The organism is Leptospira montravelensis, assembly GCF_004770045.1.
Classification (GTDB): domain Bacteria; phylum Spirochaetota; class Leptospiria; order Leptospirales; family Leptospiraceae; genus Leptospira_A; species Leptospira_A montravelensis.
In genome coordinates, this window is sequence record NZ_RQFO01000017.1 from 346,030 (window position 1) to 403,700 (window position 57,671).

General features: G+C 37.8%; 59 protein-coding genes and 1 tRNA gene (2 of these 60 only partly in view). 27 read left to right on the forward strand and 33 right to left on the reverse strand.

Going from position 1 to position 57,671, the window contains the following annotated elements:
• A protein-coding gene (locus EHQ31_RS15495; RefSeq protein ID WP_135571743.1) for an efflux RND transporter permease subunit crosses the window boundary here: on the forward strand, positions 1–114 show its 3' end. The gene continues 3,195 nt to the left of window position 1, outside the view; the window shows 114 of its 3,309 coding nt (coding positions 3,196–3,309); its start codon lies beyond the left edge, outside the window; it ends in the stop codon at positions 112–114.
• 85 nt (positions 115–199) lie between these two features.
• Here the strand turns inward: EHQ31_RS15495 and EHQ31_RS15500 are convergent, their stop codons facing one another.
• The 3 genes from EHQ31_RS15500 to EHQ31_RS15510 are packed head-to-tail and all read right to left on the reverse strand — an operon-like array spanning position 200 to position 2,752.
• Positions 200–1,411 (reverse strand): porin, encoded by a 1,212-nt coding sequence (locus tag EHQ31_RS15500; RefSeq protein WP_135571745.1) that lies wholly within the window; start codon positions 1,409–1,411, stop codon positions 200–202.
• Positions 1,412–1,451: 40 nt separating this feature from the next.
• On the reverse strand, positions 1,452–1,853 hold the full coding sequence (locus EHQ31_RS15505) for a hypothetical protein (RefSeq protein ID WP_135571747.1): 402 nt from the start codon (positions 1,851–1,853) through the stop codon (positions 1,452–1,454).
• 35 nt (positions 1,854–1,888) lie between these two features.
• On the reverse strand, positions 1,889–2,752 hold the full coding sequence (locus EHQ31_RS15510) for a DUF455 family protein (RefSeq protein ID WP_135571749.1): 864 nt from the start codon (positions 2,750–2,752) through the stop codon (positions 1,889–1,891).
• A gap of 75 nt (positions 2,753–2,827) precedes the next feature.
• Between EHQ31_RS15510 and EHQ31_RS15515 the strand changes: the two genes are divergently transcribed.
• Both EHQ31_RS15515 and thiD read left to right on the forward strand, forming a co-directional pair.
• Positions 2,828–3,166: an MGMT family protein gene (locus EHQ31_RS15515; protein WP_135571751.1), complete on the forward strand. Its 339-nt coding sequence runs from the start codon at positions 2,828–2,830 to the stop codon at positions 3,164–3,166.
• Position 3,167: 1 nt separating this feature from the next.
• Entirely contained in the window at positions 3,168–3,968 is an 801-nt protein-coding gene (thiD, locus tag EHQ31_RS15520) for a bifunctional hydroxymethylpyrimidine kinase/phosphomethylpyrimidine kinase (RefSeq protein ID WP_135571753.1), read from the forward strand.
• 6 nt (positions 3,969–3,974) lie between these two features.
• Here thiD and EHQ31_RS15525 read toward each other — a convergent pair whose 3' ends face one another.
• Positions 3,975–6,092 carry a sigma-54-dependent Fis family transcriptional regulator gene (locus EHQ31_RS15525; RefSeq protein WP_409996902.1) on the reverse strand — a complete coding sequence of 706 codons (2,118 nt, stop codon included), beginning with the start codon at positions 6,090–6,092 and terminating at the stop codon, positions 3,975–3,977.
• 279 nt (positions 6,093–6,371) lie between these two features.
• Here EHQ31_RS15525 and EHQ31_RS15530 point away from each other — a divergent pair, with 279 nt between their 5' ends.
• The 4 genes from EHQ31_RS15530 to yihA are packed head-to-tail and all read left to right on the forward strand — an operon-like array spanning position 6,372 to position 10,202.
• Complete coding sequence (locus tag EHQ31_RS15530; protein WP_244247426.1) at positions 6,372–8,267, forward strand: GAF domain-containing SpoIIE family protein phosphatase; 1,896 nt, start codon at positions 6,372–6,374, stop codon at positions 8,265–8,267.
• The gene (locus EHQ31_RS19025) at positions 8,264–8,587 is read left to right on the forward strand and encodes a tRNA lysidine(34) synthetase (protein WP_135571757.1); all 324 of its coding nucleotides are present in this window, start codon (positions 8,264–8,266) and stop codon (positions 8,585–8,587) included. The genes EHQ31_RS15530 and EHQ31_RS19025 overlap by 4 nt, the downstream gene beginning before the upstream one ends.
• Positions 8,563–9,564: a tRNA lysidine(34) synthetase gene (locus EHQ31_RS15540; RefSeq protein ID WP_276401131.1), complete on the forward strand. Its 1,002-nt coding sequence runs from the start codon at positions 8,563–8,565 to the stop codon at positions 9,562–9,564. Before EHQ31_RS19025 ends, EHQ31_RS15540 begins: the two co-directional genes overlap by 25 nt.
• Positions 9,565–9,569: 5 nt before the next feature.
• Positions 9,570–10,202 (forward strand): ribosome biogenesis GTP-binding protein YihA/YsxC, encoded by a 633-nt coding sequence (yihA, locus tag EHQ31_RS15545; protein WP_135571761.1) that lies wholly within the window; start codon positions 9,570–9,572, stop codon positions 10,200–10,202.
• On the opposite strand, the gene EHQ31_RS15550 is transcribed toward yihA, so the two are convergent.
• The 5 genes from EHQ31_RS15550 to EHQ31_RS15570 all read right to left on the reverse strand — a co-directional run bounded on the left by EHQ31_RS15550 (position 10,181) and on the right by EHQ31_RS15570 (position 15,240).
• Complete coding sequence (locus tag EHQ31_RS15550; protein ID WP_135571763.1) at positions 10,181–10,894, reverse strand: hypothetical protein; 714 nt, start codon at positions 10,892–10,894, stop codon at positions 10,181–10,183. The two genes, yihA and EHQ31_RS15550, sit on opposite strands and share 22 nt — an antisense overlap.
• 129 nt (positions 10,895–11,023) lie before the next feature.
• The gene (lsa25, locus tag EHQ31_RS15555) at positions 11,024–11,704 is read right to left on the reverse strand and encodes a surface adhesin Lsa25 (protein ID WP_135571764.1); all 681 of its coding nucleotides are present in this window, start codon (positions 11,702–11,704) and stop codon (positions 11,024–11,026) included.
• A gap of 13 nt (positions 11,705–11,717) precedes the next feature.
• Positions 11,718–13,205: an Omp85 family outer membrane protein gene (gene omp85 / locus EHQ31_RS15560; protein WP_135571767.1), complete on the reverse strand. Its 1,488-nt coding sequence runs from the start codon at positions 13,203–13,205 to the stop codon at positions 11,718–11,720.
• Between the two features lie 72 nt (positions 13,206–13,277).
• Positions 13,278–13,793, reverse strand: a complete 516-nt coding sequence (locus EHQ31_RS15565) for an acyl-CoA carboxylase biotin carboxyl carrier protein subunit (protein WP_135571769.1) — start codon at positions 13,791–13,793, stop codon at positions 13,278–13,280.
• A gap of 1 nt (position 13,794) precedes the next feature.
• On the reverse strand, positions 13,795–15,240 hold the full coding sequence (locus tag EHQ31_RS15570; protein ID WP_135571771.1) for an acetyl-CoA carboxylase biotin carboxylase subunit: 1,446 nt from the start codon (positions 15,238–15,240) through the stop codon (positions 13,795–13,797).
• A 94-nt stretch (positions 15,241–15,334) separates the two neighbouring features.
• Here EHQ31_RS15570 and EHQ31_RS15575 point away from each other — a divergent pair, with 94 nt between their 5' ends.
• Positions 15,335–17,335 (forward strand): LTA synthase family protein, encoded by a 2,001-nt coding sequence (locus tag EHQ31_RS15575; RefSeq protein WP_135571773.1) that lies wholly within the window; start codon positions 15,335–15,337, stop codon positions 17,333–17,335.
• On the opposite strand, the gene EHQ31_RS15580 is transcribed toward EHQ31_RS15575, so the two are convergent.
• The 3 genes from EHQ31_RS15580 to EHQ31_RS15590 form a co-directional block, all read right to left on the reverse strand.
• Complete coding sequence (locus EHQ31_RS15580; RefSeq protein ID WP_135571775.1) at positions 17,315–17,629, reverse strand: 7(1) septoil knot domain-containing protein; 315 nt, start codon at positions 17,627–17,629, stop codon at positions 17,315–17,317. The two genes, EHQ31_RS15575 and EHQ31_RS15580, sit on opposite strands and share 21 nt — an antisense overlap.
• Positions 17,630–17,744: 115 nt before the next feature.
• Complete coding sequence (locus tag EHQ31_RS15585) at positions 17,745–18,464, reverse strand: lysophospholipid acyltransferase family protein (RefSeq protein WP_244247474.1); 720 nt, start codon at positions 18,462–18,464, stop codon at positions 17,745–17,747.
• Positions 18,465–18,639: 175 nt separating this feature from the next.
• Positions 18,640–19,743 carry an LIC11274 family protein gene (locus EHQ31_RS15590; protein WP_244247428.1) on the reverse strand — a complete coding sequence of 368 codons (1,104 nt, stop codon included), beginning with the start codon at positions 19,741–19,743 and terminating at the stop codon, positions 18,640–18,642.
• Between the two features lie 151 nt (positions 19,744–19,894).
• Between EHQ31_RS15590 and EHQ31_RS15595 the strand changes: the two genes are divergently transcribed.
• The 8 genes from EHQ31_RS15595 to EHQ31_RS15630 all read left to right on the forward strand — a co-directional run bounded on the left by EHQ31_RS15595 (position 19,895) and on the right by EHQ31_RS15630 (position 28,959).
• On the forward strand, positions 19,895–20,773 hold the full coding sequence (locus EHQ31_RS15595; RefSeq protein WP_135571781.1) for a DUF2225 domain-containing protein: 879 nt from the start codon (positions 19,895–19,897) through the stop codon (positions 20,771–20,773).
• Between the two features lie 4 nt (positions 20,774–20,777).
• The gene (gene truA / locus EHQ31_RS15600; RefSeq protein WP_135571783.1) at positions 20,778–21,572 is read left to right on the forward strand and encodes a tRNA pseudouridine(38-40) synthase TruA; all 795 of its coding nucleotides are present in this window, start codon (positions 20,778–20,780) and stop codon (positions 21,570–21,572) included.
• The gene (locus EHQ31_RS15605; protein ID WP_135571785.1) at positions 21,544–22,182 is read left to right on the forward strand and encodes a hypothetical protein; all 639 of its coding nucleotides are present in this window, start codon (positions 21,544–21,546) and stop codon (positions 22,180–22,182) included. The genes truA and EHQ31_RS15605 overlap by 29 nt, the downstream gene beginning before the upstream one ends.
• Before the next feature lies 1 nt (position 22,183).
• Positions 22,184–23,491 (forward strand): LIC11270 family surface protein, encoded by a 1,308-nt coding sequence (locus EHQ31_RS15610; RefSeq protein ID WP_135571787.1) that lies wholly within the window; start codon positions 22,184–22,186, stop codon positions 23,489–23,491.
• Between the two features lie 78 nt (positions 23,492–23,569).
• Complete coding sequence (locus EHQ31_RS15615; RefSeq protein WP_135571789.1) at positions 23,570–25,420, forward strand: adenylate/guanylate cyclase domain-containing protein; 1,851 nt, start codon at positions 23,570–23,572, stop codon at positions 25,418–25,420.
• Entirely contained in the window at positions 25,417–27,318 is a 1,902-nt protein-coding gene (locus EHQ31_RS15620) for a FecR domain-containing protein (protein WP_135571792.1), read from the forward strand. Before EHQ31_RS15615 ends, EHQ31_RS15620 begins: the two co-directional genes overlap by 4 nt.
• Positions 27,315–28,310 (forward strand): hypothetical protein, encoded by a 996-nt coding sequence (locus EHQ31_RS15625; RefSeq protein ID WP_135571794.1) that lies wholly within the window; start codon positions 27,315–27,317, stop codon positions 28,308–28,310. The genes EHQ31_RS15620 and EHQ31_RS15625 overlap by 4 nt, the downstream gene beginning before the upstream one ends.
• A gap of 52 nt (positions 28,311–28,362) precedes the next feature.
• The gene (locus tag EHQ31_RS15630) at positions 28,363–28,959 is read left to right on the forward strand and encodes a hypothetical protein (protein WP_244247429.1); all 597 of its coding nucleotides are present in this window, start codon (positions 28,363–28,365) and stop codon (positions 28,957–28,959) included.
• Here EHQ31_RS15630 and EHQ31_RS15635 read toward each other — a convergent pair.
• The 3 genes from EHQ31_RS15635 to EHQ31_RS15645 are packed head-to-tail and all read right to left on the reverse strand — an operon-like array spanning position 28,932 to position 32,018.
• A complete protein-coding gene (locus EHQ31_RS15635; protein WP_135571796.1) occupies positions 28,932–30,029 on the reverse strand; it encodes a DUF1574 domain-containing protein in 1,098 nt (365 codons plus the stop codon). The two genes, EHQ31_RS15630 and EHQ31_RS15635, sit on opposite strands and share 28 nt — an antisense overlap.
• Before the next feature lie 8 nt (positions 30,030–30,037).
• The gene (locus tag EHQ31_RS15640; protein ID WP_135571798.1) at positions 30,038–31,516 is read right to left on the reverse strand and encodes an MBOAT family O-acyltransferase; all 1,479 of its coding nucleotides are present in this window, start codon (positions 31,514–31,516) and stop codon (positions 30,038–30,040) included.
• Position 31,517: 1 nt separating this feature from the next.
• The gene (locus EHQ31_RS15645) at positions 31,518–32,018 is read right to left on the reverse strand and encodes an NYN domain-containing protein (protein ID WP_261636775.1); all 501 of its coding nucleotides are present in this window, start codon (positions 32,016–32,018) and stop codon (positions 31,518–31,520) included.
• 51 nt (positions 32,019–32,069) lie between these two features.
• Between EHQ31_RS15645 and EHQ31_RS15650 the strand changes: the two genes are divergently transcribed.
• Both EHQ31_RS15650 and EHQ31_RS15655 read left to right on the forward strand, forming a co-directional pair.
• On the forward strand, positions 32,070–32,822 hold the full coding sequence (locus EHQ31_RS15650) for an SDR family NAD(P)-dependent oxidoreductase (RefSeq protein WP_135571800.1): 753 nt from the start codon (positions 32,070–32,072) through the stop codon (positions 32,820–32,822).
• Position 32,823: 1 nt separating this feature from the next.
• Positions 32,824–34,269: an FAD-binding oxidoreductase gene (locus tag EHQ31_RS15655; RefSeq protein ID WP_135571802.1), complete on the forward strand. Its 1,446-nt coding sequence runs from the start codon at positions 32,824–32,826 to the stop codon at positions 34,267–34,269.
• On the opposite strand, the gene EHQ31_RS15660 is transcribed toward EHQ31_RS15655, so the two are convergent.
• Genes EHQ31_RS15660 through EHQ31_RS15690 form a run of 7 tightly spaced genes read right to left on the reverse strand, consistent with a single transcriptional unit; the run spans position 34,266 to position 40,553 of the window.
• Entirely contained in the window at positions 34,266–35,402 is a 1,137-nt protein-coding gene (locus EHQ31_RS15660; protein WP_135571804.1) for an LptF/LptG family permease, read from the reverse strand. The two genes, EHQ31_RS15655 and EHQ31_RS15660, sit on opposite strands and share 4 nt — an antisense overlap.
• Complete coding sequence (locus tag EHQ31_RS15665) at positions 35,399–36,682, reverse strand: PP2C family protein-serine/threonine phosphatase (RefSeq protein ID WP_135571806.1); 1,284 nt, start codon at positions 36,680–36,682, stop codon at positions 35,399–35,401. The genes EHQ31_RS15660 and EHQ31_RS15665 overlap by 4 nt, the downstream gene beginning before the upstream one ends.
• On the reverse strand, positions 36,679–37,104 hold the full coding sequence (locus EHQ31_RS15670; RefSeq protein ID WP_135571808.1) for an acyl-CoA thioesterase: 426 nt from the start codon (positions 37,102–37,104) through the stop codon (positions 36,679–36,681). Before EHQ31_RS15670 ends, EHQ31_RS15665 begins: the two co-directional genes overlap by 4 nt.
• A 6-nt stretch (positions 37,105–37,110) precedes the next feature.
• On the reverse strand, positions 37,111–39,252 hold the full coding sequence (gene pbpC / locus EHQ31_RS15675) for a penicillin-binding protein 1C (RefSeq protein WP_135571810.1): 2,142 nt from the start codon (positions 39,250–39,252) through the stop codon (positions 37,111–37,113).
• Positions 39,230–39,844 carry an RsmD family RNA methyltransferase gene (locus EHQ31_RS15680; RefSeq protein ID WP_135571812.1) on the reverse strand — a complete coding sequence of 205 codons (615 nt, stop codon included), beginning with the start codon at positions 39,842–39,844 and terminating at the stop codon, positions 39,230–39,232. The genes pbpC and EHQ31_RS15680 overlap by 23 nt, the downstream gene beginning before the upstream one ends.
• Positions 39,845–40,372 carry a tetratricopeptide repeat protein gene (locus EHQ31_RS15685; RefSeq protein WP_135571814.1) on the reverse strand — a complete coding sequence of 176 codons (528 nt, stop codon included), beginning with the start codon at positions 40,370–40,372 and terminating at the stop codon, positions 39,845–39,847. It lies immediately after the preceding gene.
• A 1-nt stretch (position 40,373) separates the two neighbouring features.
• Complete coding sequence (locus tag EHQ31_RS15690; protein WP_004787310.1) at positions 40,374–40,553, reverse strand: hypothetical protein; 180 nt, start codon at positions 40,551–40,553, stop codon at positions 40,374–40,376.
• 157 nt (positions 40,554–40,710) lie between these two features.
• Here EHQ31_RS15690 and EHQ31_RS15695 point away from each other — a divergent pair, with 157 nt between their 5' ends.
• The 5 genes from EHQ31_RS15695 to EHQ31_RS15715 all read left to right on the forward strand — a co-directional run bounded on the left by EHQ31_RS15695 (position 40,711) and on the right by EHQ31_RS15715 (position 44,030).
• On the forward strand, positions 40,711–41,640 hold the full coding sequence (locus EHQ31_RS15695; RefSeq protein ID WP_135571816.1) for a hypothetical protein: 930 nt from the start codon (positions 40,711–40,713) through the stop codon (positions 41,638–41,640).
• The gene (locus tag EHQ31_RS15700) at positions 41,637–42,053 is read left to right on the forward strand and encodes a hypothetical protein (RefSeq protein WP_135571818.1); all 417 of its coding nucleotides are present in this window, start codon (positions 41,637–41,639) and stop codon (positions 42,051–42,053) included. The genes EHQ31_RS15695 and EHQ31_RS15700 overlap by 4 nt, the downstream gene beginning before the upstream one ends.
• On the forward strand, positions 42,046–42,459 hold the full coding sequence (locus EHQ31_RS15705; RefSeq protein ID WP_135571820.1) for a SufE family protein: 414 nt from the start codon (positions 42,046–42,048) through the stop codon (positions 42,457–42,459). The genes EHQ31_RS15700 and EHQ31_RS15705 overlap by 8 nt, the downstream gene beginning before the upstream one ends.
• A gap of 73 nt (positions 42,460–42,532) precedes the next feature.
• Entirely contained in the window at positions 42,533–43,714 is a 1,182-nt protein-coding gene (locus EHQ31_RS15710) for a serine hydrolase domain-containing protein (protein WP_135571822.1), read from the forward strand.
• Between the two features lie 4 nt (positions 43,715–43,718).
• Entirely contained in the window at positions 43,719–44,030 is a 312-nt protein-coding gene (locus EHQ31_RS15715) for a hypothetical protein (RefSeq protein WP_135571824.1), read from the forward strand.
• A gap of 8 nt (positions 44,031–44,038) precedes the next feature.
• Here EHQ31_RS15715 and EHQ31_RS15720 read toward each other — a convergent pair whose 3' ends face one another.
• From EHQ31_RS15720 to EHQ31_RS15730, 3 genes are read right to left on the reverse strand one after another with little or no spacing between them, the layout of a single operon-like run.
• Entirely contained in the window at positions 44,039–44,956 is a 918-nt protein-coding gene (locus EHQ31_RS15720) for an energy transducer TonB (protein ID WP_135571826.1), read from the reverse strand.
• Entirely contained in the window at positions 44,937–45,962 is a 1,026-nt protein-coding gene (gene ruvB / locus EHQ31_RS15725; RefSeq protein ID WP_135571827.1) for a Holliday junction branch migration DNA helicase RuvB, read from the reverse strand. Before ruvB ends, EHQ31_RS15720 begins: the two co-directional genes overlap by 20 nt.
• Position 45,963: 1 nt before the next feature.
• Positions 45,964–47,133: a trypsin-like peptidase domain-containing protein gene (locus EHQ31_RS15730; RefSeq protein WP_208652787.1), complete on the reverse strand. Its 1,170-nt coding sequence runs from the start codon at positions 47,131–47,133 to the stop codon at positions 45,964–45,966.
• Positions 47,134–47,256: 123 nt separating this feature from the next.
• On the opposite strand from EHQ31_RS15730, the gene EHQ31_RS15735 reads away from it, so the two are divergent.
• Positions 47,257–47,814, forward strand: coding sequence for a DJ-1 family glyoxalase III (locus tag EHQ31_RS15735; RefSeq protein WP_135571831.1), 558 nt, complete (start codon positions 47,257–47,259; stop codon positions 47,812–47,814).
• A gap of 50 nt (positions 47,815–47,864) precedes the next feature.
• Here the strand turns inward: EHQ31_RS15735 and EHQ31_RS15740 are convergent, their stop codons facing one another.
• The 8 genes from EHQ31_RS15740 to rpsT all read right to left on the reverse strand — a co-directional run bounded on the left by EHQ31_RS15740 (position 47,865) and on the right by rpsT (position 55,563).
• A complete protein-coding gene (locus EHQ31_RS15740; RefSeq protein WP_135571833.1) occupies positions 47,865–48,221 on the reverse strand; it encodes an STAS domain-containing protein in 357 nt (118 codons plus the stop codon).
• 43 nt (positions 48,222–48,264) lie between these two features.
• Positions 48,265–49,866, reverse strand: a complete 1,602-nt coding sequence (locus EHQ31_RS15745) for a carboxyl transferase domain-containing protein (RefSeq protein ID WP_135571834.1) — start codon at positions 49,864–49,866, stop codon at positions 48,265–48,267.
• A 1-nt stretch (position 49,867) separates the two neighbouring features.
• Positions 49,868–50,773, reverse strand: a complete 906-nt coding sequence (locus EHQ31_RS15750; RefSeq protein WP_135571836.1) for an alpha/beta fold hydrolase — start codon at positions 50,771–50,773, stop codon at positions 49,868–49,870.
• Positions 50,774–50,775: 2 nt separating this feature from the next.
• Entirely contained in the window at positions 50,776–51,807 is a 1,032-nt protein-coding gene (locus EHQ31_RS15755; RefSeq protein WP_135571838.1) for a GlmU family protein, read from the reverse strand.
• Between the two features lie 3 nt (positions 51,808–51,810).
• Positions 51,811–53,646: a glutamine--fructose-6-phosphate transaminase (isomerizing) gene (gene glmS / locus EHQ31_RS15760; protein ID WP_135571840.1), complete on the reverse strand. Its 1,836-nt coding sequence runs from the start codon at positions 53,644–53,646 to the stop codon at positions 51,811–51,813.
• Positions 53,631–55,007 carry a phosphoglucosamine mutase gene (gene glmM, locus EHQ31_RS15765; protein WP_135571841.1) on the reverse strand — a complete coding sequence of 459 codons (1,377 nt, stop codon included), beginning with the start codon at positions 55,005–55,007 and terminating at the stop codon, positions 53,631–53,633. The genes glmS and glmM overlap by 16 nt, the downstream gene beginning before the upstream one ends.
• Before the next feature lie 104 nt (positions 55,008–55,111).
• Positions 55,112–55,184 (reverse strand) — tRNA-Val (locus EHQ31_RS15770).
• A 103-nt stretch (positions 55,185–55,287) separates the two neighbouring features.
• Positions 55,288–55,563 carry a 30S ribosomal protein S20 gene (gene rpsT / locus EHQ31_RS15775; RefSeq protein ID WP_100741859.1) on the reverse strand — a complete coding sequence of 92 codons (276 nt, stop codon included), beginning with the start codon at positions 55,561–55,563 and terminating at the stop codon, positions 55,288–55,290.
• Positions 55,564–55,685: 122 nt separating this feature from the next.
• On the opposite strand from rpsT, the gene EHQ31_RS15780 reads away from it, so the two are divergent.
• The 3 genes in view from EHQ31_RS15780 to EHQ31_RS15790 are tightly spaced (each overlapping or abutting the next) and all read left to right on the forward strand, a layout consistent with a single transcriptional unit that may run on beyond the window.
• Entirely contained in the window at positions 55,686–55,970 is a 285-nt protein-coding gene (locus EHQ31_RS15780) for a hypothetical protein (protein WP_135571843.1), read from the forward strand.
• Positions 55,967–57,100, forward strand: coding sequence for an LIC_10450 family protein (locus EHQ31_RS15785; RefSeq protein WP_135571845.1), 1,134 nt, complete (start codon positions 55,967–55,969; stop codon positions 57,098–57,100). The genes EHQ31_RS15780 and EHQ31_RS15785 overlap by 4 nt, the downstream gene beginning before the upstream one ends.
• Positions 57,097–57,671 carry the 5' portion of a hypothetical protein gene (locus tag EHQ31_RS15790; RefSeq protein ID WP_135571847.1) on the forward strand. 220 nt of this gene lie beyond the right edge of the window, so 575 of the gene's 795 nt are visible here — the first part of the coding sequence; it begins with the start codon at positions 57,097–57,099; the stop codon falls past the right edge of the window. Before EHQ31_RS15785 ends, EHQ31_RS15790 begins: the two co-directional genes overlap by 4 nt.

Genomic DNA, 57,671 nt, shown 5'->3' on the forward strand with positions numbered 1-57,671 from the left:
CCTTTTCTCGACTTTGTAAGTGAACTCAGTGAAGAACCTTTGGAAGAAGATGAAGAGGATGACGACACCTCAAAGAAAAAGAGAAAGCCGGCTAAAAAAAAGAAAAGGACCTAAAGTGCTTTCTTAACTATAAGAAAATAATCTAATTTCTCCTATTTATACTCCAAACCACATAAGTGGTTTGGAGTTTTTCTTTTCACTAATAGCGAACAGAAGCAGCAAGAATAAAAAGACGCTCGACACGCGTATGTTTATTTTTATCAGTTTCAAAAACTGCATCCATTGATTCCTTCTGAGTAACCTCAAAACGGATTAATCCAGGATTCCAATGTAATAAATCAAAGGTGACGGTGTAACCATTCGTCATAAATCCATTTCGTGTATATGTAGTTGCCAAAACTTGTTTAGGATCATAATACCTTTCTATTCGGAAACTCAAACGGTATAAATCTTCATAACGAAAACTTGTCCAAAAAGTACCGTGATACCATTGGTTGTAAACATTCGATTCCCTATTAGTATAAATTCCTAATGTAGGATTGATTTCTTTCCACCAAGGTTCATATTGAAAGGACTCTTTTGCTTTTTGTGCCCCAATATCTCCTGATACTGCAAACGATAACCAATCCAAGGCCTTCCATTCTAAAATTGTATTATTATACATCCTAGTTTGTTTCCGTTCATTATCGGGAGCTTCGTTTCCTACAAACTGGTTAGCTGTAATAGTAAAATTAGGTGTTAAAAAAAACTTAAACTGGGATCCTAAAGATTTATCTTTATTCTGATCTGTAATATTTTGCCAACCATTCATCACATGAAACTGAAATTGGAACTTATCAGTAAACTTTGTAGTAAGCCTGACACCGGAAGAATAATAAGGCACATAATCTAAGGAAAGTGCTCTCGTATAATTCCAATTATCCGAAGAAATCCAAGATTCATGTCCAATATGTCCAAAATAAATTCCACCATCAACCCAAGTATCCTTTGCTAACTTAAATCCAACATAGGCTTCTTGGATATGTTTTACAGAGTTTTGATTGGAACTAACATCACGATTTGATTCTGAGGCATAATTTGTATTTACTGATGTACCAAATTGTAGAGCGATTCGACCTCTTACCTTTTCCTCTTGCCATTTAGCATCAACAAACCCGAGGTTAATATTAAATTCATCGTTCCGAACTGCTTGTGTTGCATATTGTCGTTCTTTAGATAAAGGATGATTTGTATTATGAGAATAATAAGTATCAACAAAAGCACCAAACTTCAAACTAGCGGGAAGAGGATTTGATACAGGAACTGGTGGTTCCACAGTTTGTGGTTTCGTTTCTTCGGCATTCAATATAGAAAAACAAAAGGATAAGCCGATTAAAAAAAATGGAATTTTGAAATAATTGATTTTTATCATGCGAATCCGTTCCCACTAAAGCAAGAACGGAAATACCAATTTACTTTTTTAATAACTCTTTGATTTCCTTTGGAAATCCGAGTAAGTCTTCAGGGATAGGGATTAATTTCTTTCTATATTTAGCTTTGTATTCTTTTTTAAATTTTGTATGGCAAGACTTACAAGTTTCATCAGGTTTTCCGACTGCTAACTTAGCATCGATAATTTCTTTCCACTCTACCTTTTGTTCATCTGGTGCCATATCGGGAACTTTTTCTAAAATTTTATTGAGATAGTCTGCGTTTTCTTTTTTGTCATATAACTTTGTTGCAGGCTTTGTATAATCTTCCATAAAATCATGTAGATTCATTTCTGTAGAAGATTTGGCTTTTTTTTCTGCATTCAGTACAACTCCGAGTGCTGATAAAAATATTAATAAACTCAACAATATTCTTAATTTCATAATTACCTTCCTGGGGAATTCTATTGATTTGAGACTTAAGAATCAAGTCTGTTTTTACGAAGTATCCTCTCTCCCAGTCCAAATTTTTTAACCGATTCCAAGTTCACTCGTCCCGTATATTCATCCTCGTAGTTCCCCAATGATTGAATAAACTCTTTGTTCATACCTGCCAATGATCTTGTTTCAGGGAGATAAAGATAACCTTTTGCTCGCCTCGGAGTAAATGGGAAATGGATGAGTGATAAATAATGTTCCCAGTGATTTCCATTTTCTGGGATAGATCTTTCAAAGGCCCGAAGCCCTCTTTTTACATGTTTAACTTCATCTTCAAAAATAGTGAGCATTATATCTGAAGTTAGTTGGTCACCAAAATAGGAAAAAACTTGAGCATATATTTGTGCGTAATCTAAATTTGCTCCTTCAAACGAAATAGACATAACAGCTGAAAAAGATTCTAAAGTTTTAAATTGTCCTAATTGTTTCCAGAATATATAATTTAAAGGAATATCACCAAAATCGATACCGAAGTCTCTCATTCGATTCAAATATAACTTTAAATGCGTTTGTTCCTCTTCAATGGTTTTTAAAAATCCATTCCGAACTGATCTTGGTGCTTCAGGGAATGCCAAAAGTGCCCAGGCAAATAACTCAATTGCCATAAGCTCATGATTTGCAAAATGATGAAGGCTAAGTCCCCGATTGGATTCTAAGTTCAGATGTTCTAAACGTGGAATTTTTACTTTTTTGTCAGAAAATTGAAATTTTGACGAACGACCAGGAGCTTCAATACGTAACGGAGTCAATTCAGTTTCTTCATCCCAGTGACGACTTGGAGGTAATAGTTTATCTTCTAAACTTTCTGCAAGTAACAAATGTTTTGCGTATTCGGAAACTTTCATTTTATAGCGGTTTTTATAACTTTAAAAAAGGAATTTACAAAAGAATTAAGTCATTAAGATATAAATCCAATTTCAATGGACAAGGCTAAAACTAAAAGTACGAATTTTTACGATTCTGTCTATGCAGTTGTTAAAAAAATTCCCAAAGGAAAGGTAACTACCTACGGGCATATCGCCCTACTTCTGGGAAGTCCGAGAGCGGCAAGAGCGGTGGGATATGCATTGAATGCACTGAAAAAAGAAATGGAACAGAAAATTCCCTGGCAGAGGGTCATCAATTCCCAAGGTCGTATCTCCTTTCGTGGGGACACGTTCCGAGCTTCTTTGCAGAAAAAAATTCTACAATCCGAAGGTGTTGTCTTTGATTTAAACGATGATCGCATCAATTTTGACAAGTACGGATGGTTTCCATAACATGAAGAAAGATTTTCCCATTACCTTAACAATTGCAGGATCAGATTCTGGCGGTGGTGCTGGTGTTCAGGCAGATCTCAAAACATTTTCTTCATTAGCCACTTTTGGAACCACCGTGTTTACCTGTTTAACCGCACAAAATCCTGATGGAGTCAGTGGCATTTCTGAAATTTCGCCAGACTTTGTTTCTGCTCAATTAAAAGCAGTTGCTGGGTATTTTCCAGTCAAAACAGCTAAAACAGGAATGTTATACTCAGCAAATATCATACAAACTGTTGCCGAGTTTTTTTATGAAAACCCAGATATACAACTTGTGGTTGATCCAGTGATGGTTGCCACCAGTGGAGCAAAACTCCTAAAAGATGATGCGATCCAATCATTAACCAAAGATCTTTTACCACTTGCAAAATTAATCACACCTAATCTTGACGAAGCATCATTACTATTAGGTGAAAAGATTAACCAATATGACCAACTTGTACCAATGGCTGAAAAATTATTTCAGATGTATGAAATACCCATTCTATTAAAAGGGGGACATTTACCAAATGCAACGGAAGCTACCGACGTCTTATTTGACGGTAAATCATCATACATATTTTCAAAACCTTTTTTAAAGGGAAAAAATACTCATGGGACAGGTTGTACTTATTCTGCGGCCATAACATCTTTTCTTGCACATGGGAAAAGCCTTCCAGAAGCAGTTGGTTCGGCAAAAGAATATCTGCACCTAACTTTAGAAGATGAAATCAAAACTGGCCCAATTTATCATCTGAACCATTTTCCAGAACCGATAAACTAAAGTTATTTAGTATTCAATATTCAATTCTTTGATTTTTTTATCCAAAGTATTGCGATTGATCCCTAAAAATTTTGCAACTCGCGTTTTGGTATAACGAAACTTTTTCATTGCATATTGAATAAGTCTTGATTCTACTTCGCTCACAACGATTTCCATCGCACGACCGTCTAAACCATCTAACTGTCCAGGAGTAAGACGTCCTGATCCTAAATCTAATGGTTCTGAACCAGATGTAGTTTCTACATGATTCAGTTGTGTTACTTCAGTTGTATGTTCTGGTAAATCTTCCAAACTTGCCAATATGTCAGAAAAATCTTCCTCATTTAAAATTTCGTCTTGGGCAAGAACCACTGCACGTTCGATCACATTTTCCAACTCACGAACGTTACCTGGCCATCGATACTTCAACAAAAGTTTAGAAGCTTCTCTAGAAATTCCCTTAACAACTTTGTTATTATCTTTAGTATACTTTTCCAAAAAGTGGTTCATAAGAAGCGGAATGTCTTCCACTCGATCGCGTAACGGTGGTGTGTTGATTTTTACTACATTTAATCTGTAAAAAAGATCTGCTCGGAATTTTTTTTCTGCGACAAGTTGTTCTAACTCAGCATTCGTTGCCGCGATGATCCTAACATCTACTTTTTTTGCTTTTATAGAACCAATGGCTTCGATTTCCCTTTCCTGTAGAACTCGAAGTAATTTTGACTGTAAGTTTAAATCCATTTCACCAATTTCATCCAGAAAAATGGTTCCCGTATCTGCTAATTCAAACTTCCCTTTTTTATCAGTAACAGCGCCGGTAAAGGATCCTTTTTTATGTCCAAAAAGTTCACTTTCCAGTAAATTTTCAGGAATCGCAGCACAGTTGATTTTTATAAATGGATTTTCAGAACGTGAGCTATTATAATGAATTGCATTTGCGATCATCTCTTTACCAGTACCAGATTCTCCTGTAATTAAAACAGAAGCTCTCGAATCTGCAACCAGTTGGATTTTCTCAAACATTTTTTCCATACTCGCAGCTTTTCCAATGAGTGAACCAAACTTATATTTATTTTTTAATTCTCTTTTCAGTTGGATATTTTCACGAGATATTTCTTTTTTAGCCTCTTCAACTAAATTTTGAATTTTAATCGATTGTGAAATGATTGATGCAACTACTTGCAGAAAGTCTAAAAAAGATTTTAAGTCTGTATGTTTATTTTGAACTATAAAAGCATTCACTACACCCAACATAGTCTGTTCACTAAGAATTGGCGCACAGAGCAAACTTACGTTATGTGGATCATGTTTAAAATGAGATAGGTAGCCTACGCGGTTTAAAAAATCTGGATGACTCGCCACTGATTCAATTATGATAGGCTCACCTGATTCATATACTTTTCCTGTAATTCCTTCGCCAGGTTGGTAAGTTCCTTTATCAATTTCTTCAGGTGAAAGACCTGAAGCTGCTACGATCCTAAGTAATCCTTCATCTTTATTAAATAATACAATACTTCCTTTCTCTAAACGCAGAGATTTTTCCATTGTTACCATTATAGAATCGAAAACTTCATTTTGATCTAAGGTAGAGCTAACCACTTTGGAAATTTCTATAAGAGTTGCTTGGATTTTAGTTCTTTGTTCTAAACTACGTATAGTTTGTAAGTTTTTAAAAATTTGGCCTGCTTGGTTTGCAAGGACACTGACAATTTCTAACATCTCCGCGGTAAATGCATTCAATCGATTTGAGTCTAGGGAAATGACTCCAATGATATCATCTTCGACAATCATAGGTGCAACTAACTCTGATTTAATTTCCTCTTTTACCTGAATGTAATCAGGATCTTTTGAAACATCATTAACGAGTTTGGCTCTGCCCGTGGAAGCTGCCATTCCGGTAATCCCTTGTCCGATCTTTAGTTTTGTCTCTCTAAGCAACTGCTGGTTCATCCCTCGGGAGGTAACTGCATCCAAAACTCCGTGTTTTTCATCGATCAGCATTAGGGAACCCGATTCTACCCCGCAAATCTGGATGCATCGATCCAAAATGAGTTCTAGTAACCCGTCCGGATCTTGGGTGGAATTCATGGCAGTCGCCACTTCGTGGATGGATTGAATAGGATTAAATTTTTTCACGGTCATAGTTCTTGCTCTTTAGTATTACGCTCTGCCTTGTAAAAATGCAGAAAAGGAATGCCGATGACCAAAACAATATGCTTATTTAATAAACAAATAAACCGTTTTTTAATCAATTTTACCGACATCCTTCCTTTTTCTGCAGAAAAAACAACATTTGCTTATAGATTAAGCATGAATCGTACCAGGTTTCTCGGTTCTCAGGGAAATTCTTGTAGCATATGAAAAAAGAAATCAAATACCTTGGCTAGGATGAACTCCGAGCCCACCGACGACAGGATCTGTTTGCTCTGCGCCGAACCGCAACTCCCGAACGGGATCACAAGAAATGGACGTTTTTTCTGCCAAACCTGTGACCGGGAGTGGATTTTAGAGAAACGAAAAATTTCTCGGATTGGGAAAAACATCCTGAGTTCGCAAGAGAAAACAGAATTCCTCCTAGATAACCTTTCACTCTTCAATTCTGCGATGGGCCTTGAGGAATTGATGCAACGGTTTACCGACCTAATTTCGGTTCGTTTAAAGAGAGAAAAAATTGCAGTTTTTATCACAAACTTAGAGTTAGGTGAAATTAAATTAGCTTATTATTCCAGCCGACAAAAAACATTACAACGAGCAATCAAACGAATCACATTGGATTATGATTTAAGTTATGGTGTTTTGGTTGAAACGATGGCAAAAGGAGAACCTTGCTTTTATAAATTTTCTGATCAAAGCCATCCTTTTTACGATTTTTATTCAAAACTCACAGGAACAAAATCTCAACTAGTCATACCCATACTTTACGCCAATACTGCTGTCGGTATGGTGACAATTGATTATGAAGAAGAAGATTACTCTGACTATTTTGAAGACCAAGAAATTTTACAACTTGTGGTAGGTCAATTTGCAGTTTCTTTACGTAATTCGCTTATATATTCAAAATCAGAAAACCAATCTAAAAACTTTCGCAGCTTACATACTGCGGCCCTTACATTAAGCCAACTATACTTAAACAATCATGACGAAATGATTCGTATGATTTTATTAACTCTATCTGGAATTGTGGAATCTTCTTTAACATGTTTGGTTGAAAGAACTTTTGAATCTTCAAAAGCGAAAATATTCAGACTTTATCGCGACTTGGAAAACTATCAAATCCATACAGACACTAAATCCATCGAAGTAGAACTGATTGATTCTCTTTTAGAAATAAAAGAAACCATGACAATCGATCCATCATCAAATGCTAATTTAGTAGCAATGGGAATAGTAGGTAAAGAATCAATGTTGTTTCCACTTACTTTGGAAAATGGAACCAATTGTTTATTTATTCTCACTAAACAAGAAAACCGATTTCCTAATGATGAGATAGAAGCACTCAATGCCTTTGTTTCACTTGCTAGGATCACAATGGAAAATTCCAATTTATACCAAAACCTTTCAAACAAAGAAAGATTGGAAAAAGAAATTGAAATTGCAAAAGAAATCCAAAGTACTCTCTTACCAAGAAACTCTCCGGAAGCTGAAGGTTTTTCTTTTGGAGGGTTTATGGTACCTGCTCGTGGTATCGGTGGGGACTATTATGATTTTATTCTTTCACCTAACAGAAATGAATTATTTATCTGCATAGGAGATGTTAGCGGGAAAGGTGTTGCCGCAGGACTCGTTATGGCAACAGTCAGGACCATTTTACATTCCCTTGTTCGTGTCAAAGACTCACCTTGGGAAATTTTAAACGATATTAATAACTACCTGTATGCTAGTTACAAAGAAGCTATCACACCAAGGTTTATGAGTATGATTTTACTCAGGTGGAATTTAATCACAGGTGAAGTTCAATATTCTGGAGCCGGTCACGGCAATTTTTACCATTATCATTCTGATTCAAAATCTCTTTCTGTTATCGAAACAGAAGGAGTAATACTAGGAATCCAACCCGATATTTCAGCCTTTCGAAATGAGTCTAAGTTGCGGTTTGATTCGGGGGATACCATTCTTTTATACACCGACGGAGTTACAGAAGCACGAAACGCTGAAGGAATAGAATTTGGAGAAACTCAATTAAAAACCAATTTTTTTTCCTTTATTTCTTTTGAGCCAAAAAACATACTCGAGAAGATATATTCGGAACTAAAAGAATTTGTCAAAGAACAAGAACAACACGATGATATCACAATGGTAGCAGTAAGGAAGATATGATCCTAGAAATTCCGACTACAATCACAAAGATTTTCGAAACTGTCTTGGCAAGAATGGGGAACAATCTGCCACAACAATGGGCAGAAAATAAAACGGAATTTCTCATTGCCTACTCTGGAGGAAAAGATTCTTCTATTTTAGTTTTATTTTTCAAATATTTAAAAGATACTTACAATATCCAATCACCCACGTTGTTTTATTTATCTCACGGCATTCGTTCTATAGATACAGAAGAAAAAGAAATATTGCAGTTCCTCAAATCCACTGGCTTTCCTTACCATTTCGTAAAAAAAAAATTCCAAAACTTTCTCTTAAACTAAAGAAAGGATTTGAAGAAACTGGAAGACTGGTTCGTTACCACGAACTTAAAAAAATCACAAATAAAAAACCATCGGTTATCCTCACTGGCCACCATTGTAAAGATTACACAGAGTCTATCTTTCTACACCTAACAAGAGGTGGTGGGAAAAAAGCATTTTATACGCTTCCACCTTTTGATGGAGAAAGATTTTTACCTTTAGTTTTTTTGGAAGACAAAGAATTAACATTACTATATGATTTTGTGATAAATCAAATCAAAATATTTGAAGATGAATCCAACAAAGATCCAATTTACAAACGCAATCGGATCCGTATGGATTTATTGCCAGTATTAGAAAAAGAAAATTGGAACTTTCATAAAATTTATTGGAATTTCCATGATCGTTCGCAACTAGATCTACAATTTAATTTAAAAAAAGAACCCACTGTCAAACAAGGTCCTCATATTTTCCGTATCCCACACGAAACTTGGACAAGTCTGAATGTATCTTCAAAAAAAGAACTAATTGACTTCCATCTAAAATTACTTGGACATTATCCTCTATATAAATCCGGATTTGATAATTTCCATTTACAATCAGAAGGCGAAAGAGCATTTTTAGAAAACAAAAATTGTTTTTTATACAAATCAAAGTTTGGCGATCTTTTCATTATTGATAAAAAATCACCAGCTTTTAAAAAAGCAACCTCCTATCGGGATGGGGAAAATCTTTGTATAAATTGGAACCAAAATAGGTTTAAATTATCCGACCCCGAGGAAAAATATAGTCTTGGGTCTTGGCATCACGGTCAAAAAATCCAAATTCGTTCAGGAAATAAGGAAATTTCAGAGTGTATGCGGGAAAACGGTATTCCTTTTTTTCTCAGAACCTTTATTCCAATCCTTTATTTTGATGGAGAACCCATTCAAATTTTATTTTCTCTCTTTTCAAAAAGTGAAAAGAATTATCCCAAACGAATCTATTTGGAAAGATGAGCTAGATGCACAAGTATTCCAAAGAAATTCCTTTTCCAGAAACTAAATTCTTCACTTCGATTGCCAACTTAAATGAAAAAGAGGAATTAGATTCCGTTCCATCTGTGGCTTTTATGGGAAGATCCAATTCAGGAAAATCAAGTTTACTAAATGCTCTCTCAAACCACAGAGGACTTGCCAAAGTTTCAAGAACTCCAGGAAAGACAAAACTGATCAATATTTTCAGGACCAAAGAAGGTTTTAACCTAATCGATTTACCAGGATTTGGTTATTCAAAAGCATCTCATAAAGAACATAAAGATATGATGAATCTTTTGGAAGGTTTTTTAAATACATGGAAACACTTAAAGTTTTTATTTATACTTTGTGACTCACAAAGAGAATTTCCTGAAGAGGAACTTTCCACAATAGAAGTTGCAATGGAAAAAAAAATCAAACCCGTAGTGATTCGAACTAAAATTGACAAACTCAACCAAAGTGAACAACATCGCGTGCGAACAGATATGGAATCAGCAATGAATGAAATTGGAATTCCCTTTCGAGTTTTTTATCTTTCGGCAACAACCGGTCGTGGTATTGGAGAGTTGAGAGAGTTTATCGTTGAGAATATGATTGATCAAACAAAGGTATCTAAATAATTTCCAACATTAGATTCTGTTTGAAGGTTCATCATTCCAAATAAATTGGAAGTCATCATCTTACGGAAGTCTGTAAGTAAGGCAAAGGTTTCTTTTAATTGTTCTTTTACACGAAGAAGTCTCACTTCTTCTTCCAATCTCTTTTTTTCTGACTCAATTTCTTTCAATCGTTCCGCCGAATGAATATCAGATTCAGATTTTTTAGTTTTCTCTGATTCTAGACGCGTTTCGAGTTCTTTAATTTTAGTTTCTAATTCTTTTTCATGAGTTTTTTGCATTAACTCTTTTGGATTTAGTTTTGTTTTTTCTTTGGAATTATTTTTTTTCTCTTCATCCTCTTTCAATCGAAACAGATCTTTGATCGATTTTCCATCGGAATAAGGAGTTAGGGTTGGATCTTCTTCTGACTGTGACTTGGGCCGAGTGACCGCATGAGTTTCACCACTCACAGCTACCATCCGACCATCTCGAAGCTCATAATTGATTTTTACTTGAACGGACTGAACTTCTCGACCTTCCCGGAAGGCTTCATTTTTAAATTCAGAAGCATGTCCCAGTTCATGGGAAATTACATGTAAGGCAGAAAGTGATTCAGGCGCGCTTTCCAATTGTCCATGCCCGACATAGTTCACCCGGCGATCCTTCAAAAGATCTACATTCATACGATTGAATGGGGACTCGTCAATTCTCATGGAAACCTCACCACCTAATGGGTACTTCGGTTTGTCTCAAGAAAATATTAGTAAGAAATTAGATTTTTGGAAAGCAAAAACTCTCCTGTAAGAACAGGAGAGTGACTGAAAATGAAATTTAGGAGAGGTTTATGGACCGGTACGAACACAACGGACAAAATTCCTTTGTGTTTTTACAACATTTCTCTGCACACCATACGATTGTCGGTCAAAGGAAATGGCATAAGCGGTTTCTCCTGGAATATCTTCGTTGTTTGACCAAGCGGTCCAATAGTCCTCTTCCTGTGTGGAAGGGAAAAACTGAAGTGTCGCCGCACGACCAGGAACCACTAACCTTTGGTATTCAACCACAGTAGGAACGCGCCAAGTGGCACCGAGAAAATTGCTATTTTGGCAAGCTCCAAATAACTCACTGGAACCAGAGATAGAAATCGAGGAAGTACCTTGGAGCACCTGAGGAAATGCGATTGAGTTACAAGCATGTGTTTTGGAATCACAATACGCAACCTGAGCGGCACCGGCACGAGCCACGTCTCCAGGATTGAATACGGAACCTTGTGCCCCTAAACAGTCGTTATTTCCCGGACGATAAACTTGTCCATGCGTACACTTTTGCCATACCAAATTAGCAATGGGATCTGTGACAGTTCCATTCCCGTTGTCACGGAGACTCTGGTTGGATAAGATACCTGCAATCAGCAGGTTGGTTTCTTCTGGACTTAAGCCGAAGGTGTCTTCCACAGGCTTCATTTCACAGTTAATGAAAAAAGATAAGACCAAAAGAGCGAAACAATATTGAATTTTTTTCATAAGCTCTGCCCTCCTAAAATATATGGTTAAAGTTAATGAAAGCTTGTCTATCTTCATTTGAAATTGCATAATCAACGTAGATAACAGTTGCTTGGTTCCAAGGAATTCTTAAACCAAGACCCTTAGAATGTTTATAGTTCTTTAAGTTTGCGTCCTCTGTACGATCCCAAACTCGCCCAACATCGTAAAAGGGAACTAATTGAAAATCGAAGTGTTGACCACCAAACTCAGCTTCTGCGAACTTCCAACGAATTTCGAAGTTAGCAAATGCCATAGTTTGTCCAACGAAACGATCCTGTTTGTAGCCACGAATGGTAGTCCTTCCACCTAAACCGGATTGGTTGCTCTCTGTACCCCACATATTGCGGTATTCATAGAAAGGTGCATCTCCATTGGTTTGGATCATAGTTCCACGGGCAGCAAGAACAAACTTCTCCAAAATTTCAGGAGGTTTGTTTGTAAACCAATGAACAGGACTGATAAAAATACGACCTGATACTAAGTTTTTATTGAATTCTGATGTGGAACCGATGGCTTTCGTCGAACGTTCATGGGTGTATTCTAAAAATACTCCACGGTTTGGATCTGGTTCGAAGTCACGAGTATCATAAACGATTCCGGCACGGATTGTATTCGTATAACCACCGTTAATGCCTACAATTTTTCCATCCTTATCGTCACGTGTTAATTTAGTTTCCCCTTGGGGCGTCCCAACCGTACGGTCTACGCCGAGTAGGCCTAAAATTCCATCAGACGAACCAAATTGTGCATCGTTGTACTTTCCATCATATCTGCGAATGATTTGTTTAGAAAGTCGAACACCCGTAACCGTACGAAGTGTTCCTCCGAAAAAGGAATATTCACCGGAAGTACTAAAGTTAGGATTTTCAATATCGTATCGGTTGTATCTATGATCACTTACAACTGGAGCCTCTCCGTATCCCGCATCTCCTGGACGACGATAACTCAAATTGTCTTCATAGTCTGCAAAAGGTGCGTTCCTTCTAATACGTCCATTCGGATCGTTTCTTTCTAAATAAGAAAGAGGTTGGAGGGTATTTTCACCGATTCCAAAGTAAAGGGAGTTAGGGTTTCGATCATACACTAAGTCCGCTCGAAGTCTCCATTTAGTATCGAAAATAAATGGAGCATCCAAACTCAACATGTGGTAAGGAGCTTGTTTAGTCGTATTAAAATACTGAGCAAAAATACGATAACGATACGGAGTGTATTCAAACAAAGGAGACGATTTTGTTCCATTGTAAAAATAGAGAACACGCGCCCCGTAACCGATACCTACGTTAGGGTCGGAGTTGATCAGAGGGAGACCGGTGAAGTATCCCCCCTCTTTTTTGATCTTAAAATCCCGTTCGCTTAGCCTCTTTTTCTCAGAGATTTCAAACGGGAGGTCCGTACGAGGTGCCCGTTCCTGACCGAACACCCCGTGAAAAAAGGAAAAAAACAAAAGAAGTGTCAAACTTCTTACAATAAAATTATACATTCTCTACCTGTTAGCCAAAGAAACTGCCTTATGGTGGGAAATTTGCAAAATATGTCAAATAGATTCGAAAATTTATGTTTTTTCCGAATCTATTCTGTGTAAAATGATCAGCACCTCGTCTTGTTGGACAAGATCACCTTGAGATTTTCGAATCTCTTCCACACGGCATGGATACGGCGCCTTAACAGCGTTCTCCATTTTCATGGCTTCCAAAATGAGTAGAGTCTCCCCTTGTAAGTGTTCCCGTCCGACTTCCGTAGAGATTTGCACTACTTTTCCAGGCATTGGACTTTTGATTTCTGGGGTTGTTTGTCCAGAAGCTTCATAGGACCGCTCCGCTAGTTTCGCAGTCCAGGTTTCACCTTTCCAATGTAAAAATACTTCATTTCTTACTTTAAGATATTTTAATATAGATCCATCTTTCATGGTTAAGGTTGCAATCTGTTCTGAGTTCGATGCATGAATTTCTTTTGCGATAAAATCATCCATTTGATAAATAATGGAATTGGTTCCTTTGCGCACTCGAACCGCGCTACCACTTACATGAACTGAAATTGAACCAGTTTTTGATTCGAATAAATAATCCATATTAGGTGGTCTCCTTGATCCAAGGGTTTAGTGGTTCTTTCGTTGCAAAAACTGCACCTGCAAAGGCTAGTTTTAACTCATCGTTAGTTTTGTCTGATAAAAGTTCCTGTTCATTATCTGCAATATAGTGAGTGGATACCTTACCTTCGGCAAATTCATTTGAGGAAACTAGTTTTTGTAAAAACTGCAAATTGGTTTTTGGGCCAAAAACAATTGTTTCTGACAAACATTCGATTAATCGATGAATGGCAGTGATTCGATCTTCGCCCCATACAATGAGTTTTGCAATCATAGGATCATAAAACATTGTAATTTCTGATCCTGAGATGACACCGGAATCTATCCTTAAATAATCTCTTTTGGGAAAGGAAAGATGGTGAATTCGTCCTGTGGAAGGTAAAAAACCTTCTTTGGGATCTTCTGCATAAATTCGAACTTCTATCGCATGTCCTTTTTGCGGAGGAGTTTGTATTTGTGGTAAGGTTTCACCTTGACAAACACGAATTTGCCACTCCACCAAATCAAGGCCCGTTGTCATTTCTGTAACTGGATGTTCTACTTGTAAACGAGTGTTCATTTCTAAAAAATAAAACTCCCCACTTTCACCTAATATGAATTCGACGGTTCCAGCTCCTTCATATTGTACGGATTTTGCGGCCATGACCGCAGCTTCGGACATTTTTGTTTTTAAGTTTGATGGGTAATTGGGAGCAGGAGTTTCTTCTACTACTTTTTGGTGGCGTCTTTGTAAGGAACAATCCCTTTCGTGTAAGTGGATGATATTTCCTTTGGTATCTCCAAAAATTTGAAACTCAACGTGTCTAGGATTTGTGATGTATTTTTCTAAAAGGATGCGATCATCACCAAAGGCAGAAAGTGATTCTCGTTTTGCAGAAAGAATGCCAGGTTCCAGTTCTTCGGGTGTATTGATCCGCCGCATTCCTTTTCCACCACCACCGGCACTTGCCTTTGCCATAATAGGGTATCCAATTTTTTCGGCCTCTTTTTGGAACACTGACATTTCCTGAGAAGCACCTTCATAACCTGGAACCACAGGAACTCCACTTTTTGCGACTAACAATCGTGAGCCGATTTTATCACCCATCGCTTCGATGGAATGAGGTTTGGGACCTATAAAACGAATTCCATGTTTTTCCAATTTTGTAGCAAAATCAGTATTTTCTGATAAAAAACCATAACCAGGATGGACGGCATCGGCTCCAGTTTCTAAACATGCTTGAATGACCTTATCTACGTTTAAGTAGGAAGATCTAGCATCTGTTCCCCCTAAAGAGAACGCTTCGTCTGCAGACTGAACAAACAAACTTTGAGCATCCGGATCGGAATAAATCGCAACCGTTTTTATGCCCATTTTTTTTGCGGTGCGAATGACACGTACGGCAATTTCACCACGATTAGCGATGAGTATTTTTTGGATCGGCTTCATGTGAGTAGGATCAAAACTAAAGAGCGGTGAAAATAAATCAACAGAAAGATAGGAAGTCGATTGACCTTCGTTTTAGCTAACAAATTCTTTTTTCATGGTGAAACAGTTTTTTAGTCCTAGGTTTTCAGATCGAATATTTCTAATTTATTTCTCGGTTGGATTCCTCACCCTCTTCTTACACCGTATTATATTTTTCTTAGTTTACTCCTATCGATTGGAAGAGTTTCCATATTTGCTTCTACTAAAAGCATTTTTAATTGGATTTCGATTTGATTGGTTTACCGTTTCCATCCTGTTAGTTGGATTTTATCTACTTTCCCTTTGGGATAAAGCCTCACGTTTAAAATGGTACAGATATTTTTGGCTTTTCAGTCCTTTGGTTTTATATCCGTTGTGTTTGATTCATTTATTTGCTGATTTGTTATATTTTGAGAATGCAAACAAACATATAGGATACGAAGCGATTGTTTTTTTAGGTGATTTGGATGTTTTAATTTCTTCGTCATTCAAAGAAGCACCATTCAAAATTCTTTCATTTCTGATTTGTATTGGATTGTATATCTTAGGGATTCGCCATTGGTTTTTCAAATCCCATATTTCTGAAAAGAGAAACGAAATAGAATCCTTTCGACCTAATGCATTGAAAACCATTCTCTGGATTTTATTTTTTTTTATAGGACTACGAGGTGGACCGCAAGAATCTCCCTTACGTGCCAGCGAAGCGATTATTTCTGATGATGCACTTATTAACCAACTAGCGTTAAATGGCATTTATACAACCATTAACGATTTCAAAAGCCAAGCTATTCCCAAACATTTAAAAATGTCTGATAAGGAAATGCTGGCAGTCGTTAAGGAAGAAATTTCATACGAAGGTGCCAATTTTATTGGTGATCCTGAGTTTCCATTGGTTCGAAAAATCGAAGGAGTTCCAGGAAGAAAACCGATCAATGTTGTTTTAGTCATTCAAGAATCTTGGACGGGGAAATACGTTTGGCCAATTTCCGATGGAATCTGGTTAGGGAAAGAAGTAACACCATTTTACAATAGTTTGGCGAAAAAGGGCCATAGTTTTCGAAAATTTTATGCGAATGGAGGTAGAACCAGTAATGCTTTACTTTCTGTTCTCACTAGTGTTCCTGATAGACCGGGACTTACGGCGATTCGCACTCCACAAATCCTCAGTCATTTTTCAGCGATTGGAAATCTATTTTCAGGTTTTGGATACCAAACTAGTTTTATTACTGGAGATGATTTGAAATTCGATAGTTTGGCCACCATCTTACCTCACTTTGGTTTTCGAACTCTCATTGGAAAGGAAGACTTCCGAAAATCAGGAAAGTATTCTATAGGTGCCTGGGGATACGACGATGAACATCTTTATTCCAAAGCCTTGGAAGAAATGGATCTATACCAAAATGATAACAAACCATTTTTAATGACCATACTTACAATGACGACACATTACCCCTATAAGGTGCCAAATTCTAAATATGAAATTTATGATTCTTCCATCACGGATTTTGATTATCTCAATACTTACCATTATTCTGATGCAGCTCTAGAAACATTTATGAAAGAAATACAAAAAAGGAAATACTACGAAGACACTCTTTTTGTTTTTGTGGGAGACCACACGCATCATCGGTATTTATCTTATTATGAAGATAGAATGGTTCCCTTTTTATTATTTTCACCAAAATACATCAAACCAAGGTTAGATGAAAGAATTTCTTCCCAATTGGATGTGTTACCCACTATTTTGGGAGTTGTCGGCAGAGAAACATACTTTGCTGGTTTTGGAAAAGATATGCGTGCACCGAAGGTAAAGTCAGGAAGCACTTATTTTGCTTATGGTAGCGCCTGTGGTTGGATTGATGAAGAAAAAATTCTATATCAAAGTGTGGATGGTGATACACAATTTATTTTTCAAATGAATCCACCTTATGGGTTAGATCCAGCCTGTAACCCTGATCGTAAAAACTGTTTTCATCAAACCGTCAAGGCACGGGCTTTCTTTAATTTGTCTTTGGAGCTGATGAACCGAAATTCGGTTTATCCTTTAGAAGGTAGTTTACGGTATACCAGGAAATGAACTTACATATTTAATTTTTAAGTCAGGAAAACTAGATACAATCTGTACTTTAAAATCTGGAAAAGAGGTTACTTCCTGCCATTTCCCACATTCAGAAGGGAAACTACTTACCTTTTGTACTTTTAAGTCGGGAAAACTATCTACAATCTGTACTTTGAAATCGGGGAAACTGGTTACAAACTGAACCTTTCCTGCTAATTTTTTTCCTTTGAAAGTACAATCAGATTCCACTTCTCCGGCTGCAAGGCTCGAAGAAAATAGAATCAATAATAATGAACCAATGATTTTTTTCATACATTCTCCCCATTTTTAAGAAATAAATTTTAGACTAAAAAATGGTTCTGTCAATTCATTTGTCCGATGCTTTGAAATCAAATCACTGGGAAAAACCTAAATATGTAACAAATCCCTAACTGACTTTTGCCCTTTCCGTTTCCGTCATGACGTCTAACTCTTGTTTTTTGGAATGCATTAAATTATATAAAAAAGTTTGGAATTCTTCCCAAGACGAAAAATCAGTAGGGTCAAAAGATCCAAGGCCTAAATACCCTACCACGTTTCCTTTTTGGTAGTCTTGGTAGGTAGTAACTCCTGATTTTAAGGCCACAAACACTGGGATTTTTTGGTCAAAGGCAATTTTCACCATACCTTTTTTTAAAGGTACGATTTCTTCAGAATAAGTATTTTTGCCTTCTGGGTATACAATGTAAGAAGTAGTTTTTAATCCTTCGATTAAGTTTTTTACAGAAACAGCAACTGACATTGCTTTGGAATTATCAAAAACTTGTGAGCCCATTGCCGTCATCCACCAATAAGCAAACCATGCTTTTTTAATTACCTGGTTTGCCAAAAATGGTTTTCGAATCACATAACAATCGTAAGGAAAATCCATTTCATTCACATGGTTTAAAAAAATCATATGTCCTTTCTCTGGAACTTTGATTTCGTTAAATACTATGAGTTTTGTTTTGGTAATCTTTAAGACATCTTCTGCCCAAATTTTTGTACCTTCCAAAAACTCTTTGATACGTGCTTCTTTGTTCCCTGTAAGAGAACGATAAATCCCTCGAACTAAATATGGACTTGCTTTACCAAAAACAAGAAGGGTGATTCTTAAGTAAACTTTCATCACCAAACGCCCGTAGTGGACACTTAGTCCATGTAAATTTTTCTTAATGAGATCGTCAACGACCGGAATTTTCGCCATAGCAACAATTAGACAAAAGAGGCCATTCTATGGAAATAAAAAAGCCCAAGAAAATTCTTGGGCTCTAAGATTCGGAAACGGTGTTAGTTAACGTTTCTTATTGCTGTGGATTGGCAGTGGCTCCAGCAGCAGGTTTTGTTGGCACATTCAATGCTTTTTTACGTTCTTGGTCGTATTTCATGAACACCATATTGTTGGAGTCCAAATCATATACTCGACCTCTTACATCTGCATGGTCCACACGATATTCTTCTGGAACACGAACATCAAACATAGCTTGGATTCTATTATCAAATTTGACATAAGGATTTTTGGAGAAATCATAAGTAACACCATCTACTTTTACTGGTTGGCCTTCGACTGTGGCACCATTTTCATCTTTCGATGATTCTGATTTTGCTTGGGCATTGTTCAGGTAATAGTTGTCATAAGGATATTTCAACTTATAGATGTTAATTGCATTTGCTTTGGAATCACGAGCTAAGTTAATAGCGCCAAAGTATAAATCGATACGATACTTTCTGTGTGATGGTTGGAGTTTTTGGTGTTTTTCCAAATTCTTTTCCACTTTTAAAGCAGTCGCTCTAGCTTCTTTGGCAAGACCAAGATGTTTGTATCCCAACTCTAAGTTTTTCTCAATATCGTATTTATTATAACTGTAATGAGCTTCTTTTGGGTCATACATTCGACGTGAATACGGAGCTTCTCTTGGAATGTCCATCACGTCTTGACGAAAATAAGAACCTTTACCATACTCAATAGAAATATCAAGTAGGGCCTTATCCATAGGATTATTTGGATTTTTTCTTTCCATCGCCGTTTTCATCATCTCTTCTGCACGAAGGATGTAGAGTTGGGAAAGTTCTTCCGTCATTTTTTCAATACCCAATTGGCATTCGAGAAAACGTTGGTAAGCAGAAGGGAAATTACCTTCGAAGTGATATTGTAATCCTTCTTGGTAGATCCTTTTAGCTTCGTTGTATTTCTTCAGACGAAAGCCTTCCTTTCCTTCAGGAGCATTGAGTTCCGTCGGTTTTCCTTCCGGATCTTCTCCACGGAAATTTTTTACAATTGGCTCTAACTCACGTAAGTAAGTCAGAAGTTCAATGCGTTTGTGGTATGATTTACTAGAGACTGATTCTGCAAACATAGGTGCCTGCATCAAAAGACTCATCATGAGAATAAGAAGGGATTGTTTCATTGCGCTGCCATTCATTCCGTTTCCGTACTTTCCTTCCTTGAAAGAATCTTACAAGTAATTTCGGGGAGACCCCTGTGAGTATTATCGGAGATTTATGATATTGGATTGACAGATTGTATTTTAAAATTGAGCCTTTTCCTAGATTTTTCCTATGTCCCAAGCCGCTGCCCAGTCCAAAAAAGTATCTTTTCGCGCCAAAGAGTCCACAGCCTGCCCGATTTGTGATGAAAATCACCAAAAAGAACAAATGTTCCAAGGGGGAGGAAGGTTAATCGCCGGGAAGTTAGCTCAGGATTTACGTCGTTTATACGAAAAAAATAGGAAATTTGGCCGTGTCAGTCCCCTGGATTATGTCATGTCCGTTTGTCCACGTTGTTTATACTCCTCCTTCCCAAAAGATTGGAATTCACTAAACCCCGCTGACAATGAAGCCATTCGTATGGCCACAGATGCTCGCAGAAGTTATATTGAAAAAATCCTTGGACCTTTAGATTTTACGCAGGATCGCCAAATTGTGTTAGGTGCTGCTTCTTATGTTTTAGGAATGGACTGTTACCAACTCCGTGGTGCCAGTGTAGCCCCCACTCCTAAAAAGGCAGTTTGTGCCATTCGTGGTGCTTGGTATTTCTCTGATTTACACGAAGAGTTTCCACATATCGGTTATGATAAAATCCGGGACTTTCTCTACCAAAAAGCAGCTGTTATCTATGGTTATACCTTAGAACTCATGCAAAATGGAAACGAACCTGTGGACCAGGCTGCAGGAATGCTTGGACCCGACACTGACAATAACTGGGGATTTGATGGTGTCATTTATCTCAATGCCTATCTTACCAAAAAATTCAAAGACCAAATGGCTCCAAAACCGGAAGACCAAGTTTTGCTTTTATCTCGCGCCAAACGAACGCTAGCAAGACTTTATGGTTCTGGAAAGGCATCCAAAGGAAAACCTGGTCCGATTGTGGAAATGACTCGCGAGTTGTATGATGAATACAATGCTATTTTAGAAGCGATGGGAGGCGAGAAGTAAGGGTTTGCCCAACTACGCACTTCTCGTCGAATACGACGGAAATCATTTTTACGGTTGGCAAAAACAAAAAAATTTACCAACAGTACAGTCTTCTATAGAATCCGCACTCTCGGTTATATTGAGAAAAAACCCCGCCTCACGATTGTCAGTTGCCGGAAGAACTGATACCGGTGTTCATGCCTTAGGAATGGTATGTAATTTCAAAACTGAGTTCTCGATACCGAATTTTCACAAACTACTTGTTTCCATCAACGCACTGACTCCTAAAGGAGTTTCAGTCAAAAACGTAATTGAGGTTCCGGCAGAATTCCATTCTAGGTTTAGTTGCACAGGCAGAGAGTACATCTATAAAATTTATTATAGTAAATATGAAAGTAGTTTCATTGAAGGCAGAGCCTTCTGGGAAAAACACCATGTGGATTGGGATTTCGTCGAAAACCAACTCTTAAATCTAATTGGGGAAAAAGACTTCAGGTCTCTCACCAAAGCAAAGTCAATGGCAGGGAAACGGGCCGTTCGAGAAATATTTGACATACGTTTGGAACGATTGACACCAGAATGGATCCAAATCCGCATCCGTGCCAATGGATTTATGCACAATATGGTTCGTATTACAGTAGGAACTTTACTAGACATTGGGAAGGGACGTTGGAAATCTAGATCCATCGGCTCCATTTTGGAAGAAAAGAACCGTTCGATTGCAGGAATTACACTCCCGCCGGATGGTCTCTATTTTGTCCGCGCATATTACGAAGATTATCCGGAAATTCATGAATTGTATAAAATCATTCTTCCTTAGCCTTTTCCTGGCACTAACACTGTTTTCCGGACTTCTTTCTGCACAAACTCTTGAAGAATATAACAAACGCAGGTATGAAATCGGGGGTTGGGTGGGAGCTGCAAACCCCATGCCAGGAACTCCTACAGTACGTGTTTTAGAAACCACTTTGGGAGGAGGGTTCTATGCGAGAATGCCTTGGCCTTGGATTTTTTATACGGAAGTGGGTGGCTCTTATGCCGTATTTTTATCAAGATCCGAACGAGCATTGACAGCTATCCCACTCTATGCAGCCCTAGCCTATAAAATTCCTGTAGAACTTCCCATTCAGTTTTTTATCAAAGGTGGCGGTGGGTCTGCCTATGTTGTGGCCCGCCCTGCTGATACGGCTCGTTGGGATCCCTCCGCCTATGCCGGGTTAGAAGCAAGTTTTATTGCTGGTCGCAGAATTCGTATCGGTGTTCGATTGGATTATCATAAGATCTTTGAGACACAAATGGATGTTCCTAACCAATACAGATACCCACTTTCCAGTCCTTATGATGACCCACGTTTGCAAAATCCGGCCAATTACACTTTGCAAAACGTAGATTTTTTCTATTTCGGTCTAACAGTTGGAGTTTTGTTTTAATATGAAATCCTACTTTATTTTTATTTTTGTTATTCTTTTACATATTACCCTTTTCATAGACTGTAAAACCAAACTAGATTTAGGTGATGAATCAAAATTTCCTGTTATCTCTACTCTCTTCAATAACAGAATGTTATTACTCCTAAAAGGTACTTATGCCACAGACAATCCTCTCGATTGGAATGAGCTGAATAATGGAACTGGAGAATTGTATATCGATTCCCAAGGGGAAGGAGTTGATCCAACCATGACTTTGGTGAATCTACCAAAAGTCGGAAATTTACCTATCTTTTTGGATATTGGTGAAGTGAGAATCTCTAGTAAATACGTGAAAGGATTAAATGATCTAACTCAAATTCGTGATACTGTAGATTCAAATAAATTTTGGGACTATATTGCCCCTAACAGGCAAGTTTTTTGTACTGTTACCTATTCATTTGATAACAATACTTGCACGGAAAGTGATGGAATCTTAAAAGCATCCGATTTTTTTAATGGGATTGGAGCACAATTTCCTTCAAATGATCCATCTTCAGAAACGATTGGTTGGGAAAGTTCCTATTCTGCAGGTAGAGCTTGGTTTGGACGTGAGTATTATTATGCTGCCATTTATTTTCGTTCTCTTGTAACTGGATACGCCTTAGATGCAGGAGCTCCTGTTACCGGTCGGTTTGATAATAGACCAATTGTAAATGGACTAAATATAGTTCCACGTAACAATTATGTGGCGGGAACTTCTACTTCTGCGAAGAGTACAATTGTTCCCAAACTTTTTCCCGCACTTTACACACAACTACCTAGCCAATCTGTCCAGTCAGATATGCAAGTTAGAGATGGATTTGACCCATATATCTTGGAAGTTCGAGTTAACTTAAAAGAGAATTTAATGTTACACTCTTATGTAACAAGCCGTGCCACCACTGTGACTTATGTAGGAATTAGCGATATCTTTTATGACCACAAAGGTGAGGGTGACGCTGGTGGCAATTTATTGACAAGAGCCAGGATTATTTATCCTGAAACCGCATCTAGTTTAACGATCTCAGGTGGCGGAAACTCATTGTTACATTATTATGGAATATTTAGAGAACAAGAAAGTGATTTTTTAAACGTTTTGCCTCTTGCGGCTACACCTGCCAAACAAGGTGCCAAGATCAAATACCTAAATCCAGGTACTTATAAGGCTGTTTGTTTGGGAGACCAAGTGAAACTGGACGGCTTTCCCGACACTGTAGTACGTGAGACTACATTTAATATCCCGGAGTACCCGTTCCGACAGACGTATAACGTTAATTTGACTTGCCCATAGTAAAAAATTAGTTTCCTCTTTCAATTTTACTTTTTTTTTAGCACCGTTTTTTGTGATATTGGTAAAAGTACCAATGATATGAAAACGATATTGCTAAAACTCCGTAACCTATTGTCCAAGGATTCTCTCCCACACGGAGAACTGCAGTTTCCAATTCGATACAAACTACTACTTATTACTTCGGTCGTATTGTTAGTTTCCATGTCAGGAATCATCTTTCTTGCCTCTTACTTTTTCAGAAAGGATAGTGAGGTTCGAGTAAAAGAAAACAATATCAAAATTAATGAAATTCTTTCTTTAAAAGTTAAATCGGATCTACATTCGATGAAACAAGATGTGCATATCACAGCTTCGGCGATTCTAAGAAGTCCCAACTCTGCCAATGCCATTGCAAAAGAGTTATTTGATGAAGATCAAAATTTTCTTTTGGTGGGAGCATACGATGCGAGCCTAAATCCAAAATTCGAAGCATTAAATGATCAGTTTCTTCAAAAATACGATTACCAAAAATCAGAAGTAAAAGAATTACTTCGTAGTATCCAACCAAAATTAAAAAAATCATTTAGCGGAACAACGGTGATTTGGAACGCAAGTCCTCGTTTTCGCCATCCTATTATTTGTTTAAGTTTTCCACTTTCTGAATCAAAAGATACACATACAATTCTTGTCACCTTGGTTAAACTTGATAGTTTGTTAGATGCATTCCAAACTTCAGGTCCAGTAGAAACTTTCCTCGTAAGTGAAGATGGAAGTGTACTCGCACATCCAGATGCAAAAGTAGTTTTATCAGGTATTAATCTAAATGATCTGCCTATCGTGGAACGCATGAAAAAATCCACAGTTGATAATGGACAGTTCCGTTACGAATCGAAAGACGGAGTTTCGTATCTTGGATCTTTTAAAAAACTAGGACTCGGTGGTGTTGGAGTCATATCACAAGTCCGTGAAGCCAAAATCTTCGAAGAAGTTAATAATATCCAAAAACGAAATGTTTATATCCTGATTGTATCACTTGCCCTTTCATTTATAGTAGTTTATATTTTTGCGAAATCACTTTCCACACCTATCTTGAAACTTGTGGACGCCTCTGAAGAAATCAGAAGAGGAAATTATCATATTGAACTTCATGCCACAACCCATGATGAAATTGGCACTTTGACCAAATCATTCGTTAGTATGGGAAGGGGATTAGAAGAACGTGAAAAACTAAAAGACTCCTTTGGAAGATTTGTCAACCAAGACATCGCAGAAATGGCAGCTAAAGGAAAACTATCACTCGGTGGACAAAGGAAATACTGCACTATCTTTTTCTCAGACATAAGAAGTTTTACTTCTATTTCAGAAAAACTGCAACCGGAAGAGGTGGTTGAGTTTTTAAACCAATACATGACCGAAATGGTAAAATGTGTGCAAGAAACCGGTGGGACTGTAGATAAGTTTATAGGTGATGCCATCATGGCAACTTGGGGGGCTCTCCGTGAAACTAAAAATCACTCCAAACTGACCGTAGAAGCAGCGCTTAGGATGCGTGACAAACTCATTGAATTCAATAAAGGTAGAGGTACTACAAAAAAACCTATCATCCAAATTGGTTGCGGGATTAACACTGGTTATGTGATTGCTGGGCAAATTGGAAGTTCCGACAAAATGGAATACACCGTCATTGGAGATTCCGTTAACCTTGCATCAAGAGTAGAGTCTTTAAACAAAGAAACTCATACAGACATTCTCATCACAGAAACAACTTACCAAGAAGTTAAATCAGATTACCATGTTTTGAGTATGGGAGAGATTGAATTAAAAGGAAAATCCAAACCCCAAAAAGTATACGCGGTTCTTGGGAGAAAATCTGACCCCGATTCTCCTAAAAATTTAGGCGAACTACAAAAGTTAGTTGGAATCACTGTAGTGAAAAAGGGGAAAAAATGAATTTAGATAAACGTGACAGACTCGTTCTGTTTACCCTTCTAACTGTTGCTGCTCTATTTACTATTTTATTTTATTTGGATATAAACCGTAAGATTAGCATTGGAGATCGAGAAGTAGTCGGAACCATATTTTTCAAAAACAATATAGTCCAAAGAAAGTTTGAAGATGAAGTGATTTGGGAAAAACTAGAAAATAACAGTGCCTTAACTAATAAAGATACGATTCGATCCGAAGCTTTTTCAGATGCTCTCATACGACTAAATGACGGAACCGAAATTAATATCGACGAAAATTCAATGTTTAACTTGGATTTAACGGGCGAAGAACCAAACCTTGAATTTACCCAAGGATCATTAGAAGTTAAAAAGAACGATTCACAAAAAAGTCAGATCAAAATCACAAGTTCTGGGAGTGAAATTAATGTTGATTCTGGAAATGTCAAAATTGAAAGGTCGAAAGAAAGAGATCTCAGCTTATTTGTAGAGAAGGGAAAAACCACAATCAAGGAAAAAGATGGTAAATCTGTTTCCGTAGAAGAAGGGAAAAAAGCTGAATTCAAAAAAACAGGAATTGAAATCAAAAAAATACCTGTCTCTTTGGTAACGCCAGCATCTCAAAAACTATTTTATGCAGAACCAGAAGATGTAGCGGTTCACTTCCAATGGAAAGTAGAATCAGGATACGAAGATCCTGTATTAGAAATCTCAAGGTCACCTAACTTCCAAATGACATTCATCAATGAAAAGGTAGAGGGAACCCGAGCGGACCTGCGATTAAAAGAAGGTACTTTTTACTGGAGAATCAGGGTAAAAAGTAAAACCGGGAATGGTAATGAATTTAGCGAAATCAATAAATTCTTTGTGGCAAAAATGGAATCTTTTCAAGGAGAATCGCCAGAACAAGGAACGGTAATTCCCTTTGTCCAAACCTATCCTTTAGTTACACTTACTTGGTCTAAACTTTCTACAGTTAACTCATATAAGTTGGTAATATCCAACTCTCCAAAACTAACAAACCCAATAAAAGAATTAGAAACTACAGCAAACCAAATCTCTTATGATGATTTAAAAGAAGGTACTTATTACTGGAAAGTCATTGGTAAATCTTCTTTCCCTGATTCTAAGGATAGAGAAAGTCAAATTCTTTCCTTTATCATCAAAAAACAAAATTCAATACCAGCACCTAAATGGTTAAGACCAACTCCTAATTCGGAAATTTCTGCAGATGAGATTAAACAAAATCAAGCCATATTAATTTGGGATGGTAATGCAGAATTAAAGACTTACCAAGTGAAAATCTTTAAAGACCCGAAAATGGGAACTCCCGTTTTTTCCGAAGAGACAGCTTCTAATTTTCTTGTTCCAAATTGGAACCTTCTAGGAAAAGGAACATTTTACGCTACTGTGATGGGTAAACCAAAGGAAGGAAAAGAAACTGAACTTTCCTCTGTATTAAGTTTTACGGTAGTAGACAAAAAGAAAATCCCAGAACCAGAAGAAGATTCTAAGGATACAAAATCAACGAAACTGGAACCTAAATTGGAAATGATGTCTCCGAATGGAACTATTGTGCAAATGAAAGGAAAATCAAGTTTAGAATTCCAATGGAAAGTATCAGGTGTGACAGGCGAAAGGTACGACTTAGTTTTATACCAACATACAGGTGATAAAAAAACTGCCATTTATAAAATTACAACAAAAGAATCTAAACATACTTTGAAAGATTTAGGTATCTTAGATGAAGGATCGTTTTCTTGGGATCTCAGTGTGTATAAAGATTCTAATTTATTATTTTCGAGAAAGGGAAGTTTTATTTTGGCATTAGATCAGCTGAAATCCTTAAAACCATCTGACATTGAATTCATTTCTCCCAAACGGTTGTATAAAGAAAAAAGATGAAACTAAATTTGAAACGATTTATTATATTATTTGGATTACTCTCTTTTTCTATCGGTGCTCAAGATGGTACCAAACTCATCGCTTGGAAACCAATTCCAGAAGCGAGTGGTTACCAAATCCAGATCAAAGAAAAAACAGGGAAAATTGTTATCGATAAAAAAATTGAAACTCCCTATCAATCGATCGAAGATCTTCCTTCTGGAGTGTATCTCGTAAGAACTGCTCCGTTAAATTTATTTAAAAAACCTGCAGTTTGGTCTGCATGGAAGGACTTAGAAGTCATTCTTTCTGAACCACCAAAGGTAGTAACGGAAGAAGAAAAACCAATTATCATACCTAAATCCGAATCCAAATCAGAAAAAACAATCGCTAATATTACGATTGAAGGTGAACATTTTTTAGATGCTACTAAGGTTGATTTGACAAAGAAAAACGAAGCTCTTCCTATTTTAAGTAAAGAAGTAAAATCATCTGAACGAATAGATTTAAAAGTAGATACCACTGATGCAAAATCAGGCCCCTATGATTTAACAGTTACAAATCCCTACCAAAAGCCAAAGGTAGTTACAAATTTTATTAAGGTCGAAGATCCAAAACATAATGATAATGCTAAAATAACGATATCGAAAAACAAACCTTTTCGCGATTATACTTATGAAGAGATGTTGACATTTTTAGAAACCGACATTGCGGTAAATTGTAAAAACACAAAAGTGCCAGCGTTAACATTAAGCGAGTGCCACAAAACTTACGTTATATTAAACTTCACAAGCGATGACAACCAATCTGTATTCGAATTTTACAAATTAATTAACGAGAACCAATCCGATCGAATCAGTGCCTACCAATACTTTTCAAAAAACTGTTCACCTAAATTTAAACCTGCGTTCGAACGAATGGAGTTACAATCGAAAAACCAGAAGAATTTAGACCCGGAAGAGAGACAAACCCTACTCCAAGAACTGATGAAATTTCGAAATTGTACTAGATAATTTCTTTTTCTTTTGCTTGTAAGGAATCCCATTTTTTAGTCCTATTAGGAGAATGAGATACTCTTTGATTGCCTCGGTTGGAATCACGCTTGTCACAATCCAAGCCCTGCATTCCGAACCATCCGTTCTGAGCCAAAATGTGAAAGAAGTCACAACAAGAATCCAAGATTTGGCTCTCTACCCTACTCTTTCTAAAAAAAGACTCTATGGTGCCGTTTCTAAAGGTGGTGCTATCCGATTTGATCTAAAGGCAGGAGAATCCTCACCACAATCGATTGGAATTGGAATTGCCACTGATGGAAAATTGAAAGAGTGGGTACTAACTGTTTATTCTGGTAATGGTCAAAACGAAAATCCCGCCATCCTAAGAAAAGAAAAGATCGAAGGGGAGGCGCAATGGGTTTTCGAACTTTTGGCTCCACCGGAAGAAATCACAGTAGAAATTCAAAACTTAAATTCAGAAACTCCAGTCACTGTGGTGGAAATTGTACACGGATACTATTATGGATATTCTATGGATAAGGAAAATAACACCAAACCACAACCTCAAAATCCAACCAAACCAAATCCGACTGACCCTGAAAAACTTTCACCTAACGATGTGCAGAATCGGACTGAATTTTATCGTGCTCCCTTTACCAAGGACTGAAGTAAATTCTTAAAGATATAATCAGTATATTCATCGTAACAAGTCGGTGACATATGACCTGCATCACTAAAATTGTTGCAGGTATAATTCGGATCATCATTCATATTCCAAAAAGGTATCCCATTTTGTTTATGGTATTCGACCATTCTAGGATACCAATCGTGATACACTGTATCTTCCTTTCCATCACCCACAGAAACTTTTAAATTTCGAATATGGTCCATATAAGGCAAAGATAAACGAACCCAAATGACAGCAGAGGGAACTCCTAGCTGTTTTGCCAGTTCCAAGGATTGGTTTGTAAAACTCAAAATATTCTCAGAAAACCGAAAAGGAACTAAATAAGAATGAAAGTCTCCTATGGCAGATTTTTTCAATAGTTCCGGAGGAAGCACTGATTGGTGAGTTCCCGGAGTCATCGCAGAACCTTTTCCTCGATTCAAATTAGCCATTAAATTATCGCGTAACTCACGGTAAGGATATAAAAACGATTCTTTGTTTTTTGCCCTTGTAAGGATCACCTCTAACTTAGGACGATATTGGTATGCACGAAACATACGTTTTGCGATTAATGTAGAAATATCATCAGTCGAAAACAATGAAAAATGTTTTAATACAAAGGATACATTTAGTCCGTTAGTTAAAGTTTCATCTACCTTTAAAGTGGCTGCTGAGTTATACATTTCTACGGAATGATCGAACAAAAAGAAATCTGGTTTTACATTGTCTTTGTGGAACTCTTCCATCCATTGTAATACATAATCAGGTTTACCACCCGGAACAGAAAAATTAAACATCACCCAACCTGGGTATTTTTTATGAATGTATTCATTATCAAACAACAAAGCACGAGAATTTCCAAAATATACCAATACCTTGTCTCTGTTTTTGTTAGACAAATAAACTTTTAAATCTTCGTATAACTGGTGTTTTTGTATATAATTTATATCGGAAAGCGACTTTGAAAAATACGTATGAACATTTTCGAGAAGCAAAAGTTTGTCCAAACAAAATGTAAGGAATACAACAAAAAACGGGACAAGTAAATATCGGTTACGAATGAATTCCACAATGTCTCCTAAAACTTATAATAGATAAATTCTCCACCATCTTGCGAAAGAGTGGCGAGAAGGAAAATAGTAACAACACCAAGCATAGGAGCAAGCCATACATCATGTTTACGGACACGTTCCCAAAACTCAGGAACATATTGTATATGGTGGAAAAATAACAAAGCAATCGATGTATAAAAAATTCGTTCCAAATTCTCAATATGTTGGAATCGAAAAGAAGAACCCTGTCCCAATAAAGATGTAGCAGATAGTAACCATTCGTTAGACCCACCAACAAACATAACTTCCAAACTATGAGAAAAGTGGGTAAAAATTCCGTAAAAATGATCCACCATATTCGTTGCATTGTTAGAACGAAACATTAACCCAGAAATCGAAAACAAAATAAAAACGATTAAGGCCTTTAACACAATTAAGAATTTATTTTTTTGCGGTGTTAGTTTCCATCCAAGATTATCTTCGAAGTATCTTTCTCCTGCAAGAATTACACCCCAATAGAATCCCCAACAAATAAAAGTATAATCAGCACCATGCCAAAAACCACCGAGTGTCATAATGATGATGAGATTTAAGTAAGTTCGAAGTTCTCCTTTACGAGAACCTCCGAGTGGAAAATAGATATAATCCCTTAACCAGAAAGATAAGGTGATATGCCAACGTTTCCAAAGTTCACGTCCTGAGGTTGAAAAAAATGGAGCCTTAAAGTTTTCAGGAGTTTCAAATCCTAAAAATAAGGCAACAGACCTTGCCATGTCAGTGAGTCCAGAAAAATCACTATAAACTTGGATCGAATAACAAACTCCTGCTATGAACAAAGAAAAGGAATCGTATTCAGCAGGTGAACCAAACACTGGTGAGATGGTGAGTGACATCGGATCTGCCACAAGAACTTTTTTAACAAGACCTGACATTAACAAATAAGAAGCTCGATACATCTTTTCTTTACTTGGAGTTAGTTTGTCCAGGTTAGGAAAAAAATCGGTCATTCTCATGATCGGTCCTGCAATGAGCACTGGAAAAAATGCTACAAATAAAAAGTAATCTTCCACCTTTACCAATGGTTTGGAAGAATCACGATAGGTATCAACTGCAGCTGCTATGACTTGAAATGTATAAAAACTAATCGCAAGTGGTAAGGCAATATGGATGAGGTCAGGAACCTGTTTAAAGAACGGATAGTTCGTTAGATCAGCAAGTACCTTACTGAAAAAATAAATATATTTAAAAAAACCTAAGTTGATTAGATTGAGTGATACAGTGAGTCCAATCCAAAACTTTGTAGGAGTGGAATTGATTTTGCGATACAATAGATAATTGATACCGATGACGATGAGAAAATGAACGGTCAGTGTGAGGGAAAAGTAGGCATAAAAACTGATCCCGGCAACAAGTAGGAAATACTTTCGAAACTCTCTGGGAATGGCCCAATAGAGTAAGTAAACGATTGAAAAGAAGATTAAAAATGGGATTGAGTTGAACAACATATCAAGGAAGGAATTGTCTCTCCCAGTAATCGGTTTCTGAACTTGGTGTCAATCCTTCTTTCAGGTGGTTAAACTCCGATTCGTCCTCTTCAGCTTCCTTTTTCAGCCACTCTGTATAAAATTCTTCTGAGGACATTCGTTTGGCACGGAGCCTTCTTGCGAAACTTATGATCTCCTTATCCGAAGATACCACCAAACATTGTGAAGGTATTGGACATAAGTTCAAATATCCAATGATGAGTTCGTCTGCTTTTTTTTCATGGCTGTAATGGATGGAAAAATCACCCCAATCTTCTGAATAACAATCTGAGGTAATATCCTTTTTGCCGTCAAAAAACACTAAAATTTTAGAATGTTTATTCTTCTGGTAGAACCGTTTTAAGTGCTGAAGTAAGCCGTCCCGGGCATCTTGGAGACGGTATTCCCCCAAACAAAATGCTAAATCGGGAAATTTATACATTAGATTCATCCCGTCGATCAGGATTCTCTCAATTACGGGCACAACTCTATTGAAACCACTTGCCAGATTCGCTTAAACCAAAAAAACGTAAACATGGGGAAAAAAATAATCATCGTCGGTGCCTCGAGTGGGATCGGAAAAGCCATAGCAGATGCTGAATTGAACGCAGGAAATTCCGTAGCACTTTTAGCCAGAAGGGAAAAGTCCCTCGAATCCATATCTAAAAAAGCCAATTCAGGAAAAGAGAAAAGAGCCTTTCCTTTGGTCTATGATGTGACAAAGTTTTCCGCAGCCGAAAAAACTTTTGACAAAGCAGTGAGTTTACTTGGCGGAGTGGACGAAGTGTACTTTGCATCTGGTGTAATGCCAGAAATTTCTCCTAACGAATACAATACGACCAAAGATTTGGAAATGTTAAATGTTAATTTACTAGGAGCTGTCGCCTTTTTAAATCCCGTTGCCACTTATTTCACTAAACAAAAATCAGGCAAAATTATAGGAATCTCTTCTATCGCTGGGGAACGAGGTCGAAAAGGAAATCCTGTTTATAATACATCCAAAGCTGCTCTAAATACATACCTGGAAGCACTTCGCAATCGGTTGTCTGAATCAAATGTGCAAGTAACAACGATTAAACCTGGATTTGTTCTAACGGAAATGACTAAAGGCCTCAAACTTCCTGAAAAAGGATTAATGAAAGCAATCACTGCAGAAGAAGCAGCAGAAAAAATTCGCAATATCGTTGCTAGCGGTAAAGACGAAGCTTTTGTGCCTGGGATATGGGCTCTTATTGGTCTTATCATTCGTAACATTCCCAATTTCATTTTTAAAAAACTGAGTATATAATATGGTCGCTAAAAAAACTAAATCAGCTCCTGAAATTAAAGTTCCTAATAAGGAAAAAGTGGAAGCATGGGGAATGAGTTCTTTTTCTCTTTCACCAGTGTTTCGACCAGAAACAGAAGAAGAAATCAAAGAACTTTTTGTTTGGGCCAATCATACCGGCACCAAAGTTGCGTTACGCGGCGGCGGTTGCAGTTATGGTGACGCATCCACGAATACTGAAGGAGTTGTTTTAGATCTCACTCGTTTTAATAAAGTTTTAGATTTTAATCTGAAAACAGGTGTGATGACCGTACAATCTGGTGCTCGGATCAAAGATCTTTGGGAAACTGGAATCGAAAATGGTTTTTGGCCACCAGTGGTTTCTGGAACTATGATGCCAACCTTAGGTGGGGCACTTTCTATGAACATTCATGGAAAAAACAACTTTAAAGTAGGAACCATTGGCGAACACATTAAAGAGTTTACCTTCCTGACTGCCAAAGGAGATATTTTAGTTTGTTCTCCTAAAAAAAATACCGATTTGTTTTATTCTGCAATTTCCGGCTTTGGAATGTTAGGTTGCTTTTTGACAGTTCAAATCAAAATGAAACCAATCTATGCAGGAAAAATGAAAATTGATCCCGTGTATGTCAGAAACTTCGATGAACTATTCGCTTATTTCGAAGAACACTATAAAACTTCTGATTATTTAGTAGGATGGATAGATGCCTTTGCATCGGGAAAATCTATGGGCAGGGGCCAAATTCACAAAGCCACCAACCTAAAAGAAGGAGAAGATCCAGACTTTCCAGGGAACTGCCTGCTAGAAAGACAACACCTTCCTTCTCGTCTATTCTATTTGATTCCTAAAAAGTGGATGTGGATCCTTATGCGTCCCTTTAGTTTTAATTTAGGAATGCGACTCGTCAATTTGGCTAAATGTATTGCGAGTATTCTCGTAAACAATAAAGCCTATTACCAAGGTCATGCAGAATATGCATTCCTTTTGGACTATGTTCCTAATTGGAAATTTGTTTATAAACCAGGTTCGATGATTCAATACCAAGTGTTCATTCCAAAGGAAAACGCAAAACAAGCGTTTCGTGAAATTTTTACTGTATGCCAAGAACGTGGAATTGTGAACTACCTATCTGTTTTCAAAAAACACAAACCTGATCCGTTTTTACTGACTCATGCAGTGGATGGATTTTCTATGGCGATGGATTTTCCAGTTACTAAAGGAACCAAAGAAAAACTATGGCCCCTTTGTCATGAAATGGATGAAATTGTTTTAAAACACAAAGGAAGGTTTTATTTTGCAAAAGACTCCACTCTTCGCAAACGTGTGATGGAATCGTATTTTCCAAAAGAAAATCTAAAACGGTTTTATTCCTTAAAGAAAAAGTATGATCCGAAAGGCATTTTACAAACGGATCTTTACAAACGAGTGTTTTTAACTGAAAATTAAATATTCATTCGTCGATACAAAAAATAAGCTGCCGAAGTAAAAATCACTGGTGTCATCCACATACCGATCCAAATCGGTAAGGCACCATTTTCCGCTAAAGTTTTGGCAGTCGAATTCAAAATATAATATAACAAAACAACGGCGATAGTTAAACCAAGACTTGCCACACCTGCAGAACGTTTGGTGATAGCACCGGCAAGTGCTCCAAGAGCCACTACAACAAAAGACATAAGAGGCATTGCAAACGCCATATGTTGTTGAATGATGACATTGCGAAAAGGAATTCCTTTGGTAATCCTTGAATCTATTTCATCGGCCAATTCAAAAAAATTCATCTCTTCGGGATTACGAACTGGTTTAGAAAAGTAAGCTAAATCCTCCGGGAAATCATAAGTTTTTTCTGCATATTTGGTTCGGGAAACCAACTCTAAGTTTTCGTTAAATCGAACCTCTTCTGCATCATACAAAACCCAACTATGTGGGGATGGAATGAACTTTGCCTTCTGTGAGGACACAGTGTACGTAGGGTGACCATCTGGAGTGATTTCGATATAATTGAATCCACCTTTCACAGTGTTTTCTTTTTCATCGATCCAATAGACGTAATAAAATCCTTTTTTTCCCTTGATATGCAATTGGTAAACAAAATCGATCAAACGGTTAGAACCCTTTGCCATTATGCTATATTCAATTTGTGCTTTTTTGTTTGCAGGAATGACTACGGTTTGTCCAAACAAAGTCATAATGAGCCACATTGAAATTCCAAAAAACAAAATGGGTGTAATGATTCGAATAAAAGAAACCCCTGCCACCATCATCGCCACAAGCTCTTTGTTTACACTAAATTGGCCGATTACAAAACAAACGGAAAACATCAATGCCGGTGCGACAACTTGATCCACCATCGATGGCAAAGAATATAAAACATGAAGATACACATGTGCTTGGTTCACTTTGGAAGAAACCAAATACTTCATCACATCAGTGAACTTATAAATCACAATCATCGATGTTAACATGATGAGAGTTCCAATAAATGTTTTGAAAAAATCTAAAAATAAATAACGGTCTAATGTTCGAAAAGGAATGAACTCTTTTTTGAACCAAAGAAATGGAGTTAACAACAAATTCATAAAATTTCCAATAGTAACATACTCATATCGTCGGAAATTCGTTTTGCCGAAAATGACATGGAGTCCTCATATAGAGCATTTAAAAATTCTTCACCTTTTTTGTCAGAATGATTTTTTATAGAGGAGAGTAAATGTTCGTCTCCATAAATCTCTCCAACCTCATTAAAAACTTCCAAAATTCCATCAGAATAGAGTAAAATGCGGTCTCCTGAATTTGGTGTGATCGTAAAATCTTTTAAGTTTGGTTTCAAATAAGAAACAATAAGAGTGCCCATGCCTTCTATAAAACTTGGATCAGAATCTTTTTCCATCCTGACAAGAGGGGGATGGCCTGCGACGGAATATCGAATTTCTTTTGTATCAGTATCCACAAAGAGTACACAAGCGCTAATATGATTGCCTGGCACTAACGTTTGCAAGTCGGTATGAATTGATTTTAAACAAGTTGAAGGTTCGTTTTGGTTTCCATGAATTTTAAAAGCGAGAACTGCCATTGCAGAAACCATAGCAGAGGCAATTCCATGACCAGATACGTCGGCAAAAAAAAGGGCCAACTTTCCATCCTCTCTTTCCAAATAACTAATAGCATCTCCACCTACTTGCCCAAAAGACCTGAAAAAAGAATGTAGACGAAGACCTTTTGTTTTTGGCCACTCGGTCGTAACTAAATTGGATTGAGTTTCGTTTGCCAATTCAAGTTCATTTAACATTCGGTCTTGAAACCCTTTGAGTTGGGATTCAGAGATCCTAAGTTTTTCAACAGAACTTAATCGTATATTTAGTGTTAAATAAGAAACGAGCGCCGGTGTAATGATTGCAGAAAGATAAAGTGGTAAATCTACCTGAGGTTCTTTTGTATAAATACCTATGAGTATTCCCGCAGAAGTGATTGTTCCCAAATATGAAACAAGGGAGCGACGATCAACAAAACTCACTCCAATACAAGAAAGAACCAAAATCATTCCTACCAGATAACCTATGTAAAGTGAATTCCAATAAAGTAAAATGAGAGAATGCGCACTCATCGTATAAAAGAAAAAAAGCATGATGGATTGGATTTGTTTACGAACCCAATCTGAAAAATAGGTGGCTATAAAAAATCCAAAGGTGACAGAGGCATGTAAAATACGGATCCATTTAGGATCATACAATCCCAACTCAATTGTAGGGGCAAAAACTCCAAAACCTATAAAACTAAAAAAAACAATGAGGCAGATCCTTGAAATCTTCATCACCTCATCATCAAGTTTAAATCGTTCTTGGAAGGATTGTTTATTCATACCAAATGGTTAGATCCAAATTTTGTTTTAAAATATTCGGGAAGAGCGGAAGTTTTTTGTAATTCAAAATCAAACCAGACAAAGGCAGCATTTCCTGTTAATACACATTCTTCGTTTTCATTCCACATGGAACAAATCACAGTGAATGCTCTAGAAGATATGGATTCGACTTCCAAGGTAATCTCTAACGTAGCAGGAAAAACAACTTGTTTGCGATAATCCATATCGAGATGTGTTAACACAGGCCCAGCTTTCACTGGTTTTAATGGTGAGTCCCACAATCCTTCTTTGGTAAAATAATCGGCCCTAGCAGATTCAAAGTATCTAACATACGTAACATTGTTTACGTGACCGAAAGCATCCATCTCACCCCAGACTACCTGTTGTGTGAATTTATGTTTGTATTTGATTGGTTTTGGCATTTGTTGTTACCGAACTTCAAATAAAGAAAGAGATAAAACTTTATCATCTCTATCTTTTACTTGCAAACGATATTCTCCCTTCTTTGGATCCCAGAGGTAAGGCCCTCCGGCAGAGCCAATCTTTTCATCGTTTAAATAATAAGAATACGAAACATCGTAAGAACTGAATGTAAAGAGGATTTTTTGGCGACCTAAAGGAATATCTGGATCCAATGCAAAGATACTTCCATTCACAGGTGTAAGGATCCTTGTTGTCTTTGTCCTCTCTATCCTACTCTCCTTAGACGATGTAAAACTGGAATTTGAATCATCAGAACTTATCTCTTGTGGTGGATTTAGTTGAGAACCTAGTGATTCATGAAATAAATCCATTGTCTCTCGCCAAACAGGAGCAGCACCAGTAATTCCCGATACATCTAACATAGGACTTCCTGTGGGATTTCCTACCCAAACTCCTACGGTAAAAAATTCTGAATAACCAATACACCAATTGTCCCTCATATCTTGGCTTGTTCCCGTTTTAACAGAGGTATAATAAGAAGTAGATAAAAAATTATCCCATCCAAATCCGAGAGACCTAGCCTCTCGATCGGAAAGGATTTCAGACACCAGATAACTTGATTTAGGCGAAAACACCTTTCTTGGACTAGTCAATTCTTGGGAAAGATCAAATTTTAATTCGGAATACATTCCTCCGTTGGCTAAGGTTCGGTAAGCATTGGTCAACTCTAAAAGAGTGATGTCGGCTGTTCCGAGAGCCAAAGATGGGCCATAAAATTCAGGATACCGAAGCCCAGTGATTCCTAGTCTTTCTAATACCAAAATAAATTCATTGATGTCTAAAAATGACAATGCCCTGATAGCTGGGATATTTAAGGAAGAACCAAGGCTTTCACGAACCGTAACATTTCCTTTATAGGATTTATCATAATTTAACGGCCGATAGATTCCTTGGTAAACGGGAATGCCCACCGGCGAATCCGAAAGAATGGAATCGGGTGTCAGTTTATTTTCTTCAAAGTTTTGTGCATAAACAAAAGGTTTTAAAGTGGAACCCACTTGCCTTTTGCTTCGAATGAGATCAAGTTTGGATACTGAACTTTCCTCCCCAATATTTGGAACATAAACCAATACTTGGCCTGTGCGATTGTCGATCACAACCACAGCCCCATCTTTTACATTTTTGTCGGTCAGTGTTTTTACATTTCGTTTTAGGATCTCTTCCACTTTTCTTTGAAAGGTTAAAGACAAGGATGAGTTCAATTGTGAATTGTTTTTAAACTCATCTTTGTTTTGTTTCTCAGCTAAAGCATCTAAAAAAGTTTTTGTATATAGTGGAACAAAGGATGGGTATTGAGGATAATCTAAACTTCGAAACAGACTTTCCCTAACAAATTGGGAAATTGATTCACAGTCACTGACACCATCTTTTTCTTTTTTAAGTAAACAAACTCGTTTGATTACTTTTTCAATGGGACTTTGAGGGGAACGTATGAGGGCCGCGAGTAAATATGTTTCGTTAGGTGTGAGAGCATCAGGAGATTTTCGAAAAAGCCCTTTACTTGCAGATGTAATTCCTTTTAACTCCCCTCTGAAATAAATCAAATTGATATAGGCAGTAAAAATTTCTTCCTTAGTCCAAGTTTCTTCTAACTCTACTGCCCTTTGGATTTGTTTGATTTTTTGGAAAAAAGTTTTTCTTTTGGATGCAGAGGATTTTAGTTCTGGATCCAAAAGAGAAACAAGCTGCATCGAAATCGTCGATCCACCTCGTAATGTTTGTCCTTTCAAATTCCCAAAGAAAGAAGATACAAGTGCATTTGAATCAATACCAGTATGTTCAAAGAATCGTTTGTCTTCTGCATGAATCACAGAATCGATTAAGAACTTGGGAAGTTTTTGATATTCGGTCCATTCTTCTGAACGGTAATCATTTCTGATTCGGTATCTTTGGATGAGTTCCCCTGTTCGATCAAACACTTGTATGTCAGAAGGAAGGTATTGTGATTTTACTTCTTTGTAAGTTGGTAAAGCGCTGAGTGTAAAATTACAAAAAAAGATTCCAATGATAAATATAAATTGGAAAAATAACTTACCAGTGAATCGAAAATTTAAATTGTTTTTTTTAAGATTGGGGAGTCTCGACATTTTCGAAACCAGTTTCTATGATAAAATGACTACCATACTCTCTTACTTTATGAGGAACCTCTGACCAAATTTTATCGATTGGTTGGTGTTCAGGGATTTGGCATAAAATTAGGAAAGGTTTTTGTAAAGATAAACAAAAAGCATATAATCCTTCTAACATCACTTTCATACGAGTAGGAGTTTCCGACCAATACGTGTAAGGTGGATCCAAATAAAAGATATAAGCCGACTCTTCTCCCAATTCCCACTTTAATGCGTGTTTGGTTGCATCTTTTCGAAACAATTGTACTTGGGTTAGTCCACGAAAAAGAGAGTGAAGTTGCCTAAACCTAGTTTGATCCAATTCATAAGTGAGAAGTCTATGTACTGATAAACTATAGGCTTCGGCCGAAATTTGACCACTTCCTGCAAAATAATCACAAAACAAAACAGATTCAAAACTAAGACCCCAAGAAAGCAAACGTGAATCCATTAAGGAAAAAATAGCTTTTTTGACGAGGCTATTGGTAAAATTCAAATGTCCAGAAACATCGGATGGTGATGGAATTTCTTTTCCCTTCCACTTTCCCTGTGATACACGTAATCCTTTCATTTATTTACCTGAGGATTTAATCTCTTCTAACTGCGATAACACGTGTTTGGAGGGAGAGTTTGATTCAATTTCAGAAAATACTTTTTTTGCTTCTGATTCATTTTTTAGATCCATAAGACCAAGTCCGTATAAAAGAAGCGCATCATTGTACTTGGGGCTTGTTTTTCCAAATTTTTGGAAATCTTTTCCCCATTCAATGAGTAAATCTGAGTCGCCAAACACAAGAGCGCGTTCCATAAACAAATAGATTGCGTTCCAATAGTGAACCGATGATCGAAAGTTAGGTGGAACATCACGAACCACCTTAGTCTTAAGTTGTGCCCAATTTTCTTCTGTAGAAACATAAAGGAAAAAAATCCGAGGATCCTTCTCATTCTCAGGTCCGTTTAAGTATTGTAGGGACCCTTTGGAAACAGTAGCGTAATTTCCTTTTTTAAATTCGGCATAGAGGGTTGAAAAACCTGAGGTTTCTCCCCAAAGGAACGAAGGCAGAATTAAAAAACCAAAAATATACTGAAAATAAGACAAATTACAGTTCGGTGATATTCGAAGATCCGCACATAGGGCAGATCAATTCCCAAGAATCGAGGTATTCGTCCTCCCCTTCGGCTTCCCAACGGTGGTCACAATCCTCACAAGCATACGTTACGACGTCTTCGTTGAGGCTATCTGCATCGAATTCGTCATCATCTAAAAAGTCATCTTCCATACCCTTCTCACTAAATCACAAAGAAAAAGCCGTGTCAAGTGGGGAGGGCAAAAAAAAATGGGAACCAACGATGGCGATTTACTCCCGGTACGAACCACACAGAAAGAAGAAATCAAAGACACCGCTATTTCTATTGGTTTTAGCGCTTGGTCTGTCCGTGTTAGGGTTTACCTATAGAAAAGAAATTTATTTTCTTTTTGCAAAAGACCAAAGTGTCAGAGCAGAAAAAACCAAAGAAAAAACAATCGAACTCTGGAAATCAGGAAATCTCAAAGAAAAAGATATAGAAGATTTCCAATCCATTGCCACAACCTACTCAGAAAAAGATCCAACCGATCCTGTTGCCTTTCATTTGATTGCAAGGAGTTTGTATTGGAACCTTTATCGAATCGGAATTTATTTTGACCACGATAGTTTGATTTTGCACTTAGGATCCGAGTTTAAAAACTTCATTGGATCATCTGTTCTTGCAGATTCCACATTGGATTCTATATTTTGGAATGCAAGGACTGCCGAATCTTTTTCCTCTTCCCCATTTACCGATTGGGAAAATAACAAAGTATTGTTGTTTTTAGGGGAAACACATCGCCAAGTCAAACGGCCGCAAGTTTTGATTGCGGAATACGGAAATTTAGACCGTTCCAAACTTTCTCCCGAATTCCAAACTGTTTATATTTGGTTACTCACCTTCAATACTATGTTAGCTGGTGATGCAACAGGTCTTGATAAACTCATCACCATAACCAAAGACCCAACGTACAAAGCGGGAATCCAATTCACTCCAAGAGAAGAGAATTTTTTACGAGGACTTGGAAAGTTTTATAAAAAAGATTATGTAGGCGCTTTGTCTCTGCTTAGACAAGCTAAGTCGAACAATCCAGATCGAATTACAGAAACTTCTATTATCACCGAAGCGACAATCTTTCACTTACAAAACCTTTCGCAAAAAGGAATCGATCTCTTAGAAGAGTTTTATCTTTCTTCAGGCAAAAAAAATCCTGAGATCCCACTTCTTGTGGCTAAGATGGTTTCTGAAAAACCAGGAACGAAAACCAAATTGGATTTAACACCGGAAAAAATAGAATGAAAATTTTCCTTTTTACATTTTCCAATATTTTTTCTATATCCCAATCCATGCGTCTAACGGTCGCTATTTTGTTTATTGGTTTGATTTCCGTTTTTTTTTCCAACTGTGGATTGTTTTATAAAGGTGTACCCAAAGCCGGCGAATTTTGTTATGTTCTCGTCAAACCTCCAGAATGTTTGTATGTAGATTTTGAATCCAAAAAACTAATTTGGAAAGATGTAGAATATGTATTAGAAGAAAAACTCCGGATGGATTATTTTTTTAAATCGAATGGAGAATTGTATGAACTCACTGTCTCCACTGTCAATCGAGTGGAAATAAAAAATCTAACTAATGCAAACTTTAACCAATTCTACATGAGAAAAAAGGATAAGTTTGTTGAAATTCCAACACCAGGCACCAAACATGAGTAAGTCGATAGAAGAAATTCAAAAAGAAATCATAGCAGAGTTTTCTGATCTAACCGACTGGGAAGAAAAATTCCAATACCTAATTGAGTTGGGTGAAGAACTTCCCCCTTATCCCGATGAAAAACGAACAGAAGAATATATAGTCCCAGGTTGCCAATCCCGAGTTTGGGTAGCACCAAAATTGGAAGCCGGAAGATTGGAGTTCGATGCGGATAGTGACACAGCTCTCACAAAAGGTCTAATCGCCATTTTAATACGCGTCTTTTCAGGACAATCTCCCAAAGATATAGCGGATGCCTCACTCGGTTTTATCGAAGAAGTAGGTCTTGCAAAGTTTCTTTCGATCTCACGAAGGAACGGACTTTTTTCTATGGTACAAAAACTTAAAGGATACGCAGAAAAAGCGTAACCATTTTCTTTTTTCCTTTTCAAACGATAAATACTCGCATAGAATTCTGAAACGAATCTGAATCAGGAATTCTATGAAACGAAGCCTTATCTTTCTACTTTTATTAACCTTTGTACATTGCGGCAAAGACCTCTCCCCTTTTGGTGGTGAACCAGAAATAACCACATTAAAACCCCGATTGAAACCAGAATGGCCAAATCCCAACTGGAAAGTTGTCTCACCTGAATCCGTAGGAGTATCTTCCACTAAACTAGGGTTAGTAGAAGAATATGCTTTCACAAGAACTGGAGATGAAACCGATCGCAAAGGAAGACGAACCGATGCGTTGGTGATTTTAAGAAATGGAAAACTCATTTATGAAAAATACGCAAGGAACTTTTCCGAAGACAAAATTCATTTAACTTGGTCTGTTTCTAAAAGTATTTTACAAACCATGTATGGAATTGCTGTCAAAGAGGGTCTTGTTAAGTTAGACGATCCCGGTTATTACCATTACGAACCACTGAGTCGTGATGAAGCTCATAAAAAAATTACAATTAGACATCTTCTCAATATGTCCTCTGGACTTGCTGCAGAAGAAGGATATGAAAGTGGCCCCTTAAAATCTTCTGTGATTGCTATGTTGTATACCAGAGGACGTAAAGACATGGGAGCCTTCTGTGCAGGCCTTCCACTCCGTGCAGAACCAGGAACCCAGGTTTACTATTCCAGTTGTGATACCAATATCCTCTCTGCCATTCTCAAAAAAGTATATGGTGCTGAGGAATACGACAAACTGCCTTTTGAAAAAATATTCAAACCTCTTGGGATTACAAATGTAACTTTTGAACGAGATGGGTCTGGAACTTACGTTGGATCCTCTTATCTTTATATGACTGCCAAAGACTTAGCAAAAATTGGTTATTTATATTTAAACGATGGAGTATGGAACGGTGAACGTTTGTTACCTGAGGGTTGGGTTCAGTTTACAAGAACACCTGCCCCTGGATATAAAACCACACCATATTCCGAGGATTTAGACCAAGACAATTATACTGCCCACTGGTATGCCAATACAGGTGTTCCCGAAAGAGGAGTTCACGAACCTTGGCCCGATGCCCCAAAAGATACCTTTGCAGGCCTTGGTCACTGGGGACAGATGTTGTATGTAATTCCAAGCCTTGATTTAATCATTGTTCGGTTTGGTGATGATCGCGAAAAAGCGTTTATCAAAAATGATTTTTTAAAATTAGTGAAAGAGTCGGTAATTCGGTAATCTTATGAAAAGAAAAATTTCTGTGATCCTATCATTGTTGTTTTTATTTATTTTGTTTTGGGCACAATGGAACTGGAAACATCTTTCTAGTTTCCCATCCATTATTTCTAGTTTTTATTCCAAAGAATATTGTAGTTGTTACTTTGTGATGCAACTTTCCGAAGAACAGTGCCATGACTTTGCACGTCAGTGGGTTCCCATTAGCGAATTCAAATTAGACAAGGAAAATATGTCTGTGACAGTGAAGGGACTAGGACGAACCAATACAGCCAAATTCCTTTCTAAAGAATACGGTTGTACTCTTGTGACAGAGTAAAGTAAACGCTAACGATAATATCTCATTCCAGGAAAGATGAAGTTGATTCCAAAGATAAGACCTTTGGATTTCACTTCTTCCGGAACGGGGCCAAAATTTTGCCCTCGAATCGAATCCATACAAGCTTGGTCTACCACCACTTGCCCTTGTGAGGTCACCAAACGAACATCCAAAACTTGGCCTTGTTCGCTTAACATAAATAAAACTTTGGTTTCCCCTTCTTTGATTCCTTCTCGTGCGACAACACCTGCCATGTCTCGGTAAGCATAGTTTCCACCACCAGGAGGAGCAAAAGATTCCTCAATTCGTTTTAACATGTTTTTAAAGTAATAATAACCTGCTAATTGTTTGGTGGGAATCGTAAGAGCTTTGGCACCGTCCCAACGGAACAAAAAGTCTTGTTGGAACCTATAGTTAAACGGAATTTTTGTCATTTGCCCAGAACTTGCGGACTGGTTCGGACTTTCTTCGGCATTGGAATTGGTTTTGGGATCTGCTTTAAAAATCCCTACTTCAAAAAGTTCTTCTTCTTTGGATTGTTCTGATTTGGGTTGGGCTTTACTTGGAGTGGATGCAGAACTTCCCATGATGAATTCACGAAATTGTGTGAGAGTATGGAATCCTTGTTTTTCCGTGAGGCCACCACCGCCCGACGAATCCTTGTTAGAGAGGGCTTTGTATTCATCTTTTTTGTCTGGGTTGATAAACTGCTGTTCGACAAGAACTTCGTAAATTTTTTCCTGTTCTTTGGGCCCTAACATTTCAGCGGCTTGTTCTTCAGCCATCATCTTCCAAAGCATATTCCTTGTGATGAGGTGTGCGAGGACAAAGGAGGCAATGAGGATGACAAAGGTGAAGGCGAAGAAAAGTCTACGTTCCCCTTCTTCCTTTTCAGGTAACCGGAAATCAAAAGAGAGTTGGGCCATTTTCGCGATTTTCCCCGATATTTCCAGTATACACAATTCCCAAATGTTCGTAAGCTTTTTTCGTAGCCACTCGCCCTTGTGGTGTGCGGTCAATGAGACCCACCCGGACAAGAAATGGTTCGTAGGTGTCTTCTAAAGTGCGTTCTTCTTCCCCAAGAACCACCGCAATGGGTTTGATTCCCACAGGCCCACCACCGTAACGATGGATGAGAATGTCCAAAATTTGGCGATCCACGGCATCGAGGCCCAAATGGTCCACACCCATCCTTTCGAAAGCAAACTTGCAAGTTTCTAAACTAACAGAAGTTTCATTGCGAACTTCTGCAAAGTCCCGAACTCGTTTCAAAAGATGATTGGCAATCCTTGGAGTTTTGCGGCTTCGTTTTCCAATCTCTAAAGCCACCCCATCTCCCAGAGAAACTCCAAGGAGTTTTGCCGAACGATCCACGATGATTTGCATTTCCCCATCAGTATAAAAATCCAGTTTGAGATGGATTCCAAACCGTGACTTTAAGGGTTCACTCACAAGCCCAGAGCGAGTGGTGGCACCGACAAGGGTAAAGGGTTGGAGTTGGATCTGGAGGGCATTGGCAGTGACTCCTTCGCCTACCACAAGGTCCACAAAGAAGTTCTCCATCGCAGGATAGAGCAACTCTTCTTGTTTTTTGATAAAGCCGTGGATTTCGTCGATAAAAAGGACTTCGTTGGTTTTGAGTAAAGTTAAAAAACGAACAAGATCCGCACCTTTGGAAATAGCAGGAGCGGATGTGGGTGTGAAGGCCACGGCAAGCTCATTGGCAATGATATTGGCAAGAGTGGTTTTTCCAAGGCCAGGAGGACCGGAAATAAGAACATGGTCGAGGGGGCTCTTTCGTTTCCGAGCCGCCTCTACATAAACCGAAAGATTGGCTAAAACCTCTTTTTGTCCTATAAATTCAGATAATTTTGTGGGGCGAAGGCTCGGTTCATCTTCGCCCGGTTGGATCCAATCTTCTCTTAAACTCACCTCAATTGGGTTTCTGCTCTGGAGTGATGGAAGTCAAGATTTCATTTTTATTTCGAATGATTTTTATCTCGATTCGTTTTCCAATTTTTGAAGACCTCACAAAACCAATGAGTTCCTCTGGTGTTTGGATTTCTTTTCCTCCCATTTCTACAATCACATCAAAAAGTTTTAATCCGGCTTTGTCTGAAGGAGATCCCTTGATGATTTGTCGGACAATCGCACCTTTTGTGTCTTTGAGTTTGAGTTGTTCCATATCTTCTTCACTGACAGCATCAAGACCCACACCAATCCAAGGACGAGTGACTTTCCCGTTGGTTTTGATTTCTTCCGCCACTCTCCGTGCTTCATTGATAGGAATGGTAAATCCAATTCCCACGGAGCCGCCTGATTGTGAAGCAATCATACGATTGATCCCGATCACTTCCCCTCGGATGTTGAGGAGTGGGCCTCCACTATTTCCTTGGTTGATGGCAGCATCGGTTTGGATGTAGGATAAACCTGAGGAATCAATCCCTCCCCGTTGTACCGCAGAAACAACCCCGACTGTAAAGGAATGTTCAAAACCGAGTGGGGCACCAATGGCAATGGCCCAGTTTCCTACTTTGACTTTATTGGAATCCGCAAGTACAATCGGACGAAGCGTACCCTTCGGAGCATCTATCTTGAGTAAGGCGATATCCATTGTTTCATCAGAACCAATGAGTTTGGCATCAAAGGTCTTTTGATTTTTAAATTTCACTGTGAGTTTGTCCATGTCTTTGATCACATGGTGGTTCGTCATAATATAACCATCTTCGTTAAGAACAATTCCCGATCCTAGACCTGATTGTTTTTGTTTCATCACACGACCCGATCCACCACCAGGGCGTCCAAAAAAATGATCAAAATATGGGTCTCCCGAAAACGGATGTTGTTGGACATTGACTGTCCTTTCTGTGGCAATCGAAACCACACTGGGAGAAACTTTATCAAAAACTTCTTGGAAGGCATCTTCCAAAGCCACTGCTTGTGTTTGGGCTGGGGATAATTTTTCTCCACCGTCTGCTTTTAATTGCAGAGGATTTTCGGTAGAATTTCCGCAAGTAAGAATGGGAGACAAAAATGTTCCCAACAGTAAAAAACTAAAAGCAACTGCTAAGTAACGTAAAGGATTCGATTTTTTTAAAGTCATAGACAATTAACACTCTCTCCTAATATATAAGACCCGAAAAGTTCCAGGAAAGTTCTCATTTCTTGGGATCGTTTTTTTACAAAAAAACTTGAACATTTTGTACAAAGGTAAACTAGTCTTTTTATGGCAAAACGAGTTTTTATCCCTCTCTGTCCTGGCTTTGAAGAAATGGAAGCCATCATCCTCATTGATGTTTTGAGAAGAGGAAATGTCGAAGTGGTATCCGGCGGAAAATCCAAAGATCCCATCCTTGCCGCAAGAAAAACTCTTCATTTAGCAGACAAAACTTTTTCAGAAATCATTCCCAGTGAATTTGATGCCATCCTTCTTCCGGGTGGACTCGAAGGAACCAAACAACTCATGAAAGATCCAGAAATTAGTTCGATTCTAAAATCATTCCATCAACAATCAAAAATGATTGGAGCCATTTGTGCGGCTCCCAGTGTGCTCAGATATTTAGACATTATCTCCGGTGATGATCCATATACGGCCTTTCCTTCTGCCGATGATTTAGCTAAAGGAAAAGGGGGAATGTATACCGGAAAAAGAATCGAATCACATAACCATATCCATACGAGCATTGGCCCTGGTTCTGCTTTTGAATTTGCTTTGTATATTTTAGAAAGTTTAGAAGGAAAAGAAGTAATGGAAAAAGTGAAGTTGGGTTTACATTTACCTTAATTACGAAACTTGTTTGTTAATAAAACTAGTATATCGTTATAAAACTCTCATTAGTCGGCAGATTCCCTTTCATTCACTAAAGAAATTACGGCATTTTCTTCCGTATCAAACACTTCTAAATGACTTTCCATTCCAGTGAGTTTAAATACTTTAGCTACCGATCCGTGAACGCTACAAACCTTTAAGTTTCCGTGGTATTTTTTTAGTTTGTACATAGCAGTAACAAGTGTCCCGATTCCAGAACTATCCATAAACGGAACTTTTTCCAAATTCACAACGATCTCATATTGGTGTGTCCGCATTTTATCATCCAGAATGTCTTTCAATTCTTTTGCATTGTACAAATCAACCTCACCCTCAATGGTGATGATAGCGACTTGATTGGATGACTTCTCGTGGATGATCATTTGTAATGAGTTTGCATTTCGAAGGAGAATGAAAAGTCAAAAATTACATTCGAAAGACACCAAATGGTTTTCTTTCTTCCTTTCTTTGGCTTAAAATGGACAATGCTCTTCCTAAAACTTTCCTTGTATCAGCAGGATCAATGATTCCATCATCCCAAAGACGAGCAGAACTATATACCGCTGATGATTTTTTTTCATAATCTTCTAAAATCGGCTTTTTAAATATGGCCTCTTCGTCCGCCGACACTGTTTCTTTTGCCGCTTCTTTTTGGTCTTTCTTCACAGTCCAAAGAACATTGGCAGCTTGTTCTCCTCCCATTACAGAGATTCGAGCATTGGGCCACATCCATAAAAATTCAGGGGCGAAGGCACGACCACACATTCCATAATTTCCAGCACCGTAAGATCCACCCGTAACAATCGTTAACTTAGGAACTGTTGTTGTAGAAACAGCATTTACCATTTTGGCGCCGTCCCGAGCAATCCCATTGTTTTCGTATTTTTTCCCTACCATAAACCCTGTGATGTTTTGGAGGAATAAAAGTGGAATTCTTCTTTGGTCACAAAGTTCAATAAAATGAGATGCCTTCAGCGCTGACTCAGAAAATAGAACCCCATGATTGGCAATGATCCCAACAGGATATCCATACACTTCGGCAAACCCAGTCACAATGGTTGTGGCATATAGTTTTTTAAATTCATGAAATCTAGATCCATCCACAATCCTTGCAATGATCTCTCTTGGATCGTAAGACTTTTTAGAATCTCTTTCGATGATCCCATAAATTTCTTCAATGGGATATAGTGGTTCTTCTGTTTCTTTGGGTTGTGAATCTTTTTTTGAGTTTATATTTTTAATGATAGAACGAGTAATTTCCAAAGCATGAAAATCATCTTCGGCATAATGGTCTGTTACACCAGACACACGGCAATGAACATCAGCACCACCTAACTCTTCCCCGGTGACAACCTCACCTGTGGCTGCTTTGACAAGTGGTGGACCACCTAAAAAGATAGTTCCGTTTCCTTTAACAATCACAGACTCGTCAGACATAGCAGGAATATAGGCTCCACCTGCTGTGCAAGACCCCATAACAACTGCTATTTGTGAAATTCCTTTGGCACTCATTCGTGCTTGGTTGAAAAAAATACGTCCGAAGTGATCTTTGTCTGGGAACACTTCATCTTGCATGGGTAAAAATGCCCCGCCAGAATCCACCAAATAAATACAAGGAAGGGAATTGTTTTCGGCAATTTCTTGAGCGCGAACATGTTTTTTGACCGTAAGAGGATAATAAGTTCCTCCTTTGACTGTGGCATCATTGGCAACAATCATACAGTCGACACCTTCCACTTTACCAATTCCAGTGATGATTCCAGCAGAAGGAACGGGATCCGAATAAACACCTTCTCCTGCCAAACCACAAATCTCCATAAACTCAGTTCCCGCATCTATAAGTTCTGCAATTCTTTCTCTAGCAGTGAGTTTCCCTCTTGATTTATGTTTTTCAAGGGCCTTTTTTCCACCACCTAACTTCACATTATCGATAATTTTGCGAATTGGTACAATAGTTTCCAAATATGCTGTACGGTTTGCTACAAATTCAGAGGATTGCGGGTTTGTTTTGGAGATGATTCTTTCCATATTAATCCTTGTTCTGTTTGTTAAAATGAAAGGTTTTTGTTTTTTTATGTGAGAAGGAATCTACAAAGTAATGTAGTTTTTCAAAAATCACTTCAGGACATTCTTCCATCGGAAGATGTTTTGCAGGTAAAAAAACAAGGCTACTTGTCCTAAGAGTTTCTTTCATATACTCGGTTTGGTTGGGAGAAATACGGAAATCTTCCTCACCGATATAAATTTGACGAAGACCCACAAAGTTTTTTGCACCTTCTTCGATTTCGCGAAGCGCATGGGTCGAACGATCCACGTTTCGAATAAATTCTAAAGTGTTTTTGCGCGCCTTACCTTCAAATAACAAATGATACATGGTCTTTTCCCATTCATACGAAAGCTGATGAGTTTTATTTACCAGGAATAATTTATATATCAACCTAAGGAGCGGTGGGCGAAACAAAAAGGAAAACACTTCTCCAACTAGAGGCAAACGAAGGAAATGAAGGGGAAAATAAAAACGAAACTTTGGCAAATTCATAAATCCACCTAAAATGGATAAGGACTTATATTGATTTGCGTGTTCTTTAAAAGTAAAACATAGAATGGGAAGTGCATAATCAAACGCGACAACATGCACCTTTTTATCCCCTACTACCTTTTCTAAAAATGGAGCCAAATAGTGAGCTTGCAACCTATGCGAAAGTGGGTCGTCAGGTCTTGTGCTAAATCCAGTCCCTAAAAAATCAAGTGCAATCACTCGGTAATGTGCAGATAACAAATTAACCAATTTACGGTAGTTATATGATGTAGTTAAAAAACCAGGTAAAAGAAGGATTGTCTCTTCACCTTTTCCTTCATCCAGATAAAAAAAACGTAAATCATCAATTTCTACTGTTTTTCCAGAATTGATATGTTCTAACAAACTGGGTGTCATGTTTACTCCGCAAAACTTCCGTATAATTTTCTCAAATACTCTTCTTCAAATTCAAAAAGATTCATACCGCGTCGTGCCATGATTTTTTTTGTATCAAAAAGAAACTCTTCCAAACGGTAACGACCACCAGGTTTGATCCAAGTAAAGGCTGGCACATAACCTTGGATTCTGGATTCCACAACGTTACTCGCAATATCAAAAACAGTTCCTGTATTTGACATCACTCCAATCGCAAGTTTTGTAAAGGGACCAATCAGAGATCCAAATTTTATCGTACCAGTGTTTACAATCGAATCACCAATCTTTAACTTCACAATTCCATAATTGTTTTTTAAATCACTCGTAGTCGACAACGCACCTAGGTTTACCCAAGTGGAAACAAAACTATGTCCAAGAAAACCTTCATGGTGTTTGTTGGTGTAATCAAGAATGATTGAGTTTTCCACTTCCCCACCAATGCGACACTGGTTTCCAATAAGGCAGCCACCAGTGATACGAGCATTGTCAATTTGAGTATTTTTTCCGACAAAAACGGGGCCTTCTAAAAAACTAAATGAGGAAATTTTGGCTCCATCTTCAATGAGGATAGGACCATGAGTTGTATCAAAAACAACTCCAGGATAAACAGTCGCACCCGGATGAATGTATAGGTGTTTTTCTTTGCCTACAATATGAAATCCGGCTTGTTTTGCTTTGTACTTTTGGCGAAATCGTTTCCAATCTTTTTCTAAATTGAGAATGTCCTCGATGATAGAAGTGACTGTACCTAAAAGTTCCCAAGGCAGATAAGAATCAGAACTATAAATCGAATCATAATTATCAAGGTTAGCGGGTAAAACATGTGGGTATCTTTGAAAAATAAGTTTTTCAAAGTGAGGATCAGGACCTTTGTAAAAAATCTTAGCCCCTGGATATTTACGTTCTAATTTTTCAAGTAAACTGACACCACCAAGGTTCCATTCAAAAAAAGAATGAAATCTTGATAGAGGCTCAAGAGACGGGTTTCTTTTCGAATCGTCAAATAAGAGATTCACTGTTTACTCCACGGTCACAGATTTTGCTAAATTCCTAGGTTGGTCCACATTACATCCCCTAAGGATTGCTATATGGTAAGACAAAAGTTGCAAAGGAATGACAGCAAGTAATGGAACAAGGGCATCCGCTGTTTTTGGAATTTCAAATGTATAATCTGCCATAGATTTTATATCTGTATCCCCTTCTGTTACAACTGCAATCACCTTTCCCTTCCTTGCTTTCACTTCCTGGATATTAGAAATTACTTTTTCGTATGAGCCGTCTTTGGTTGCAATAAACACAACAGGCATATCTTCATCAATAAGGGCAATGGGCCCATGTTTCATTTCTGCGGCAGGATATCCTTCCGCATGAATGTAGGAAATTTCTTTTAATTTTAATGCACCTTCGAGAGCAACAGGGAAATTAAAACCGCGCCCCAAATAAAGGAAGTTAGATGCACGGTAATAATTTTCAGCGATATTTCGAATGTCGTCATCTTTAGTTAGAATTTTCGAAACCTTATCTGGAATCGAATCCAATTCTAAAAGTAAAGTTTGGTAATCAGATAAAGAGATAGAACCTTTTTTTAGACCTAAATACAAAGCCATCATGGTAAGGATCGATACTTGGGATGTGAATGCCTTTGTGGATGCCACACCAATCTCGGGACCTGCATGGAGATAAGCTCCTGCATGTGAGGCACGTGCTATGGAAGAACCCACCACGTTACAAACGCCAAAGATAAGTGCTCCCTTGGACTTTGCCAATTCAATCGCCGCAAGAGTATCCGCTGTTTCCCCTGATTGGGATACAGCAATGACCACATCCCTTTCTGTCACAATCGGATTGCGGTAACGAAATTCAGATGCATATTCTACTTCTGTAGGAATCCGAGCCAAGTCTTCGAATAAGTATTCACCTATCAAACCTGCATGCCAAGAAGTTCCGCAACCAACAAGGATTAAACGGTCTGCATTCAAAAAACGATTCAAATATTGATCAATCCCACTCAGGAACAAATGGTGTTCCCGAGATACGAGGCGACCTCGCATGGCATCACGCACTGACTTGGGTTGTTCAAAGATTTCTTTTAACATAAAGTGTGGATACCCACCCTTTTCAATGTCTTCCAAATCCAACTCTAGTTTTTGAATGAATGGAGTTTTAGTAACGTTTTCTAAGTTTTTAACCACAAGACTTCCGTCTTTGATAATGGCCATTTCTTGATCATTTAAGTATGTTACATTATTCGTGTATTCAATGATAGGTGTTGCATCAGAAGCTACAAAGTATTCATCTTCACCAATTCCAATCACAAGAGGTGAACCTTTTCTTGCCGCAATCATAGTTCTTTCGTTATCTTTCGATAAGATGACTATAGCATAGGCACCAACCACTTCATTCAAAGCCAGACGAACTGCTTCTTCAATAGGGCAGTTGTTTTGTTTTTTAATTTCTTCAATTAAATGGATTAGAACTTCTGAATCGGTATCGGATTTGAACTTATGTCCGTTTGCTTCTAATTCTTTTTTGATAGAACCGTAATTTTCAATGATCCCGTTATGAATGATGGCTAATTTTCCATCAGAACTAGTGTGTGGGTGAGCATTACGATCATTGGGTTCGCCGTGTGTTGCCCAACGTGTATGACCAATTCCCAATGTAGCAAGGAGTGTCCTGTCACCAATTTCCTTTTCTAAATCAGCAACTTTTCCTTTCTTTTTTACAATCTCAAGTCCACCATTTAACAAAGCAACGCCGGCACTATCATAACCGCGATATTCTAAACGTTTGAGACCTTTGATGATAAGAGGGAGTGCCTCTCTTTTTCCTAAATAACCTACGATTCCACACATTGTTTTACCCTCTTTAAGGTAGTTTCCAAATCAGATTTGGATTTAGTTTCAGTAATCACTCGAAAAATTGGTTCTGTATTGGAAGGACGTATGTGGATCCAAGAATCCGATACATACATCCAAAGTCCGTCTTTCTCGGAAATAACTTTCGGAGAAAATTCAGACTGAAATTTTTCATAAAGACTTTCTAAAGACATTCCTTTTGCCAATGGAAAGGATTGTTTGTCCATATAAAGCGAAGGAAGTTCATCTAGGAGAACATCTACTGTCTTTCCAGTTTCTGCCATCAAGTTTAGGATATGGGCAATTCCGGACAAAGTGTCCCGACCAAAAGAAGGAATTGTTGGATCAATCACCCCACCGTTCCCCTCCCCACCAAACACTGCTTTGGTTTTCAGCATTTCTTCCACAACGTTTGCTTCCCCCACTTTGCTGCGAATGACTTCGGCACCAAACCTAAATCCCACTTCTTCGTTTAAAAATGAAGTAGATAAGTTCACGACGACTTTTGCTTTTTTCTTAGCTGTTGATAAAACATTCATTAGTGCTAATGGAAGAGTGTATTCTTCTGATACAGCACCACGTTTAGGAGAAAACAATACGAGTCTATCGGCATCGGGATCTAATGCAAAACCAATGTCTGCTTTTGATTTTTTGAAATATGGTTCTACTGATTTTAAGGCAGCAGCTGTAGGTTCTGGTGGTCTTGGAAACGTTCCATCGGGATTACAATTATGAGCCACAACTTTGCAACCTAACATCTGCAAAAATTTTGGAACTACATAAGAACCAGCACCACCGACAGCATCTACAAACACTGTAAATTTTTTCTTTTTGATTTTGGCTACATTCACTCGTTTTAATACAGAAGACAAATGTAGGTCAATATAGTCTTCACCAGAATCGATATAACCTTTGGGGGAAATTTGTTCTTTGGGATAAGTTCCATTTTGAATGATGGATAAAAGTTTTTTATTTTCTTCCGCAGAAAAGAAAAAACCTTTTTTAGAAATAAATTTAAATGCATTCCAATCCATTGGATTGTGTGAAGCTGAAATCATAATCCCACCATTGGCTTTCGAAAGATTCACAACGGCTTTAGTAGTGGGAGTGGGAACAAGCCCCAATGTTAAAACAGAATTTCCGGAAGCTAACAACGCTGAGGTGAGAAGTGATTCCAAATAAGGACCACTTGGTCTTGAGTCCCGTCCAATCACGGCAGTACCGCCATTCATCATAGAAGCAAAGGATTTTGAAAATGCCAAAGCTTCGTCTAAGCCAAACCCTAAACCAATTTTACCCCGGACACCGGAGATAGAAATCATCAGGGAGGACAGATCATACTCTTTCGTAAATCGCATACAATACTATCAAGGCTCGCGGATTCCCACTGCAAGTCTATCTTTTTGCTTTTTGGAATGTGTCAACGAAGTGGAATAAAAGTGAAGATTGAAGAAAAACGGTTTGGGCGATGACAGGATTGAACTGCCGACCCGCTGCTTGTAAGGCAGCTGCTCTCCCAGCTGAGCTAATCGCCCGTTATTATGACCAGTAAACCGGAGTTGAGATTTTTGTAAATCAGATTTAGAAATAAAAAAGGCCACCATTGGTGGCCTCATTCCTTCTAGCTAAAAGCAAATGTTAGGCGGCTTTTGTCTCGATGGAGTTAATACGAAGTGCCATACGTGATTTTTTACGATCCGCATTTTTCTTATGAATGAGTTTAGTTTTTGCAGCACGGTCCAATTTTGAAGCAAGTTTAGAGAAAACTGTTAATGCTTCTGTTTTGTCTCCAGCTTTGATTGCTTTGAGAAGAAGGCGTGCGTATGTACGCAATTCAGTGCGATCTTCACCATTTCGCTCTTTTCTACGAGCAGTTCTACGAATGTCTTTTTTAGATGATTTTAAATTAGCCAAGGAATGTCCCCTACGAGGAATTTTTACTTATCTTTTGAGTACCACTCTGCCGGTCAAGGCGAAAGAGAAAAAAATAAGAACCAAATTGGTGGTTAGGCAACCCATACCCACAGGAGAATCCTATGTTCCCCATTCTCATTTGGATCGATTCCGAACTCTATGAAATCCTAAAACAGAGGAATTTGGATTTGGGCCTTGTCACAAAAATGGCTATATTATCCCTAAAAGTAGAGGGAATGGTGCCGGGAACCTTTGAAAAACGTGAATCGGGCCATTATGAACGTATGGAACTCAGCCGGTATGATTTTTTTACTTTAAGTTTAATTTCTAGGGAGAAGGAAGTTGACCCGAACCTATTACTCTCGTATGCTTTCACAGAAGCTTTGTTGGAAATTTTACGACTGTGACTCCTGAAAAATCAAAATACCATTATATCAAAATTGAGTCCATTGCAGACATCGACCCCATTAAATTATCTATTTCCCAAATCCAACAAAGATATATCGACAAAGATAACAATCGCTATGCGCTGCGTTTTAACAAAGACACACGCAGGATTGAGATTTTAAAACTCGTTGGCAATCATTTTGAAGTAATCCCTCACTTGTCACCTTCTCAATCTTCTGAAATAACGCAATCTTCAGCGAACCCAAATACTACCACTGCCTCGCATTCCACAACACAAATTTCTGAAGGATTAAAATCGAATCCCATATTAGGAAAGTTAGTTGGAATTCAGCAACAAACGCAACCGATTGCCTTTGAAAAACCTGCAGAACTTCAAGGTGATAACGTTAAACTTCCTCCGGAAGAAAACTTAATGAATGAAGATGTGGATTTAAATATCTTTGAGGGAGAAGAACCTCCTCCTATTCAGGAAACATTCTCTCATGCAGGTTTATTAAACACACCGGATTTACCAACGCCAGAAGAACCTGAGGAACAAACAAATCCAGATCCGAATGTAGTATTGGGAGAAGAGTCGAATGACAAAACTGCCTTCCAACAAATTGAAGATTTTATTAAATTACTGACTACCTACCGGGAACGAGTCACAGCCATCATACGCAACTTACAATCCTCCCGAATTTTTGAACTTACCGGAGATCCTTCCGAAAATAAAAATATAGTTGGGAACTTTGCTCGTGAAATGGAAGCCCAAGTTTTTGAAGCCATTGACAAAATGGTGGATCTTCACAAAGAAATGACATCATATCCTCGTCCTATTACGTATTATATCTCAAAAGCCCCTGCAGAAAAAAGAGAAGAAATGAAATTTATTGAATCAGATAAGGAAAAATTAAACAGACTCCATCTGTATGAAATGCAAAGACTTTCCGATATAATAATAAAAGACTTCAAAAAACTTAGTTTGCAATTATTGAATATTTTAAATCTGAAAAATGATATTCAGGTAAAACAATTACAATATGCAAACCAGTTGATGTATGTTGATGCAAAAAATGCATCTCTTTATTTTGCTCAAGATTTGGATAAAACCATACTTGATATTGAGAACTGGAAACAATCGAAATGAAAGAACTGTCGGAAGCAGAAACAAAAGCAATATTAGAAAAAATAAGATCAGAATACAAAGAACACGGAAAACTAAATCCCAAAGCATTCGACCAAACTGGGTTCGAACAAAGATATTTACAAGTACTCAAACTCCGTGGTAACGTCACAAAATTTTTAACGGAAGAAGTAACCTTTCTCGAACAACTAAAATCAAAGTTTCAGGAACTTGCTGCCAAAAAAGAAGCAGCCAAAGCACAAACTTTAAATCGGATTATGGATGAATCTATTGAGAAGTTGGCTAATTATAAAAAGGTAGATTTTCATCCTCTGGCAAAAGTAGAAACAAGGTACTTCTACGGAGCCATGTTAGATTTTACAGAAACAGAACTTCCTGTTCTGATTAATATCTTTAAAGGAACCCCAGAATACTCTTTTTTACAAGATGCTGTTTTGCAAGTGGAACGAATTGGAATGACAAGACGTGGTCTTCCTTCCTTAAAAATGCAAGAGTTCATCAAAACTTTACTAGATGCCAATGGAAACAATATCGTTATCGAAAAAGCTTCTCAGAACCTTTTGAAAGACGGATG

Coding starts and splice junctions, on each gene's coding strand:
- EHQ31_RS15500 (WP_135571745.1), bottom strand. CDS start 1,411: ATGATAAAAATCAATTATTTCAAAATTCCATTTTTTTTAATCGGCTTA.
- EHQ31_RS15505 (WP_135571747.1), bottom strand. CDS start 1,853: ATGAAATTAAGAATATTGTTGAGTTTATTAATATTTTTATCAGCACTC.
- EHQ31_RS15510 (WP_135571749.1), bottom strand. CDS start 2,752: ATGAAAGTTTCCGAATACGCAAAACATTTGTTACTTGCAGAAAGTTTA.
- EHQ31_RS15515 (WP_135571751.1), top strand. CDS start 2,828: ATGGACAAGGCTAAAACTAAAAGTACGAATTTTTACGATTCTGTCTAT.
- thiD (WP_135571753.1), top strand. CDS start 3,168: ATGAAGAAAGATTTTCCCATTACCTTAACAATTGCAGGATCAGATTCT.
- EHQ31_RS15525 (WP_409996902.1), bottom strand. CDS start 6,092: ATGACCGTGAAAAAATTTAATCCTATTCAATCCATCCACGAAGTGGCG.
- EHQ31_RS19025 (WP_135571757.1), top strand. CDS start 8,264: ATGATCCTAGAAATTCCGACTACAATCACAAAGATTTTCGAAACTGTC.
- yihA (WP_135571761.1), top strand. CDS start 9,570: ATGCACAAGTATTCCAAAGAAATTCCTTTTCCAGAAACTAAATTCTTC.
- EHQ31_RS15550 (WP_135571763.1), bottom strand. CDS start 10,894: ATGAGAATTGACGAGTCCCCATTCAATCGTATGAATGTAGATCTTTTG.
- lsa25 (WP_135571764.1), bottom strand. CDS start 11,704: ATGAAAAAAATTCAATATTGTTTCGCTCTTTTGGTCTTATCTTTTTTC.
- omp85 (WP_135571767.1), bottom strand. CDS start 13,205: ATGTATAATTTTATTGTAAGAAGTTTGACACTTCTTTTGTTTTTTTCC.
- EHQ31_RS15565 (WP_135571769.1), bottom strand. CDS start 13,793: ATGGATTATTTATTCGAATCAAAAACTGGTTCAATTTCAGTTCATGTA.
- EHQ31_RS15570 (WP_135571771.1), bottom strand. CDS start 15,240: ATGAAGCCGATCCAAAAAATACTCATCGCTAATCGTGGTGAAATTGCC.
- EHQ31_RS15575 (WP_135571773.1), top strand. CDS start 15,335: ATGGTGAAACAGTTTTTTAGTCCTAGGTTTTCAGATCGAATATTTCTA.
- EHQ31_RS15580 (WP_135571775.1), bottom strand. CDS start 17,629: ATGAAAAAAATCATTGGTTCATTATTATTGATTCTATTTTCTTCGAGC.
- EHQ31_RS15585 (WP_244247474.1), bottom strand. CDS start 18,464: ATGAAAGTTTACTTAAGAATCACCCTTCTTGTTTTTGGTAAAGCAAGT.
- EHQ31_RS15590 (WP_244247428.1), bottom strand. CDS start 19,743: ATGAAACAATCCCTTCTTATTCTCATGATGAGTCTTTTGATGCAGGCA.
- EHQ31_RS15595 (WP_135571781.1), top strand. CDS start 19,895: ATGTCCCAAGCCGCTGCCCAGTCCAAAAAAGTATCTTTTCGCGCCAAA.
- EHQ31_RS15605 (WP_135571785.1), top strand. CDS start 21,544: ATGAATTGTATAAAATCATTCTTCCTTAGCCTTTTCCTGGCACTAACA.
- EHQ31_RS15610 (WP_135571787.1), top strand. CDS start 22,184: ATGAAATCCTACTTTATTTTTATTTTTGTTATTCTTTTACATATTACC.
- EHQ31_RS15615 (WP_135571789.1), top strand. CDS start 23,570: ATGAAAACGATATTGCTAAAACTCCGTAACCTATTGTCCAAGGATTCT.
- EHQ31_RS15620 (WP_135571792.1), top strand. CDS start 25,417: ATGAATTTAGATAAACGTGACAGACTCGTTCTGTTTACCCTTCTAACT.
- EHQ31_RS15625 (WP_135571794.1), top strand. CDS start 27,315: ATGAAACTAAATTTGAAACGATTTATTATATTATTTGGATTACTCTCT.
- EHQ31_RS15630 (WP_244247429.1), top strand. CDS start 28,363: ATGAGATACTCTTTGATTGCCTCGGTTGGAATCACGCTTGTCACAATC.
- EHQ31_RS15640 (WP_135571798.1), bottom strand. CDS start 31,516: ATGTTGTTCAACTCAATCCCATTTTTAATCTTCTTTTCAATCGTTTAC.
- EHQ31_RS15650 (WP_135571800.1), top strand. CDS start 32,070: ATGGGGAAAAAAATAATCATCGTCGGTGCCTCGAGTGGGATCGGAAAA.
- EHQ31_RS15655 (WP_135571802.1), top strand. CDS start 32,824: ATGGTCGCTAAAAAAACTAAATCAGCTCCTGAAATTAAAGTTCCTAAT.
- EHQ31_RS15660 (WP_135571804.1), bottom strand. CDS start 35,402: ATGAATTTGTTGTTAACTCCATTTCTTTGGTTCAAAAAAGAGTTCATT.
- EHQ31_RS15665 (WP_135571806.1), bottom strand. CDS start 36,682: ATGAATAAACAATCCTTCCAAGAACGATTTAAACTTGATGATGAGGTG.
- EHQ31_RS15670 (WP_135571808.1), bottom strand. CDS start 37,104: ATGCCAAAACCAATCAAATACAAACATAAATTCACACAACAGGTAGTC.
- pbpC (WP_135571810.1), bottom strand. CDS start 39,252: ATGTCGAGACTCCCCAATCTTAAAAAAAACAATTTAAATTTTCGATTC.
- EHQ31_RS15680 (WP_135571812.1), bottom strand. CDS start 39,844: ATGAAAGGATTACGTGTATCACAGGGAAAGTGGAAGGGAAAAGAAATT.
- EHQ31_RS15690 (WP_004787310.1), bottom strand. CDS start 40,553: ATGGAAGATGACTTTTTAGATGATGACGAATTCGATGCAGATAGCCTC.
- EHQ31_RS15700 (WP_135571818.1), top strand. CDS start 41,637: ATGAAAATTTTCCTTTTTACATTTTCCAATATTTTTTCTATATCCCAA.
- EHQ31_RS15705 (WP_135571820.1), top strand. CDS start 42,046: ATGAGTAAGTCGATAGAAGAAATTCAAAAAGAAATCATAGCAGAGTTT.
- EHQ31_RS15710 (WP_135571822.1), top strand. CDS start 42,533: ATGAAACGAAGCCTTATCTTTCTACTTTTATTAACCTTTGTACATTGC.
- EHQ31_RS15715 (WP_135571824.1), top strand. CDS start 43,719: ATGAAAAGAAAAATTTCTGTGATCCTATCATTGTTGTTTTTATTTATT.
- EHQ31_RS15720 (WP_135571826.1), bottom strand. CDS start 44,956: ATGGCCCAACTCTCTTTTGATTTCCGGTTACCTGAAAAGGAAGAAGGG.
- EHQ31_RS15730 (WP_208652787.1), bottom strand. CDS start 47,133: ATGACTTTAAAAAAATCGAATCCTTTACGTTACTTAGCAGTTGCTTTT.
- EHQ31_RS15735 (WP_135571831.1), top strand. CDS start 47,257: ATGGCAAAACGAGTTTTTATCCCTCTCTGTCCTGGCTTTGAAGAAATG.
- EHQ31_RS15740 (WP_135571833.1), bottom strand. CDS start 48,221: ATGATCATCCACGAGAAGTCATCCAATCAAGTCGCTATCATCACCATT.
- EHQ31_RS15745 (WP_135571834.1), bottom strand. CDS start 49,866: ATGGAAAGAATCATCTCCAAAACAAACCCGCAATCCTCTGAATTTGTA.
- EHQ31_RS15750 (WP_135571836.1), bottom strand. CDS start 50,773: ATGACACCCAGTTTGTTAGAACATATCAATTCTGGAAAAACAGTAGAA.
- glmS (WP_135571840.1), bottom strand. CDS start 53,646: ATGTGTGGAATCGTAGGTTATTTAGGAAAAAGAGAGGCACTCCCTCTT.
- glmM (WP_135571841.1), bottom strand. CDS start 55,007: ATGCGATTTACGAAAGAGTATGATCTGTCCTCCCTGATGATTTCTATC.
- EHQ31_RS15780 (WP_135571843.1), top strand. CDS start 55,686: ATGTTCCCCATTCTCATTTGGATCGATTCCGAACTCTATGAAATCCTA.